Genomic DNA, 56,912 nt, shown 5'->3' with positions numbered 1-56,912 from the left:
GCGAAGGGCGGCCGCCGTTCACTCTCCCTGCCCGTCGTCCTGCTGCTGCTCGCCGCAGCGCTCGCCCTCGTCTCGCTGGTCCGGCTGATCAGCGGCGCCGACGACGTGACCTCCGTGGGCCAGGTCGCCGGCGCCCTGGAACTGGCCGTGCCCATCGGTCTCGCCGGTCTCGGCGGCCTGTGGGCAGAGCGGGCCGGCGTCGTCAACATCGGCCTCGAAGGCATGATGATCCTCGGCACCTGGTTCGGTGCCTGGGCCGGTTTCCAGTGGGGCCCGTGGGTGGGCGTGCTGTTCGGCATCATCGGCGGCGCGCTCGGCGGTCTGCTGCACGCGGTCATGACCGTCACCTTCGGCGTGAACCACATCGTCTCCGGTGTGGCGATCAACATCCTCGCCGCCGGCGTCACCCGCTACCTCTCGAACTTCACGTTCGCCGACAAGCCCGGCGGCTCCTCCAAGCAGTCACCCCGCGTGGACGAGATCGACAAGATCACCATCCCGGGCCTGTCGGACTGGCTGCAGGACCTCCAGCAACACCACTGGTTCTTCGTCTCCGACCTCGCCGGCATCATCGGCGGGCTCGTCACCGGACTGTCCCTGCTGACCGTCGTCGCCCTGCTCCTGATCCCCGTCACCTGGTGGGTGCTGTGGCGCACGGCGTTCGGTCTGCGGCTCCGCTCCTGCGGTGAGAGCCCGGTGGCCGCCGAGACGCTCGGCGTGAACGTCTACAAGTACAAGTACATCGCCGTCGTCATCTCCGGCGGCCTGGCGGGCCTCGGCGGCGCCTTCCTCTCCATCGTCGCCACCAGCATCTACCAGGAGGGCCAGACCGGCGGCCGCGGTTACATCGGTCTCGCCGCGATGATCTTCGGGAACTGGATGCCCGGCGGCATGGCGCTCGGCGCCGGCCTCTTCGGCTTCACCGACAGCCTCAAGCTGCGCGGCGGCGCCGAGAACGTGCACGCGATGCTGCTGCTCCTGGGCATCCTGGTGGCCATCGCCGCCGTCTGGCAGCTGTACCGCAAGAAGTACGTCTCCGCCGTGATCGCCGCGGTCTGCTCCGGGGTGCTGTTCACCTGGTACGCGCTGACGGACCAGGTGCCGAGCCAGTTCGTGGACGCCGCGCCGTACGTCACGACGCTGCTGGTGCTCGCCCTGTCCGCGCAGCGGCTGCGCATGCCGAAGGCCGACGGCATCCCGTACCGCAAGGGTGAAGGGAAATGACCGCGGCCCCCGAAGCCGACTGGGAGGCCCTGCGGGCCGCCGCCCGGGACGCCATGTCCCGGGCGTACGCCCCCTACTCCGGCTACCCGGTCGGCGTCGCCGCCCGCGTGGACGACGGCCGCACGATCGTCGGCTGCAACGTCGAGAACGCCTCGTACGGCATCGGCCTGTGCGCCGAGTGCGGCCTGGTCTCCCAGCTGCACGCCACCGGCGGCGGCCGGCTGACCCACTTCACCTGCGTGGACGGGGCGGGCGAGATCCTGGTGCCGTGCGGCAGGTGCAGGCAGCTGCTGTACGAGTTCGGCGGACCGGAACTCGTCCTGGAGACCCCGGACGGCCTGCGCACCCTGGACGAGATGCTCCCCCAGGCATTCGGCCCGGCGCACCTCGGCTAGAACCCGCCGGGTGGGCCCGCACGTGGGCCCACCCGGCGTCTCTTTCTCCCTCTATGCGCGTAGAGTCAACAGGGCTCATCGCATCTGTACGTACCGGCCGGAAGGACGCCAGACCATGGACGCCATCTCCGTCATCCGCACCAAGCGGGACCGAGGCGAGCTGACCCCCGAACAGATCGACTGGGTCATCGACGCGTACACCCGCGGCGAGGTCGCCGATGAGCAGATGTCCGCACTGGCCATGGCGATCCTGCTGAACGGCATGAACCGTACGGAGATCGCCCGCTGGACCGCCGCCATGATCGCCTCCGGCGAGCGGATGAACTTCGACACCCTCTCGCGCCCCACCACGGACAAGCACTCCACCGGCGGCGTCGGCGACAAGATCACCCTCCCGCTCGCCCCGCTGGTCGCCGCCTGCGGCGCCGCCGTCCCCCAGCTCAGCGGCCGGGGCCTCGGCCACACCGGCGGCACGCTCGACAAGCTGGAGTCCATCCCCGGCTGGCGCGCCCACCTCTCCAACTCCGAGATGCTGGACGTCCTCGACACCACCGGCGCCGTCATCTGCGCGGCGGGCGACGGCCTCGCCCCCGCCGACAAGAAGCTGTACGCGCTCCGCGACGTCACCGGCACCGTCGAGGCGATCCCGCTCATCGCCAGCTCGATCATGTCCAAGAAGATCGCCGAGGGCACCGGCGCCCTCGTCCTGGACGTCAAGGTCGGCTCCGGCGCCTTCATGAAGACCATGGACGACGCCCGCGAACTCGCCTCCACCATGGTCGCCCTCGGCACCGACAGCGGCGTCCGCACGGTCGCCCTGCTCACCGACATGTCCACCCCCCTCGGCCTGACCGCGGGCAACGCCCTGGAGGTCCGCGAGTCCGTCGAGGTCCTGGCCGGCGGCGGCCCCAGGGACGTCGTCGACCTCACCGTGGCCCTCGCCCGCGAGATGCTGGACGCGGCCGGCCTCAAGGACGCCGACCCGGAGAAGGCCCTCGCCGACGGCTCCGCCATGGACGTCTGGCGCCGCATGATCTCCGCCCAGGGCGGCGACCCCGACGCCGAGCTCCCGGTCGCCCGCGAACAGCACGTCGTCAAGGCATCCGCCTCCGGCATCCTGACCCGCCTGGACGCCTACGACATCGGCGTCGCCGCCTGGCGCCTGGGCGCCGGCCGCGCCCGCAAGGAGGACCCGGTCCAGGCCGGCGCGGGCGTCGAACTCCACGCCAAGCCGGGCGACGAGATCACCGCGGGCCAGCCGCTGCTGACCCTGCACACGGACACCCCGGAGAAGTTCGACTACGCCCTGAAGGCGCTCCCGGACGCGTACGACATCGCCCCGTCCGGCACCTCGTTCACGGCGACCCCGGTGGTGCGGGAACGTATCGCCTGACCTGCGGCTTCCCGCGTACGAGCGAACGGGACCGGCGGACCGCCGCCGGTCCCGTTCGGCGTACCGGCCGCGGACGCGGGGGTGCCCCGCCGGCCGGGAAGGGGGCCGCGCCACGATGAGTTTCCGGCGGGCCACCGGTCCTCCTCCGTATGGTCCCCCTGCCGGTCGTCCTGACAGGGGCGGCCCGTGCTCAACTTCGGGCTCGCCCTGCGGCAGGAGTACCGCCGGCGCGGCATCCGCGTCCTCACTCTGTGCCCCGGCCCGGTGGAGACCGCCTTCTTCGAGGTCATCGGCACCCGCAACGCGGCCGTCACCGGCTCCATGACCACCCCCGAACCCGTCGTGCGCGCCGCCCTGCGCGCACTGGACCGCGACCGCGGCTACATCGCCCCCGGCCTGGGCCACGCCCTGACCGCCCACCTGACACCGCGCCGCCCCCGGACCGTGGTCGCCGCCATAGCCGAACGCATCACCCGCAAGGTCCTGACCCCGGCACCTGCCGCCCCGACGACGCGGGAGTGCGCCGCGTGAAGCCCCTCACCGCCCCCGGCCTCACGCCCCCTCGGCGTTCAGGTGGTCCGGCAGCCCGGACAGCGGGAACCCGCGAGGTGTCCAGGAAGCAGTGCATGCCCGTGCCCGCGCCGTCCGCGATGCCGATGGCCGGGACCGCCCACGGCGCGAAGCCGGGGCCCTCCGGGACCGGCTTGCGGTGGGCGAAGGCCGGGGCGCCGTTGGCGGAGGTGGCGAGCAGGCGGGAGCCGGCGCGGCTCGCGCCGAAGGACGTCATGAAGCCGGTGCTGTCGTCGTGGCCCCGGAGCCAGAGGTCGAACGGCGGCCTCGTCATCACCGCGTCCTCGTGCAGCAGCGCGGTCAGGGCCTTCATGTCGTAGCCCTCGAACGCCGCCACGTACCGCTCCAGCAGCTCGGTCTGCTCCTCGTCGAGGGGGTTCGCGGCCTCGGCGGCCACGGCCTCGTGGTCGGTGAGCGTGGCGCGGGCGCGCTGGAGGGCGCTGTTGACCGAGGCGACTGACGTGTCGAGCAGCTCCGCGACCTCGGCGGCCTTCCACGCCAGCACCTCGCGCAGGATCAGCACCGCGCGCTGCTTCGGCGGCAGGTGCTGGAGCACCGCGACGAACGCCAGCCGCACCGACTCGCGGGCCACCGCCGCTTCCGCCGGGTCCTCGGCCGAGGGGATGGTCCGGCCGTCCGGCATCGGCTCCGGCCAGGTGTTCTCCGGCAGCGGGTTCAGCGCGGCCCGCGCGAGCGGCGTCGCACCGGACAGGTCCACGGGCCTGGCCCGCTTCCTGCCCGCGTTCAGCATGTCCAGGCAGACGTTGGTCGCGATGCGGTACAGCCAGGACCGCAGCGAGGACCGGCCCTCGAACTTGCCGAAGTTGCGCCAGGCCCGCACCAGCGTGTCCTGGACCGCGTCCTCCGCCTCGAAGGCCGAGCCGAGCATCCGGTGGCAGTAACCGGTCAGCTCGACCCGGTGCCCCTCCAGACGGCTGTCGATGTCGGACGCCGCACCGGCCCCTGTCCCCGTCCCGGACTCCGCTGCCCTCGCCGCTGTCAGATCACTCATCGCCCATTCCACCCCTGTTGCGCTGTGACGCCGCTCACTTCCACCAGCGCTTCGGAAGCTACAGCAGGGGTCTGACAACGAGGGCGGGACGAGCGGGAGGCGGTCAGGTCCCCGGCTTGCGCCCGTACACGTAGACGTCGTCGCCGTTCTTCAACAGGTTCCAGTACGACTTCGCGTCCGCGGTACGCATGTTGACGCAGCCGTGCGACCCCGGCGGGTTCCACATCTTCACGCCGACCGCGTGGAACGCCTGGCCCCCGTCGAAGAACTGGGAGTACGGCATGGACACGTGGTAGATCGACGACACGTGGTTCTTGTGGCGCCAGTAGATCTTCTTGGCGCCGGTCCGGGTCTCGTACTTGTCGCGCCCGGTCCGCACCGGCACCGGCCCGAACTTCAGCTTCTTGCCGTCCTGGATCCAGCTGATCTGCCGGGTCAGGTCCACGCACGCGATGCGCCCCTTGTTGGTGGGGCACTTGCCGGCCTTGTTCGGGTTCTTGCCGGCCGCCTTCTGCGCGGTGAGCGTCTGCATGGTGCGCCAGGTGACGGGTCCCGCGTAACCGATGGTCGGGGTGACCCCGTACGTGCTCTGGAACGACCGGATCGCCTTGCAGTCGGCCGCCGACTGCTTGCCGTCCACCTTCAGGTGCAGGTACTTCTCGACCTGCTTCTGGTTCGGCCCCGTGGACGTCGTGCAGGACGCCGCCTGGGCGGTGCCGCCCGTACCGAGCACGAAGGCCGGTATCGCGGTCAGACCCGCGACGGACAGGACGAGCCCGCGCCGGACCCGTATGCCCCCTATGCCTTGTATGTTCCGCATGTTCTCCCTGACTCCCATGTACGCCAACTCCCCTTCGCGCGCACTGCGGTGATTCCGCCTGCTAGATGCGCGAGGGGGAGCGGTCGGTTGTGCGCCGGATGTCTCAGTTCTGTACGGGGGCGACCGGCATGGGCCGCAGCCGTTCGGCGCGGGCGGCCCGGGTCCCGTACAGCGTGATGGTGACGACACCGAGGACCGCGAACAGCCCCAGCGCGACCGTGCCGGCCCAGCCACCCGCGTGGAAGGCGACCGCGCCGAGCGTGCCGCCCGCGCTGGAGCCCAGGTAGTACGCCGACTGGTACAGCGCGGACGCCTGGGCGCGGCCCGTGGTCGCCGTACGGCTCACCGAGGACGAGGCGACCGCGTGCCCGGCGAAGAAGCCCGCCGTGATCAGGACCAGGCCGAGGAGCACGGCGGCCAGCTGGTCGGCCAGCGAGAGCAGCAGACCGGCGGCCGTGGTCGAGACGGCGAGGTACAGCGCACCCCGGCGCCCGAGCCGGGCGACGAGCCGCCCGGCCGCGGCGGAGGAGACCGTACCGACCAGATAGACCAGGAAGATCGAGCCGACGATCCCCTGCGGAAGGTTGAACGGCGCCTCCACCAGCCGGTAACCGATCACCGTGTAAACGGCGCCGAACACCGTCATGAACAGCGCGCCGATCGCGTACAGCCGCCGCAGCAGCGGATTGGCGAGGTGCGTGCCGACGGTCCTCGCCAGGGCCTTCGGGTTCAGCGTCCCGGGGGTGAAGTGGCGGGCGCGCGGGATCATGAAGTGGAAGACGACCGCGCAGACCACGGCCAGCAGCCCGACCGCGCCGAGCGCCGCGCGCCAGCCCCACAGCTGGGCGATCCAGCCGGTGAGGATGCGGCCGCTCATCCCGCCGATGCTGTTGCCGGCCACGAACAACCCGATCGCGGCGACGAGCGCCCTCGGCCGCACCTCCTCCGCCAAGTACGCCATCGCGGAGGCGGGCAGTCCGGCGAGCGCGGCGCCCTGGACGGCGCGCAGCGCGATCAGCCAGCCCAGGGACGGCGCGAACGGCACGAACAGCCCGACCGCCACCGCGACCACCAGCGAGGCGGTCATCATCTGCCGCCGCCCGAACCGCTCGGACAGCGCGCTCATCGGCAGCACGCACAGCGCCAGCGCGCCCGTCGCGGCGGAGACCGTCCAGCTCGCCTGCCCGGCCGTGGCGCCGAAGGAGGCGGAGACGGCGGGCAGCAGCGCCTGCGTGGAGTAGAGGAGCGCGAACGTCGCGACACCGGCGGCGAAGAGGGCGAAGCTCATCCGGCGGTAGCCGGGGCGCCCGGGTTCGAGCCGGCCCGCGGTGGCGGCCTCGGCGGCGACGGTGGTGGTGACGGGGGACGACGGGGTCGAGGCGGCCACGGCGAGCGTGGACGCCCCGGTACTGGCAGGAGGCATGCGACGAACGTAGGCCGGACGTCATTCATGCGTCCAATGCACAAACAGCGAATAATCAATCCCATGGCGCATCAACGCAGCTCACAGCCCCGGCTGTCACCGAGCAGTTACGAAGAAGACATCCGCGCGGTCCTCGCGCCCCGCCTCGCCTACTTCGCGGCGGTCGCCCGCCACGAGCACGTCACCCGCGCCGCGCAGGAACTGGGCGTCCCGCAGTCCACGCTCTCGCGGGCGATGGTGAGGCTGGAGGACGACCTGGGCGTCGCCCTGTTCGCCCGCAAGGGCCGCACGGTCTCCCTCACCCCGGCCGGCCGCACCTTCCTCGGCTCCGCCGAGCGCGCCCTCGCCGAGGTGGAGAAGGCCGCCGACTCGGTACGCGCCGACGCCGACCCCACCGCGGGCAAGGTCGCCTTCGGCTTCCTCCACACGATGGGCTCGGAAACCGTCCCCGCCCTCATCCGCGCCTTCCGCGCCGACCACCCCCGGGTCCGCTTCCAACTGGTCCAGAACTACGGCGAGGCCATGATCGAACGCCTCCGCGCCGGCGGCCTCGACCTCTGCCTCACCTCCCCGGTCCCGGACGCCCCCGACCTCGTCGCCCGCCGCCTGGACGAACAACGCCTCCGCCTGGTCGTCCCCGACGACCACCGCCTGGCCACCCGCCGCCGCATCCGCCTCGCCGAAGCCGCCGACGAAACCTTCGTCACCCTGGAACCCGGCTACGGCCTCCGCCGCATCACGGACGACCTCTGCACGGAGGCCGGCTTCGTCCCCCGAGTCGCCTTCGAGGGCGAGGAGGCGGAAACCCTGCGCGGCCTGGTCGCGGCGGGCCTGGGCGTGGCCCTGCTGCCCCCTCCGGCGGTGGCCCGGCCGGGGGTGGTCGAGCTGACGGTGACGGCGCCACGGGCGGTGCGCGAGATCGGGGTGGCTTGGCTGGACGGGCACCCGGATACGGCTCCGGTGGCGGCGTTCAAGCGTTTCTTGTTGTCGCGGCGGGGGAACCTGCTGCCGGAGTGAGGTTTTGTGTCCTTGCGGCGATTACCGCGCGGCGGGGACCCGAGGGCGTGGCTGAACGGTCAAAGGCATAGGCGTGACGTTCTCGCCCGGCCACGGGCCCGGGGCCGTGTCGGTGGTGAAGTCGTCGGACTGCTGAAGACAGGGGACTTCCCCGAGCCAGCACGCCCAGCAGTTGAGGTTCACCGCCTCTCCCGCGTCGTTGCTGGCGGGCCTCGTCCGGACGAAATGGATCAAGTCGGCTCCACGCACGCCCCTTTGATCAGCAGGTGGGTGCCCGCCGACCAAAAGCAGGCAGGCGGGCACCGGGTGGCTGATCAGCGCCGGAAAGGGTCAGCCCGGGACCGGCATTCCTCCGAGGGACGCAGTCCACCCACCGCGGGTGAAGTGACATACCCCGTCCGGCGTGATCTGGACCCGTGCACCGAGAAGGGGCAACGCTCCCTCGATCATGAGGCGATTACGGATGCGCTCCACCGCTGTCCAGAGTCGCCGAGGTCCACTCTGGTGCACTTCCGGAGGGTCGGCCCATTCGGCGGATGCGCGCGCCCAGGACCCGTCGGGGTGGACGAGGTAGGCGGTACGGGTCTGCTCCCTTTCCTCGTAGGCGAGTTCAACCCCGGGCGCAGTGACTTCCAGCATGGAACGGACCTCCCATGCGTTCGCCACGTCTACCACGGGATAACGGCCCACCCCGGTTTCGTCCCCGTCCGCCGTCCGCGCCAGGGAGAACAGATCGACGAGGGCGGGCGGGTAGTCGTCGCCGGACCGGGTCAGCATGAACCCAGCCATATCGCGTTCCACCCGACCGACCACGTCACCGTCGGCGTGCTTCCAGCCGGTGACGATCAGGCAGGTTCGCCCGAGCGTCATGGCGATGCGCCCGCCCGGTACCAGGGCGGCGAGCAGCGGCCGGAGCCCCGGACCGGCGGGCATGCCGACCGTGGACACGATCCGTTCGTACGTCCCCGGGACATGCTCGGTCGCATCTGCGGTGACGAATGCAGGGTGCAGCCCGAGCCGCGCCAGTCGTTGCCCCGCCGATTCGGTCAAGTAGCCGTCCACGTCCAGGCTGGTCACGTTCCGATCCCCGACACGGCCTGCCGCGTACGCGGTCAGGCAGCCACTACCGGTTCCCAGGTCCAGGACCGGCAGCCCATCACCCAATCGACCGTGCCGCAGCATTCGCACCAGCAGGCCGGGCATCGTGGCTGATGAAGTGGGCAGTCCTTCGGTCCGTTCCCCGGCTCGGGCGTGATCGGCGTGAAGCGTGCCGACCCTCGTGATCAACGACCGGTCCGAGTAGGCCGCCCGCATCCAGGCACCAGGATTACTGGCGCCGTCGCGCAGCACCCACCCAGTGCCGTCCGCTTCCCACCACCGAGGAACCAGTTCGTGGCGGGGCACACTCGCCACCATTGATAACCACCGGGAATCGGGGTCCGTCACCTGATCTGCAAGGCGTTCCGCAGGTCCGTGCCAATCCATGCTGGTCAGCCTCTCAGTACTTGGGTGCGCAGGCTGTCGTGTTGGCCGGGTCGCAATCGCCGCTGTCGTCCGGCGGGCAGGCATTCCGGGCAGGCAGTGGAATCCGTGCAGCGAGGTCTGCCCAGACCCTTCCGCCGAGCAGTTCAGCCAAACGGGTCTCGCGCACATTGCCCGCCGGGAAGTCCCGCGCCAGCACACACCCCGCGAGGTCCCCGTTCGGAAGGACGGCGGCGCGCCCACGCGTGCATCTCCCGCACATCTCGTCCAGCGTCGGTGACTGGCCCGGCAGTAGCGCCCGTCCGACCGCCCGCGCCCTGTCCACGTTGATCCTGGTCACGCCCATGGACCGCAGTTCGGCACGGGCTCCGGCGACATGTTGGCCCGGCAGGACTTCTACGATTCCGGCCCGGATCTGCACGCCCCGCTTCACCGCTTCACGGATGTTCGATCGAGTCCGGACATAGCTGCCGCGCTGCCCAGTGATCGTGTCGTGCTCGCTGGGATCGTCGCTGTAATAGCTGGTCCCGAGCGTTACTGAGGGATGCGTGAGCAGCTCCCACCACTGCTCATGGACCTTGTACAGGTTGCTGTACACCTCCACGTGGCGCCCGAGTGTGAGCGCGTACTCGGCGAGAGCCCTCCAGTGGGGGTGAACCGTCGGTTCTCCGCCGATGATCTGGATCGTGTGGATGCCCAGAGCGGCGGCATCGGTGATGACCATCCGCCAGTCTTCGACAGACATCGTCCCGTGCGTCACCTCCGGGCTGGACTCCGACAGGCAGTGCATACAGGACAGTTGGCATTTCCCGGTGATCTCCAGTTCAAGAGACTGGATGCTGCCAACCGCCTCATGGGTGGTTCGTTCAACTGCCGTGGTCACGCCGCGTTCCTCTCTGCCGAGTGGTGCACTGCATTCACTGACCCCGCCTGGCGACGCCAAGCGGGAAGCTTGAGGCAGTGGCCCCGCCGGCCGCACCGCGTTGCACGGCGGGCAGGGCCACTGAGCTGAACTCAACGACCAGCAGCCGGATTCAGCGCGGGCGTTCTTCACCGCGCCGCTGGTAGGCGACATGCTTAGCCAGCGCATCGAGCTGTCGGCAGTGGTACTGGGTGCCCGGTGAGAGCCGCCGCACTGGTACCTCCCACGGCGGTCCACCCGGCCGCACGACGACGGCATGGTCGCCTCTGGCCTGAATCACCATGCAGGGCATTTCCTTGACCCGGTCGAAAACGACTTGCCCAGGATTCAACTGCCGCCAGCCGGTGAAGACCTTTGGAGGGGCTGGTGCTTCGGACGGACGGTTACGGTGCTGCCGTGCGGTCGAGGCGGCGGGCGCCCTGATCCCTCGGATGCTCACCCCAGCCTCCCGAACTTTCGCCGTGCGTTCTCGTCCCGGACGCGAGCCCGAAGACCCGTGAATACCGGGCTATCAGTTGTCACCTGACGATCCGCCGCGCGCCCTTCGGCGTCCTGGCTGGGCTGGTCGGGGCACCCGGCCGAGCCGCACTGGCACGGAGGGTAGGCAAGCGGTGATTGGCCGGTCGCGAGATCCGGCCCCTCCCACTCTTCGGAGTCCATCACCGCACCGCCATCCCGTGGATGACGCGAGGGCCCACGTCGACGCCATGTAGCGCCAGCCAGAGCGCCCGCCGCCGTTCTCGCCGCATCCTGTTCTCTGCGCGCTCCCAACGGCCGTACGCGGCTTGGGAGTACGGGCCACCCGGCGAGCGCGGGGTCATGTTGACCGGCATGGCGGACCGGTGCACCAGGAGGCGGCGAGGGTGAGCTGTCACGGTCAGCGAGTCAGGCCGAGGGGCCACCCCTTGAACCGATGGCTGCCGCCGCCGTAACCCCAGGAACAGAAACACCGGTCCAAAAAATCGAACGATATGGTTGTGCACGTCGACGCTCCTTCAAAGCGTTGGCCACGCCCCGGGACGGGTACCACCGTCGCCGGGGTTTTCCATGCAGGCGTGTCCGCCCGCAGCTATCCAGCGTCACCAAACGGCGACTGTGGGTAGCTGCGCGACCAGCATGCATCCGCATGGCAGTAGAACGCAAGGGTTGCGAAGTGTGGGATGGCGTTTTCGCGTTGACTTGAGGGGAGGGGCGGTCAGAGATGAGACTCGCGGGTATCACCGAGGCAGGGAGGCGCACAGCGTGTCAGGCAAGCGGCAGAATCCACCCACGGTCAGACTGCGGCGACTGGCTGCCGAGCTTCGACTTCTCCGCTCTGCGGCTCAACTGACACGCGAGGAGGTCACCGAGCGGACAGGCGTCAACGGCGTCACCCTGTACCGGATCGAAAAGGCGCGCGCCCGGCCTCAGAAGCGGACGTTGCTGGCGCTCATGGATCTATATGGAGCGAGCGCGACACAGCGAGCGGACTTGCTCGCCGTGCAGAGCGGCTCTCACGACCAGGGGTGGCTACGGCCGTATCACTCGGAGTTGCCCGAGGAATACACTGCCTACATCGGCTTCGAGGCCGAGGCTCGAAGCGTACGGAACTATGAATCGCTGTTCGTTCCGGGGCTGGCGCAGACCGAACGCTACGCACGGGCTGTGATCAAGGGCGTGTTGCCCACTGCCAGCCAAAGGGAAGTGGAGCAGCGCGTACGAGCGCGCATCGAGCGACAGGCAGTGCTCACCAAGCCGAACCCCCTCCAGCTCTGGGCGATCATGGACGAGGCGGCTGTGCGCCGGATGGTCGGCGGGCGCGAAGTGATGGTCGAGCAAGCACGACACCTTGCCCAACTCGCAGAAGAACCCCACGTGACATTGCAGCTGATCCCGTTCGACAAGGGGGCGCACGCCGGCATGACCGGGAGTTTCGTCCACATGGACTTCCCGGACGCGCAAGATCCGGAGCTGGTCTACGTGGATACGCCGGCGGGGGACTTGTTCTTGGAGTCCGAGACGGAGATCCGGCGGTACAAATCGATGTTTGAGCACCTGCAAGCCGTGGCGCTGGACATGGACGACAGTGTCAAGCTGCTGGATAGTGTTGCTGGTCAGCGTGACTGAGAGAGGTGTTTGGGAGTGCAGTACGAGGCCACCGAGTTGGTATGGCGGGCGAGCAGCTACAGCAGCGGTAACGGTCAGTGCGTCGAGGTCGCTGATGTTGCGGGCGCCGTTCCCGTGCGGGACAGCAAATCCGCAAGCGGCCCGGTCCTGATCTTCGGCGCCGACACATGGGCCGCTTTCGTGACCGGGGTACGCGAAGGTGGCCCCGGGGCTGCTGCCTGACTTCGGACGTGCCCCCGCGAGTCGGCACAGGCGTGCCCGCCGGCCGAAATCAGGCAGGCGGGCACGTCGAGGCATGGTCCGCAGCGGTGGCCTCACCCCGGACGAGGTCCACGGCCAGAAGAGCGTCTTACGGTGTACCGCGAGGCACGCAGGGCCCGGGTCGCGCACATCCCACCCCGACTGATCCCACACCCTCCAGAAGACGCAGAACGCCCCGGCCCACTGACCACCTGGCCCATGCCCTGGGGTCGGCAGTGGCCAGGGCTGGATCAGACCCGCAAGGGGCCGTAGGCCGTGGTGCATTGGCCGTGCGGAACGGGCCGTCGAGCGGCGGGACAGCCGACGCGGGCCGTGAGCTCGGCGTCGGCGGAGCTGGGACCATCTCCCCGCGCGGGGGGAGCAGACAGTGACGGCGGGAGTGTCTCCGCCGGTCGACCATCCCGGCGCGTGCGGGGAGCAGCCGGCCTTCGCCGAACAACCGCTTCATCTGCCGGGACCATCCCCGCGCGTGCGGGGAGCAGCTTTGGCAGGAGCCGCGCCCCTTGAAGCCCTCGGGACCATCCCCGCGCGTGCGGGGAGCAGGGCGCCTGGTGCGCCATGACGACGTGGTACGTGGGACCATCCCCGCGCGTGCGGGGAGCAGATGCGCCGGCGCCCGGCCCGAAGCCGCCGCGCGGGACCATCCCCGCGCGTGCGGGGAGCAGTCCACGAGGTGACGGACGGAACGCTCGATGGTGGGACCATCCCCGCGCGTGCGGGGAGCAGCGGTGTTGGTGGTGCCGGTGGGGGCGGGTGCCGGGACCATCCCCGCGCGTGCGGGGAGCAGCCATCTTTTTTTGGCCTGACGGAGGGCGGCAGGGGACCATCCCCGCGCGTGCGGGGAGCAGTTTGAGCGGAACCGGCCCGGCACGCCGTTGGGGGGACCATCCCCGCGCGTGCGGGGAGCAGAGATCCCCGGCTCACAGATCAGCGGCCCCGTGGGGGACCATCCCCGCGCGTGCGGGGAGCAGGACCACGCACCGGCCGTGAGCATGCGCTCCAGGGGACCATCCCCGCGCGTGCGGGGAGCAGCAGACGGCCGAAGTCGGCAACCGGGGCAACGGGGGACCATCCCCGCGCGTGCGGGGAGCAGGAGGGTGGGTTCCATGGCTCCTACTCGTGTCGGGGACCATCCCCGCGCGTGCGGGGAGCAGATTGCGCGACGTACGACCGCGTCGGCCGTGGTGGGACCATCCCCGCGCGTGCGGGGAGCAGCAGACGGCCGAAGTCGGCAACCGGGGCAACGGGGGACCATCCCCGCGCGTGCGGGGAGCAGTCCACCTCAGCGGTGCCGGTACCCCCGGAGTTGGGACCATCCCCGCGCGTGCGGGGAGCAGGTCTTGGGCGGGGCGGCCTTCGTCGTCCAGTCGGGACCATCCCCGCGCGTGCGGGGAGCAGGGCGAAGGGACGGCTGCCGCTCCTCTGGCCGCGGGACCATCCCCGCGCGTGCGGGGAGCAGCGATTCCCTGGGGTGCACCCGGTACCCCAGGGGGGACCATCCCCGCGCGTGCGGGGAGCAGCGAGCACGGCTCCGAGGTTCTGCCGCAAGTGCGGGACCATCCCCGCGCGTGCGGGGAGCAGCTTTTTTAGCTGGCTTCCCAGCGTCGCACGATGGGACCATCCCCGCGCGTGCGGGGAGCAGCCGCTTCCCGCGTCTCGTGGTTCCGCTGGACGGGGACCATCCCCGCGCGTGCGGGGAGCAGCGCCCACGGAGTGTGGGCCACGGCCGCGTGGCTGGGACCATCCCCGCGCGTGCGGGGAGCAGGGCTCGAACTGGCCCCTCGGCGGCTGGCCCGGGGGACCATCCCCGCGCGTGCGGGGAGCAGGCCGGGGTGAACTCGCAGATGATGCGCGCGGAGGGACCATCCCCGCGCGTGCGGGGAGCAGGGGAATCCGGCCGGGGCGGCTGGCCGCAGCCCGGGACCATCCCCGCGCGTGCGGGGAGCAGTCCGACAGAGGCGACTGCCAGACCCCGCTCCCGGGACCATCCCCGCGCGTGCGGGGAGCAGCAGGAGATCGCCCCGCCCGCCGAGACCTGGTCGGGACCATCCCCGCGCGTGCGGGGAGCAGTGGGGCGATCACCTCGTGGGTGTCGTCGTCCCGGGACCATCCCCGCGCGTGCGGGGAGCAGGTCTCTGGCTCACGCGATCCCTTCTTTGGAGGGGGACCATCCCCGCGCGTGCGGGGAGCAGACCCGCGTCGGCTCGTACATCAGGCACCTCCTGGGACCATCCCCGCGCGTGCGGGGAGCAGATGGCGCCGATGTTGATGCGGTGGGTGAGGGAGGGACCATCCCCGCGCGTGCGGGGAGCAGGCGCGGCCTCGGATGTGGTCGGGGTCGTGCGGGGGACCATCCCCGCGCGTGCGGGGAGCAGAGTGCCGCCCTCAAGTACATGCTCTTCCAGGTGGGACCATCCCCGCGCGTGCGGGGAGCAGCCAGCCGCGCCCCCGTCACGAAGACGGCCACCGGGACCATCCCCGCGCGTGCGGGGAGCAGTTCTTCGGGGAGGCCGCCCCGGCCTGGCACCGGGGACCATCCCCGCGCGTGCGGGGAGCAGCTGCTGCTGACCAACCTCGGCACCGCAGCCGTGGGACCATCCCCGCGCGTGCGGGGAGCAGTACGGCCACGTCCGGGTGCGCTCGGCCACGACGGGACCATCCCCGCGCGTGCGGGGAGCAGAGCACAACGGGATGCGGCCACCAACTCACTGAGGGACCATCCCCGCGCGTGCGGGGAGCAGGCGGATCTTCACCGGGGCGTCTGGTTGCGGGTGGGACCATCCCCGCGCGTGCGGGGAGCAGTGGCACTACCGGCTGATTGCCTGGGCTCTCGCGGGACCATCCCCGCGCGTGCGGGGAGCAGTACAGGTCGTAGCCGTTGATCGGGCCGATGACGGGACCATCCCCGCGCGTGCGGGGAGCAGCGCCCCGGGGCTGTCGGGCCGGTTCATGATCAGGGACCATCCCCGCGCGTGCGGGGAGCAGGCGGCCCCGATCCAGTCGTCCCGGTTCCAGGCGGGACCATCCCCGCGCGTGCGGGGAGCAGACCGCCGTGCCCGGACGTCCGGCCCGGCGCCCGGGACCATCCCCGCGCGTGCGGGGAGCAGCTTGGGCGGCGCCGAATGCCTGACTGGGGCCGGGGACCATCCCCGCGCGTGCGGGGAGCAGACGAGACCGTACGCGGTGGTGATCTTGTTGCGGGGACCATCCCCGCGCGTGCGGGGAGCAGCCGTCGCCGCCGTCGCCGCTGACGGTCCAGAGGGGACCATCCCCGCGCGTGCGGGGAGCAGCGGACGAGCTGCCCGACCTGCGCGGTCACGGAGGGACCATCCCCGCGCGTGCGGGGAGCAGTCAGGCGGGAGTTTCCGCCGACCGGAGCCGCTGGGACCATCCCCGCGCGTGCGGGGAGCAGCTGGCTGCCGTCGAGCGTGATCAAGCCGTTGAGGGACCATCCCCGCGCGTGCGGGGAGCAGGTGATGTTCCCGTGGCCGGTGTAGATCCCGTAGGGACCATCCCCGCGCGTGCGGGGAGCAGCGAGCGCTTCGTACGGTGCGCGGTCCAGCGGGAGGACCATCCCCGCGCGTGCGGGGAGCAGCCCCACCTTGGTCTTCGCCAGGGCGACGAGCTGGGACCATCCCCGCGCGTGCGGGGAGCAGTCTTCCTCCCACTGCACGCCGATCGGCCACGCGGGACCATCCCCGCGCGTGCGGGGAGCAGAGCCCGAGGGCGTCCTTCGCATTCAGCCCGAAGGGACCATCCCCGCGCGTGCGGGGAGCAGAATTGTGTAAGGCCGGAGCAATCGAACCCGCCGGGACCATCCCCGCGCGTGCGGGGAGCAGACTGCGCGACCTGCGACTTTAGTCGGCGCGGCCGGGGTTTCTGACCACTTTCGCGCAATCCGACATAACGACCTCAAGGTGCTCATTGATGGGCTAAGTAGCGCAAGCCGAAGGGGCATTGTATAGGCGACCCGCCTTCCTCGTGGCTCATCCTCTCCAACTCCCCCAGCATTCGCACGAGTTTCATCGTATGACCATCCTGCCCCGCCCTCCCCCTGTATGCATCTCCCATGACCACCGCAAGGCAAGGCGCCGCCCGCTCCGGGCTCCATGCCAGACTCACCGGTCCCGCACGCTCCGGGCTCAACGCCAAACTCACCGGTCCCGCCCGCACCGTGTGGGCCAAGCATGACCGGGACTCCGACGGCTGGCTGCCGTTGTGGCGGCACATGGAGGACAGCGCCGCGATCGCCGGGCTGCTGTGGGACACGTGGTTGCCCGCCAACGTCAAGGCACTCATCGGCTCGGCGCTCCCGGACGGCCAACACGACGGGCGGCGGCTCGCCCTCTGGCTGGCCGGGGTGCACGACATCGGGAAAGCGACGCCCGCCTTCGCCTGCCAGGTCGATCAGCTCGCCGATCGCATGCGTGACGCCGGGCTGGAGATGCGCTCCGCCAAGGCCCTCGGCCCGGACCGCAGGATCGCCCCGCACGGGCTGGCCGGCCAGGCGCTGTTGGGGGAGTGGCTGCGTGAGCGGCACGGCTGGACGGTGAAGCAGGCCGGGCAGTTCACCGTCGTCGTCGGCGGGCACCACGGCGTGCCGCCGGAACCAGGGCAGATCGCCGCCCTGCACAAGCACGGGCACCTGCTGCGCAGCCCCGGGCCGAGCCGGGACGTCTGGCTGCGGGTGCAGGGCGAACTGCTCGACGCGTGTGCGGAGGAGTACCGCGTACAGGACCGGCTGGACGCCTGGCGGGAGGTGCAGTTGCCGCAGACCGCGCAGGTGCTGCTCACTTCGCTCGTGATCGTCGCCGACTGGATCGCCAGCAACGCCGACCTCTTCCCGTACTTTCCGCAGGACGCCGCCCGCAGCGGTGAGGAGCGCGTGGCCGCCGCCTGGCGCGGGCTCGATCTCCCCGCCCCCTGGTCCCCGGACGAGCCCGTTGAGGACGCCCAGGAGCTCATCGCATCCCGCTTCGGTCTTCCGGAGGGCGCGAAGGCCCGGCCGGTGCAGGAGGCCGCCGTCGAACTGGCCCGTTCCATGGGCGAACCAGGGCTGATGGTGATCGAGGCGCCCATGGGCGAGGGCAAGACCGAGGCCGCGCTCGCCGTCGCCGAGATCTTCGCCGCCCGCTCCGGGGCAGGCGGCGCCTTCTTCGCTCTTCCCACCATGGCCACCGGTAACGCCATGTTTCCCCGTCTACTGGAATGGATCGCACGGCTGCCGTCCGCCCGGGGCGCTCAGCACTCCGTACTCCTCGCCCACTCCAAGGCCGCACTGAACGAGGACTTCGCCGAGCTGATGCGCGGCAGCGGTCAACGGATCGTCGCCGTCGACCTCGACGCTCCGCAGGCGCCGCGCCGGCGTCCCCGTGACACGAAACCCGCGGCTCTCACCGAACTCGTCGCGCACGCCTGGCTGCGGGGACGCAAGAAGGCCATGCTTTCGTCCTTCGTCGCCGGGACCATCGACCAGCTCCTCTTCGCCGGCCTCAAGAGCCGTCATCTGGCGATGCGTCACCTGGCGGTGGTGGGGAAGGTCGTCGTCATCGACGAGGCGCACGCCTACGACACGTACATGAGTGTGTACCTCGATCGCGTGCTGGCCTGGCTCGGCGCGTACCGGGTGCCTGTCGTGATCCTGTCCGCGACCCTTCCCGCCCGCAGACGGCGCGAACTCGTCGAGGCGTACTCCGGCGCGGAGACCCAAGGAACCGACGTCCAGCCGGCGTTCGAGGAGGTCGCCGAGGCCACCGCCTATCCGTTGCTGACTGCCGTGGTTCACGGCCGTCCGCCGGTCATGCGGGGCCCCGACGCCTCCGGTCGCGGCACGGACGTCGTACTCGAACGGGTCGAGGACGACGTCGACGTCCTCGTCGGACGGCTCGCCCATGAGCTGGAGGGGGGTGGCTGCGCGCTCGTCGTACGCAACACGGTCAAGCGGGTTCTGGAGACCGCGAAGGCGCTCAGGAGAAGGTTCGGCGACGAGCACGTGACGGTCGCGCACTCGTGCTTCATCGACGTCGACCGGGCGGCAAAGGACGCGGACCTTCTCAAACGCTTCGGTCCTCCGGGCAAGGCGGACGGCCGTCCGGCCGGACCGCACATCGTCGTGGCCAGCCAAGTGGCGGAGCAGTCCCTCGATGTCGACTTCGACCTGCTCGTCACCGACCTCTGCCCGGTCGACCTCCTGCTCCAGCGCATGGGCCGCCTGCACAGGCACCAGCGCGGCGTGGGCCAGCAGGACCGCCCCGAGCGGCTGCGCCGCGCGCGCTGCCTGGTCACCGGCGCCGACTGGGATGCCGACGTGCCCGTACCCGTACGGGGGTCGGTTGCCGTGTACGGGACGTACGCGCTCCTGCGGTCGGCCGCCGCCCTCCTGCCGCACTTCGAGCAGGGGGAGGCACGTCCCGTACGGCTGCCCGACGACATCAGCCCTCTCGTCCAAGCCGCGTACGCGGACGGCGCCGCCGGGCCCGCCGGCTGGGTGGACGCGATGGCCGAGGCTCGTGAACGGTACGAACAACACCGCGCAGACCAGGCCGAGCGTGCGGCCGTGTTCCGGCTCGGGAAAGTGGGCAAGGCGGGCAGGCCGCTGTTCGGGTGGGTCGCGGCGGGGGTGGGCGACGCGGACGACAGCCGGGCCGGGCGCGCCCAGGTCCGCGACAGCAGGGAGAGTTTGGAGGTCGTCGTGGTCCAGCGGCGGGATGACGGGACGCTGGCGACGGTTCCGTGGCTCGCTCCCGACCGGCGCGGCAATCCGCTCGGAGGGCTGGACCTGCCCCTGGACCAGGTGCCGACCCGGCAGGCGGCGCGTGCGGCGGCGAGTTGCGGGTTGAGGCTGCCGATCCAGTTCTCGTACGCCGACGTCATGGAGCGGGCCATCGCCGAGTTGGAGGAACTGTACGTACCCGCTTGGCAGGTGAAGGAGAGCCAGTGGCTCTCCGGCCAGCTGGTTCTCGCGCTCGACGAGGATTGTCAGACCCACCTGGCAGGCTTTTCCCTGAGCTACAGCGAGAGCGACGGCCTTGAGGTGACCCATGTCTGAAACAGATGAAAATACGGCCCCCGCGCTGTCGTTCGACCTCACTGCGGATCCTTGGATTCCGGTTTTGCGTCAGGACGGCGAACACGTTGAGCTCTCGCTGCGGCAGGTCTTCGACCAGGCGCATGGGCTGCGCCGGATCGTCGGGGACCTGCCCACCCAGGAATTCGCCCTGCTGCGGCTCCTGCTCGCCGTCGCGCACGACGCACTCGACGGACCACGGGACGTCGAACACTGGGCGGAACTGTGGGCCGACGACGACTGCTTCGCGCCGGTCGGGGCCTACCTCGGTGAGCATCGTGACCGCTTCGACCTCTTCCACGACCGTACGCCGTTCTTCCAGGTGGCCGGACTGCACACGGCGAAGGGCGAGGTCTCGTCCCTGAACCGGATCGTTGCCGACGTGCCCAACGGGGCGCCCTTCTTCAGCTCCCGTATGCCGGCTGTCGACCGGCTGACGTATGCGGAAGCCGCCCGTTGGGTCGTGCACGCGCACGCGTACGACACGTCGGGCATCAAGACCGGTGTCGTGGGCGACGGCCGGGTCAAGGGCGGCCGGGTCTACCCGCTCGGGGTCGGCTGGGCGGGCAATCTGGGAGGCGTTTTCGCCGAAGGGCGCACGCTGCGCGAAACCCTCCTGCTCAACATGGTGGCGCCCGCGGACACCGTCGGCCTCAGCGACTGGGACGCCGGTGACGACCTCCCCGCCTGGCGACGCGATGCATGCGGGCCGGGCGCGGAGCCCGTACGCCGTCCCACCGGCGTCCGCGACCTCTACACCTGGCAGACCCGGCGCCTCCTCCTGCACGCGGACGGCGACGGCGTACACGGCGTGGTGCTCGGCTACGGTGACCCGCTCACCGCCCGCAACAAGCACGGCTGCGAGCCGATGACCGCGTGGCGGCGCAGCAAGACGCAGGAGAAGAAGCACGGCGAGCCGACCGCCTACATGCCCCGCGAGCACGATCCGGCCCGCGCGGCGTGGCGAGGGCTCGCTTCCCTGATTGCCGACCGGGGCGCGCCGGACCAGGGTGCGGAGGCCGCGCCCTACCTGTCGCCCAGGCTCTTCGGGTGGATCTCCCAACTGGTGACGAGCGGCGCGCTGGCCGAGGGCTTCCTGGTCAGGGCGCGGATCGTCGGCGCCCAATACGGGACGCAGCAGTCGGTGATCGACGAGGTCGTCGACGACCACGTGTCCATGGCGGTGGTCCTGCTCCATGAGCGCAAGAGCGAGTATGCGGAGCAGGCGATCAGCGCCGTCACCGACGCCGAGGAGGCCGTCACCGCGCTCGGTGACCTCGCGACGAACCTCGCCCGTGCCGCCGGCACCGACAGCGAGGGGCCCAGGGCCACGGCGCGCGACTCGGGGTTCCACGTGCTGGGCACCCATTACCGGACCTGGCTCGCCGCTCTGGACGGCAGCGCGGACCCGTACGCGGCACGGGCCGAGTGGCAGCGGCAGGTACACCGGATCGTGGGCCGACTCGGGGACGGCCTCATCGACCGGGCCGGCGATGCCGCCTGGCAGGGCCGGGTCATCACAGTCAAGTCGCGTACGGAATGGCTGAACGCCGGCCTCGCCGGCAACTGGTTCCGCTACCGCCTCGACACCTGCCTGGGCCATCCCCGGGACTCCGACCAACCGACGGATACGGGCGGCGAATCAGAAGCCACCGCCGCCGAATCAGAAGCCACCGCCGCCGAGTCAGAAGCCACCGCCGGCGAATCAGAAGCCACCGCCGGCGAATCAGAAGCCACCGTGCCTGCCGCTGCCATGTCTGTCCCGCCCGCTGCCGCACCCGTCACTGAGGGGCACGTATGACGACGACGACCATCATTCCGCTTTCGCCTCGCAAGCGGGTTGAAGAGCTCGCCGGTGAACGCATCGCCGCGTACCAACGCGGATACCTGGCCGACGAGTCGAGCGCCGTCGCGGCTCTCGCCAGGCTGCGCCGAGGCGCCGGGCAGAAGCCGGAGCGGTTGCCCGACCTGTGGAACCTTGTCGACACCTCGCCCCTGCACGTTCCGCGCGAGGACGCTCGTGAGCTGAGCGAGCCCGAGCTCGAACACGCGGAGAACGCCCTCCACACCGCTCTCACCCTGTGGGCGCTGCATCAGCAGTCCCGCCGCGACGCGGGCATGCACCAACGGGGCGGCCGCGGGAAACCACGCGGGGTGGGTGCCGCCGTGCGCCGCATGATGAAGCGTGACGAGATCGACGAGCCGCTGCGCAAGCGGCTGGTCCGGGCCGGAACCGCGCCGGACCTGCCCACCCTCGCGCAGCGCTTGAGGGACATCGTTCTGCTGCTGCGCCGCGAGCAGTTCCCCCTCGACTACGCGCTGCTCGCCGGGCAGCTCTACGCGTGGCAGTGGCCGGACGGTCCCGACCATGTGCGCAGGGAATGGGGACGGTCGTTCCACGCCTGGCAGGGGGAAGAGCCGAGCGACGGCCACGGGCCGGGTGGCGACGAGCCGGCAGGCGACGAACAAGCCGCCGCCGGACTGTAGACACCCGGTAGACGCCCGCCGCTGCTCTTCCGAGCCATCCGCGGAACGGCACCGGCACCAACCCCCGCCTCCGAACAACCGATGTCCCGCCGACCCCGGCAGCATCCACACACCAGCCAGTACGACAAGGACGCCTCGTGAACCGTTTCTACCTCGACGTGCACGCCCTGCAGACCGTCCCACCGAGCAATCTGAACCGCGACGACACCGGTTCCCCGAAGTCGTCGGTGTACGGGGGAGTGCCCCGCGCCCGGGTCTCCAGCCAGGCGTGGAAGAAGGCCACCCGGGACTACTTCGGGGCGAAGAACCTCCTCGACCCCAGCGAACTGGGCGTACGGACCAAGAAGGTCGTCGAGGTGCTCGCCGACCGCATCCGCGAGCACGACGCCTCTGTCACGGAGGCCGACGCCTTGGAGCTGGCGGCCGAGGTCGTCGCCGCCACAGGGCTCAAGATCGAGGTACCCAAACGCAAGAGTTCGAAGAAGGCGGGGGCGGATGATGCCGGAGCCGATGAGGAGACGCGGGAGCGGCCGCCCCAGGCCAAGTACCTGGTCTTCCTCAGCGCACGGCAACTCGACGGACTGGCCCGGTTCGCCGTCGAGGGCGCGGCCGACATCGCAGAGTTCCTGAAGGACAAGGACAACAAGGCCCGGGTGAAGCAGATCGCGGACACCCGTCACTCGGTCGACATCGCGCTGTTCGGACGCATGGTCGCGGACTCGACCGACTTCAGCGTGGACGCGGCCGTGCAGGTCGCCCACGCCATCAGCGTCCACCGCGTGGACAACGAGTCCGACTACTACACGGCGGTCGATGACCACAACAAGGACTCGGAGCCCGGGGCCGGAATGATCGGCACCGTCGACTTCAACTCGGCGACGCTCTACCGCTACGCGGCCCTCGGCATCCACCAACTGGCGGCGAACCTGGGAGAGGGGCTGCGCGAGGACGAGTCGAAGGTCACCCCGGTGAGGCGTGCCGCCGAAGCGTTCGTCCAGGGCTTCGTCGAGTCCCTGCCCACCGGAAAGATCAACACGTTCGGCCACCACACGCTGCCCGACGCCGTCGTCGTCAAGCTGCGGACCACCCGCCCCATCAGCTTCGTCGCGGCGTTCGAGGAGCCGGTACGCGGAGACCTCGGTGGTCACGTGTCCGAGGCATGCGCCCGCCTCGCGGAGTACATCCCGGACGTCGAGCGGGCGTACGGCGACGAGGGCTCCACACTCACGTGGGTGCTTCGCGTCGGCCCGAACACCAGGAAGCTCGCGGACATCGGCACGGAGTCCGCGAGCATCGGCGAACTCGTCGCCTCGGTGGGGCAGGCCGTCGCCGAGCGCCTGGAGAAGCCCGAATGAGCGTGCTGGCCCTGAGGCTGGCGGGCCCCTTGCAGTCCTGGGGTTCGTCTGCCCGCTTCGCCCGTCGCACGACGGAATCGGCGCCGACGAAGAGCGGAGTGATCGGCCTGCTCGCGGCGGCGGCAGGCATCGAACGAGGCGACGACGAGGCAGTGGCTGCCCTCGCGGACGGCCTGCGGTTCGGCGTTCGGATTGACCAACCAGGCAGCCGCGTACGGGATTTCCAGACGGCACACCACGGCGTCACCGGTGCTTCCATGCCCCTGTCCGAGCGCTTCTACCTGGCCGATGCGGTATTCGTTGCGGCGGTTGCGGGCGAAACCGGCTTCCTCACCCGCCTGTACGGGGCCTTGCGGGCTCCCGCGTACCCGCCGTTCCTCGGCCGCCGCTCCTGCCCGCCCGCGCAGCCGGTGGAGCTGGGGCTGCGCGAGGGGGACTCGCTCCAGCAGACGTTGACGGACGAGCCGTGGCAGGCGGCTGCCTGGTACCGCCGCAGGCACCGGGATGAGGCAATGGTGTCCCTCACCGTGCTCCGTGAAGCGGACGAGGACGAGCTCGACGCGGACCACCAGCGCGACCAGCCCCTCAGCTTCGCGGCTGAGCAACGCCGGCACGCTCTGCGCACGGTGGTCAGCAGGACGGTGAACGTTCCCAACCCGGACGTCGTCGGCCAACAGGCCGGGCGGCCTCGCCACGATCCGTTCGACGCCCTGGAGGAGAGCGTCTGATGTTCCTGACCCGCTTCCGTATGAACACGGCGCGCACGGGTGCGCGCCGTCTGCTGTCCTCACCGCAGGTGCTGCACGCGGCCGTCATGGCGTCGTTCCCCGGGCTCCTGCCCACGCAGGCCGCTGCCGCTCCTGATGGCCCCCGGGTGCTGTGGCGCATCGACCAGAACGCGCGGGCCGAGGTGCAGCTGTACGTGGTGAGCCCGGAGAAACCTGATCTGACGCATCTGGTGGAGCAGGCGGGCTGGCCCGCGGCCGCTGATCCTGAGAACCCGGGCTGGCAGACCCGGCCGTACGCTCCGTTCCTCGACCGCCTGGCCCAGGAACAGCGGTGGGCGTTCCGGCTGACAGCCAACCCCGTTCACGACATCCGGCGGAAGCCGGACGAGCCGCGTAAACGCACCGCGCACATCACCCCTGCGCACCAGATGGGGTGGCTTCTCGACCGTCAGGAGCGCTGCGGTTTCCGGGTGGTCGAGAAGCCGCAGAGCGAACGCCTGCTACCGGGAGGGACCACGCATCGCGGTCACGAGCACCACGGCGACCGCTATCGACTGACGGTCGGTGACCGCAGGGGGCTCGCCTTCGACAAGGCGCGTAGCGAGGGGAAGCGGGGAAGCCGCGTCAGCATCGTGACCGTGACGTTCGACGGCCACCTGGAGGTGACCGACCCGGCCGTGATGCGACGCTCCCTCACGCAGGGGATCGGCAAGGCGAAGGCGTACGGCTGCGGCCTGCTGACGCTGGCCCCGCTCGACGGAACGGAATGAACCGGTGGCCACGGTCTCCCAGCGCAACGCCCTTACCCCTCGCCACCTCACCCGCACCGGCGAACGGCTGTCCTTCATCTACCTGGAGCGCTGCGTGGTGCACCGGGACGCGAACGCGATCACTGCCGAGGACGCGGAGGGTACGACGCACATACCCTCCGCGACGATCGGCACGCTGCTCCTGGGCCCCGGCACCCGGATCACGCACCAGGCGATGAGCGTGCTCGGGGAGACCGGTGCCGCCGTGGCCTGGGTCGGTGAACAGGGCGTGCGCTATTACGCGGGTGGCCGCGCCCTGACACGTTCATCAGCACTCGCGGAGGCGCAGGCCGTCCAATGGGCCAACGCACGCAGCCGCCTGTCCGTGGCCCGTGCGATGTACCGGCTGCGCTTCCCGGACGAGGACCCCGAGGGGCTCACCCGCAAGGGGCTCCTCGGCCGCGAGGGCCGCCGGGTGAAGGACTGCTACCGGGCCGAGGCGGCCCGTACGGGCATCCGCTGGCGGGGCCGCAAGTACGTCCCGGGCGACTTCGCCGCCGGCGACGCGGTCAACCAGGCGATCACCGCGGCAGCCCAGTGCATGTACGGAGTGGCCCACGCCGTCGTGTCGTCCCTCGGCTGCAGCCCGGCCCTGGGCTTCGTGCACTCCGGCCACGAGCTCTCCTTCGTCCTGGACATAGCCGACCTGTACAAGACGGAGGTCGGCATCCCTCTGGCCTTCGACGTGGCCGCGGAGAGCGAGGAGGACGTCGCTTCTCGTACCCGGAGGGCTCTGCGCGACCGCATCAACGAGATGTCCCTGCTGGACCGTTGCGTGGACGACATCAAACACCTGCTGCTCGCCGACGGCGCGAACGCGGCCACCGCCTCCGCCTCCGTTGACAGAGACGTGGTCACGCTCCAGAGCGACGGCGGAGTCGAGGTCGCCGCAGGTCGAAACCACGACGGGCCGGATGCCTACGAGGACGAGGAGATGCTCTGGTGACGGTGATCGTGCTCACCAACTGCCCGGCCGGTCTACGTGGCTTCCTCACGCGCTGGCTCCTGGAGATCTCCGCAGGCGTCTTCATCGGCAACCCCTCGGCGAGGGTCCGCGACGTCCTCTGGGCGGAAGTCCAGGAGTACGCGGACCAGGGCCGCGCCCTGCTGGCGCACACCGCCAACACCGAGCAGGGCTTCACCTTCCGGACACACGACCACAAGTGGCACCCGACCGACCACGAGGGCCTGACCCTGATCCGCCGCCCGGCCGAGGGCGCGGCGACGAGGAAGCAGCCGCCGGAGGGCCCGAAACCGGGCTGGAGCAGAGCGGCCAAGAGGCGGCGGTTCGGGAGGGGGTGAGCGCTCGATGTGTAGAAGGTTGTTTTGGGCGTATCGCCGGTTTCGGTGAAAGTGGTGCGGAACGGCTCTCTGGCGCGGTAAAGCCGCAGGCCAGGAAGCCTGCTCCCCGCGCGTGCGGGGATGGCCCCACCAACAAGCAGGCGGCGCCGCAGATCCTCGTCTGCTCCCCGCGCGTGCGGGGATGGCCCCCGCGACCGGCTCGCGGCCGAGAAGCGGGAGCACTGCTCCCCGCGCGTGCGGGGATGGCCCCAGTGGTCGTGCAGGAGCGGGAAGCCGTCACGGCTGCTCCCCGCGCGTGCGGGGATGGCCCCTCGCTGTCCTCGTACGCGGACGTCCGCTTGGCCTGCTCCCCGCGCGTGCGGGGATGGCCCCTCGCTGTCCTCGTACGCGGACGTCCGCTTGGCCTGCTCCCCGCGCGTGCGGGGATGGCCCCGCCGACAGCACGAACGAGATCAGCCGATCGCGCTGCTCCCCGCGCGTGCGGGGATGGCCCCATCACCTTCGGGCGCACCTCGCGGGGCTGGGGCTGCTCCCCGCGCGTGCGGGGATGGCCCCTGGCTCAGGAGCTGCGCCCGCGTCTCCGGCTGCTGCTCCCCGCGCGTGCGGGGATGGTCCCACCGTCGCGACCCGGGTGCGGTTGTGGGAGGGCTGCTCCCCGCACCCCGGGGATCGCCCCCTCACCCCGCCCCCAACGACTCCCCGAACCCCGCAGCCAGTGGCATCCGCAGTCCCAACGGCGGCGGGGCCGCCAGCGCGTCGGTCACCGGGCGGGTGTACCCCCGCCCGAAGAGGGCGCCCCGTACGAAGTCCGAGGCCAGCGCGGTGACTTCCGCGCGGTGTTGGCGTAGCGCGTGGCCGTCGGAGTGGACCTCGAAGCGGCAGGTGTCGCGGTTGGACTTCTTGGCGCGTTCGGCGAGGCGGAAGGACAGTTCCGGGTCGCAGCGCGCGTCGTTGGTGCCGTGGATGAGGAGGACGGGGCGGCCGACGAGGTGTTTGACGGGTTCGGGGGCGGCCGCCGGGTCGCCGGGGAGCCAGGGGGCGAGGGCCAGGACCGCGGTGACCGCCGGGTGGCCGCCGGCGCGGAGGGCGGCGCGGGCGCCCATGCCGTGGCCGGCGAGGCAGACGGGGACGTCGCCGTAGCGGCGTACCGCCTCGTCCACCGCCCACTCGGCGTCGGCCGCGGGGTGGGCGTCGTCCTCGTTCCAGCCGCGGCAGCGGTAGTGCACCACGTGGGCGGCGAGGCCGTCGGTGCGGCCCGCGCGGGCCAGGGCGCGGGCCAGGGGGAGCCGGCGGGCGTAGGAGAGGGAGGAGGGGCGGCGGTGGGAGTGGGGCTCGCCGTCCGGGAGCAGCAGGACCACGCCGCCGACCGTTGTTGCTCCGGCCGCCGCTCCGACGGCCCGTCCCAGCCTTGCCGCAGGCTGGGGGAGTGCGCGCTGTGCCATGGCGTAACAGTGTCAGAAGGAAGGGTGTACGCCACCCGTATTCGCGGTCTCTGTTACGCATCGACCGGTGCGGTCTACGCGCGTAGGCGTTAGAGTGCGTGGATGATGAGCCCCACCCTCCATGTGCCCGGCCGGGATCAGATCCGGCGTGCCCCCAAGGTCCTTCTGCACGACCACCTCGACGGCGGCCTGCGGCCCGGGACGATTCTCGACCTCGCCGCCGCGAGCGGTTACGACGCGCTGCCCGAGAGCGAGCCGGACAAGCTCGGCGTCTGGTTCCGGGAGGCGGCCGACTCCGGTTCGCTGGAGCGGTATCTGGAGACGTTCGCCCACACCTGCGCCGTCATGCAGACCCGCGACGCGCTGTTCCGGGTCGCCGCCGAGTGTGCGGAGGACCTGGCCGCCGACGGTGTCGTCTACGCCGAGGTGCGGTACGCCCCCGAGCAGCACCTGGAGGCCGGGCTGACCCTCGAAGAGGTCGTGGAGGCCGTCAACGAGGGCTTCCGCGAGGGCGAGCGGCGGGCCCGGCAGGACGGGAACCGCATCCGCGTCGGCGCCCTGCTCACCGCGATGCGGCACGCCGCGCGGTCGCTGGAGATCGCCGAGCTCGCCAACCGCTACCGGGACCAGGGCGTCGCCGGCTTCGACATCGCGGGCGCCGAGGCGGGCTTCCCTCCCACCCGGCACCTGGACGCCTTCGAGTACCTCAAGCGCGAGAACAACCACTTCACCATCCACGCGGGCGAGGCATTCGGGCTGCCGTCGATCTGGCAGGCCATCCAGTGGTGCGGCGCCGACCGGCTCGGTCACGGGGTCCGCATCATCGACGACATCGAGGTCGCCGAGGACGGCGGGGTGAAGCTGGGCCGGCTCGCCTCCTACGTACGGGACAAGCGCATCCCGCTGGAGCTCTGCCCGACGTCCAACCTCCAGACGGGGGCGGCCTCCTCGTACGCCGAGCACCCCATCGGGCTGCTGCGCAAGCTGCACTTCCGGGCCACCGTGAACACGGACAACCGGCTGATGAGCGGGACGAGCATGAGCCGGGAATTCGAGAAGCTGACCGAGACGTTCGGATACACGCTCGACGACATGCAGTGGTTCACCGTCAATGCGATGAAATCAGCATTCATTCCTTTCGATGAACGTCTGGCGATGATCAATGACGTCATCAAGCCCGGTTACGCCGAGCTGAAATCCGAGTGGCTTTTTGAGCAGACGGCTGCGACCAGCGTTTCTTCCTCACTCGCGGGCTGATCCGGCCGTACGGAAAACGGCCGGGGATTGTGCACACCGGCCGTTTTTCCGGGGTGGCGGACGTTTGCGGGGAAGGGGCGCGGCTGACTACGTTGCAAAGCCGCTCACATTCCACATCCCCTTCCCCAAGGATGAATGTCATATGAAGCAGTCTGCTGCCAGGACTCTCGGTGTCGCCGCTCTCGGTGCCGCCTTCGCCGCTGCCGCCGCCGGTACCGCCTCGGCCTCCGCGCTGCCGCTCGACGCCGCGAGCAGCGTCCTGCCCGTCGCCGGTGCGGTCGCCGACGCCACGTCGACGCTGCCGGTCCAGGACACCGCCAACCAGCTCCTCGGCACCAGCCAGACGAAGGTCCTGGGCGACGCCACCACCCCCGTCAAGGGCCTCCTCGGCGGCATGCCGACCGGCGGTCTGACCACCAGCGGGATCTCCGCCAACGGTCTGCCGCTCGGCCACTGAGCCGCAGCGCTCGCACACGCCTGTGGGCGGTCACCCGATCCGGGTGACCGCCCACAGGCGTGCGCGTACGGGTTCGGCTGCTACCAGGCCCCCGCCGCCGAGGACCGCCCCTCCTCCTGGGGGAGCAGCACCCACAGCGCCAGGTAGAGCAGGAACTGCGGGCCCGGCAGCAGGCACGAGACCAGGAAGATGATGCGCATGGTCCTCGCGGACGTGCCGAAGCGCCGGGCCAGCGCCGCGCACACTCCGCCGAGCATGCGTCCGTCACGGGGGCGGGCAAGTGCGGCCATGGTGGGCTCCTTCGCGAACCGTTGCGGGGGGAGCGCTCGGTTGTGCTCCCCGTGTCTCCATGGTCGCGCGACGAACGGGGGCAAAGCGTCGCTCTACGGGGCCATCCCGACCCTGGAAATCGTCGGGGTCGAACCCTGAGGGGCCTCGTGGCCGCTCCGCGACACCACCCGCACCCGCCGCTGCTGCCCGCCGTGCCGCCGCAGCCGCGCCCGGCCCGCCGGTACGACCAGGACGTGGGCGAGGGCGACGCCCGCCGTGTTCAGGAACAGCGAGTCGACGTCGACGACCTGACCGGGAACCCCGGTCTGCCCCAGCTCGATGGCCAGCGAGATCAGCGCGCCGGCCGCGACCGTCCGGGCCAGCGAGGACCACGGGGAGACATGGAGCCGGCCCCCGGCCATCGGGAGCAGCACGCCCAGCGGCGCGAGCAGCAGGAGCCCCGCGCCGATCCGGCGGAACGCGGTGGCCGGACCGAGCGACAGGTCGGCCTTGATACCGGCGAACGGTGAGAGGTTGGCGGCGGTCACCCACGGCACGTCCAGCGGGCGGAGACTGAGCCACCCGACGAGCAGCAGATGCGCGAGGAGCAGCGACACCCCGGCCGCGCGGAAGCGGATGACGGCCTGGCCGTCCGTACCTTGACGCACGAAGCCCTAGACGCGGGCGGCGGCGGGATCGGTTCCGTGGGGGGCGGGGAGACCTGCCTCACGGCGACGGTCCCGGGCCGGTACCCGTCCGCGCCGTCCGCGTACGCGGCCCGGCGGACGCCGCCGCCGGCCCGAGGCGCCCTACGACACTCCCACCGTGCTCGGTACGGCCTTCGGGCTGGCCTTCGTCTCCGCCGTGCACAGATAGCCGCGCGCCGGGTACTTCCCCGGGCCGCCCAGCGTCACCGTCTCGCCGGGCACCAACGCCTCGCTCTCCGTGAACGTGCAGACGATCTGGGCCAGCGCCTCGGCCGGCAGGTCCTCCGGCTGCTGGCTGAGCCGCAGCGCGTCCGTCGCGTCGCCCGTGCGGGGTCCGGAGACCCGGAGCGCCTTCGGGACGTCGGTGGAGAAACCCGCCTGCTGCTCGTCGGCCGTGGGGCGGCGGCGCAGTTCGTCCAGCAGCTCGGTGGCGATCCGCAGGCGGTCCGACTTCGCCTCCGCGACCTGCACCGCACGGTCCACCGTCACCAGCTGCGAGGCGCAGACCAGGTAGATCTGTACGGGGATGCCCTGCTCGGCCTGGGCGGCGACGTCCTCGGCAGGCATCGCGCACGGCACCCGGGACGGGGCGGCTCCGGCGTCGACGGGCACCGATGTCGTGCGGATGCCGCAGCCCGCGGCCAGTACGGCACAGAGTGCGGCACCGGCCAGGGCGGCGGCGGGGCGGTGTCCCCGGCGTTCGCTGCGCCTCACGTCGGGTCGTCCTCCTGGTGGTCCGGTATCGGTGCGTCGCGGTCCTCGGCGTCGCGGTCCTCGGCGTCGCGGCTCAGCGCCTCGGCGTCGCGCGGCAGCCGCAGCACGAAGATCGCGCCGTCGCCGTCCGGCGAGTTCCGGGCGGTGATGTCGCCGTTGTGGATGTGCGCGTTCTCCATGGCGATGGAGAGCCCGAGCCCGCTCCCTTCGGAACGCGGCCGGGAGGCGCTGGCCTTGTAGAAGCGGTCGAAGACGTGGGGCAGCACGTCCTCGGGGATGCCGGGGCCGTGGTCGCGGACCTCGATGACCAGCTCCTCGCCCTCGATGCGCACCGAGACCCGTACCGGCGAACCGCCGTGCTTCAGCGCGTTGCCGATCAGGTTGGCCAGGATCACGTCGAGCCGGCGCGGATCGAGGCGGACCATCATGCCGCGCTCGGCGTCCAGGTCCACCGCGTCCAGCCAGGCGCGGGCGTCGATGCAGGCGGTCACCTGGTCGGCGACGTCCACGTCGTCCAGGACCAGCCGGGCGGTGCCCGCGTCGAAGCGGGTCACCTCCATCAGGTTCTCCACCAGGTCGTTGAGGCGCCGGGTCTCGCTCACCACCAGGTGCACGGCGGGCGCGATCATCGGGTCCAGGCTGTCGGCCTCCTCCTCCAGCACCTCGGCGACCGCGGTGATCGCGGTGAGCGGCGTGCGCAGCTCGTGCGACATGTCGGCGACGAAGCGGCGGCTGGCCTCCTCCCGCGCGCTCATGTCCGCGACCTTCTTCTCCAGCGAGCCGGCCGTCTTGTTGAACGTGCGGGACAGGTCGGCCAGTTCATCGGTGCCGGACACCACGAGCCGGGTGTCGAGCTTGCCCTCGCCCAGCTTGCGGGCCGCGTCCCCGAGCCGCTGCACCGGGCGCAGCACGGTCGTCGCCGCGGCCTGGGCGAGCAGGGCCGAGCCGACCAGGGCGAGCGCCGTGGCGATCCCCAGCGACCAGGCCAGGGAGCTGAGGTCCTGGCGCTCCTGGTCGAGCGACTTGAGCATGTAGCCGGTCGGCCCGCCGCCGATGATCCTCGTACCGGCGACGAGGTAGGGCGTACCGCGGATCGAGGTCCGCTGCCAGAACAGGTGGTACTCGTACTTGTTGCCCGCCTTGACCGGCTGCTTCCTGCCGACCTGCTTCTGCAGCGACGGCGGTACGTTGCTGCGCGTGAAGGTGTCCAGGTCGGAGTTGCCGACGATGGGCTTGCCCGGGTCGCGCTCGTCGATCAGGAGCACGCTGTAACCGGGGCTGCTGCTCGCCATCTGCACGGCCGCCGTCTGCAGGTCCTCCTTGGTGGGGCGCAGCGGCAGCGAGGCCGCCCGCGTCTGCATCTCCTGGCGGAAGTCCCCGAGCGCCGCGTCCTGCGTACGCGTCAGTACGGCCTCGCGGTTCAGCCAGTACGCGATTCCGGACGCCGACACCGCGGCGGTCAGCGCGACCAGGGCGAACACGACGACGAGCCGCAGCCGCAGGCTGGTCCAGCGGAGCCCGGCCAGCAGGCTCCGCCGCACAGCCGTGCTCACTGCGGCGAGTCCAGCCGGTATCCCACGCCCCGCACGGTACGGATCAGGGTCGGCGACGACGGTACGTCCTCCACCTTGGCGCGCAGCCGCTGGACGCAGGCGTCCACCAGCCGGGAGTCACCGAGGTAGTCGTGCTCCCAGACCAGGCGCAGCAACTGCTGCCGGGACAGGGCCTGGCCGGGCCGGCGGCTCAGTTCGAGCAGGAGGCGCAGCTCGGTCGGCGTGAGCTGCAGGTCCTCGCCGTTCTTCGTGACGGTCATGGCGGACCGGTCGATCACCACGTTGCCGAACGTCGCGGAGTCGGTCGACTCCCGCTCGCCGCGGCGCAGCACCGCGCGGATACGGGCGTCGAGCACCCGCCCCTGCACCGGCTTGACGACGTAGTCGTCGGCGCCGGACTCAAGACCCACCACGACGTCGATGTCGTCGCTGCGCGCGGTCAGCAGGATGATCGGCAGCTGGTCGGTGCGCCGGATGCGGCGGCACACCTCGAAACCGTCGATCCCGGGCAGCATCACATCCAGCACGACCAGGTCGGGGCGCTGCTCGCGCAGCAGGTTGAGGCCGTCCTCTCCCGTCGCCGCGGTGGCCACACGGTGGCCCTGGCGTGACAGCGAGAGTTCGAGGGCCGTGCGGATGGCGTCGTCGTCCTCGATCAGCAACAGGAAAGGCACTTGGTCATTCTGACCCATGGGGCGCCCCGGTTCGACAGTCGGTCCCCCCCCGGATGCGCGCCCCATACGTCCCTCATGCATCGACAAGCCCCGGTTCGTGCAGTCGCCGGGCCCTGTGACAGGTCTGTGACAGTCGGCGGACACCGCCATGAAACTGCCCCGGCAAGCTCGTTGGCACAAGGAACGGACGGACTCCACCGATGGGGGGCGCGAGATGAACACAACTCACAGCATCAACGCGAGCGCAGTTGTCACGCGTCTCCACGATGTCGGGCGGAGCACCGAGAAGTCCGGCGCCGCAGTGAACGGACGGGGGTGCGTTCGAGGCGCCGGGCGTCAGCACACGTCATTCATGACGGTGGTTGACGCGGGTAGCGGGGGAGGCCCGTACGGGGAGGTCTCGGGGGAGCGGAAGGCACCGGCACGGTCCGAGGACGCCGAAGCGGCGTTCACGGCCTACGTCCGGGAGCGCCGCGCCTCCCTGTACGCCACCGCCTACCACCTGACCGGTGACCGGTTCGAAGCCGAGGACCTGCTGCAGAGCGCCCTCTTCTCGACGTACCGGGCATGGGACCGGATCAGCGACAAGGCGGCGGTCGGCGGTTACCTGCGCCGCACGATGACCAATCTCCACATCAGCGCCTGGCGCAGGCGCAAGCTGAACGAATACCCGACCGAGGAGCTGCCGGAGACGGCGGGCGACACGGACGCGATGCGCGGTACGGAGCTGCGCGCGGTGCTCTGGCAGGCGCTGGCGCGACTGCCGGAACTCCAGCGCACGATGCTGGTCCTGCGGTACTACGAGGGCCGTACGGACCCGGAGATCGCGGCCATCCTCGACATCAGTGTCGGCACGGTGAAGTCGAGCATCTGGCGGTCGCTCCGCCGGCTGCGCGAGGACGAGGTCCTCAGCTTCGGCCGTGACGAGGAGGAGTCCTTCGGCGAGCTGGTGGCCTGAAGGAACGGGGGCGCTGCCGCTTCGGGGGAGGCGGCGGTGTTACGGGGGAGAGAACGGGGGCCCGGGGGATACGGGGGCTGCCGTCGCTTCGGGGGAGGCGGCGGTGTACGTACGGGGGTACGGGGAAGCTGTGGGGCCGGACGGGCCGGGGGGTCCTGTCCGGCCCCGCGGTGCGTTCGGGGGCTCCGCCCCCGGACCCCTGCTCCTCAACCGCCGGAGGGGCTTGCGGTGCCGCCCTGCTCCTCAACCGCCGGAGGGGCTTGCGGTGCCGCCCCGGTCCTCAATCGCCGGAGGGGCTTGCATGAGCAGGTGCGCGGTGGCGGCCCGCCGCTGCCGCTGCGAGGCGGCCCAGGGCCTCCTCCTTGTTGCAGGGGTGGGCGCCCAGCTCCGCCTGGCGGGCCACGATGCGGCGTTCGGCGCGCATCAGGCGCCAGCCCCGCCGGAGCAGGAACGGCACCGACTTGCGGCCCTCGCGCAGGTCGCGCAGGAGGCGGCGGCGGAAGGTCGTCGAGGGGCGGCCGCGCAGGCACAGGGCGTCGGCCAGCAGGCCCAGCGACTGGCAGCGTCCGATGATGTCGGCGGCGAAGATCCCTTCGGCCACGAAGAGCGGGGTGCGCTCGATGTGGAAGGTCTCGTGCCCGGTGCGGGAGCTGGTGGATATGTCGTACACGGGGACGTCGGTGCGGCCGGTGCGGCAGAGCTCGGCGATGGCGGCGACCGCGGCCTCGGCGTCCCAGGACAGGACGGAGTCCCAGTCGATGTCCGTACTGCCGGCGACGAGCGGCAGCGTGGGGTCGCCCGCCTCCTTGTAGAAGTCGTCCAGCCGCAGCACCGGGAGACCGGTGCGGGCGGCCAGGGAGGACTTGCCGGAGCCGGAGGGGCCCGCCAGGAGGACGACTCGGGTCGAAAGCGCTTGGGAACTCACAGGACACGAGTGTGAGGCATTGACCCGCACAGGGGACCCCTGGGTGGTCTTGTTGGTACCGCGCATCACACCTCAACTACGCTGTGCACTCGCTCGATTACTCGGCCGATGGTCCGTTCGGCCCGATCAGGTGGGAAATCCATGGCACGTCACGCACTTTCCAAGTCCCGGCGCCGCACGCTGCTGCGCGCAGGTCTGACCGTCACCGCGGTGGGTGCCGCGCTCGGCGCGGGGGGCGCGGCGGCGCAGGCCGCGCCGCTGCCCGTCGTGCAGGCGACCGGGACCGACACCAGCCTCGGGGACGCCACCGAGGCGGCCGGCGGCGCGGTGACCGGGGCGCTCGGCCAGTCGCTGGACAGCGGGATCGCGCCCGTCACCCACCTGCGGCTCGACCCGCTGGCCGGCACCGGCGTGGACCCGCTGGACAACGCGGTCGGCACCCAGGTCGCCGACTTCAAGCCGCTGTCCACCGCGCTGGTCACCGACCCCGTGACCAGTGGCGGCGCCCTGAAGGACCTGCCCGTGGTGGGCCAGGCCGTGGACGCGCTGCACGGCTGACAGGGAGGCGGCCCGTGCCCCGGAGAACCCTCCGGGGCACGGGCCGCGCCCATGCGTACGTCAGTACGAGGAGCCCGACGCGCCCAGGGCGCCCGTCGGGTGCCAGACCGTCTTGGTCTCCAGGAACGCCGTCAGGCGGTGCGTGCCCGGGTCGGCCGACCAGTCGTGGCCGTCGCCGTCGCCGTCCACAGGCTGTGGACGTGCGACGCGCTTCAGGTTGTCCGCCGCCGCGATCTCCAGCTCCTTCGCCAGCTCCGCGTCCGCGCCCGTCAGGTCGATGCCGTTCACGTCCTGGTGGGCGGCGAGCGGGGCGGCGAGCTCCGCGGTCTTCCCCGACAGGATGTTGACCACACCGCCCGGCAGGTCCGAGGTGGCCAGCACCTCGCCCAGCGACAGGGCGGGCAGCGGAGACTTCGCGGAGGCCACCACGACCGCCGTGTTGCCGGCCGCGATCACCGGGGCGAGCACCGAGACCAGGCCCAGGAACGAGGACTCCTGCGGCGCGAGGACGGTCACCACACCGGTCGGCTCGGGCGTCGAGAGGTTGAAGAACGGGCCCGCGACCGGGTTCGCCCCGCCCACGACCTGGGCGATCTTGTCGGTCCAGCCCGCGTACCAGACCCAGCGGTCCACCGCCGCGTCCACGACGGCCGCCGCCTTGGACTTCGACAGGCCCTCGGCCTCGGCCACCTCGCGTACGAACTGCTCGCGGCGGCCCTCCAGCATCTCCGCGACGCGGTAGAGGATCTGGCCGCGGTTGTACGCGGTCGCGCCCGACCAGCCGCCGAACGCCTTGCGCGCGGCCACGACCGCGTCGCGCGCGTCCTTGCGGGAGGACTGGGGCGCGTTCGCCAGCCACTTGCCCTTCGAGTCCGTCACCTCGTACACCCGGCCGCTCTCGGAGCGGGGGAACTTGCCCCCGACGTACAGCTTGTAGGTCTTGAAGACGCTCAGACGGTTATCGGACATCGAGGTACGCCTCCAGGCCGTGGCGGCCGCCTTCGCGGCCGAAGCCCGACTCCTTGTAACCGCCGAACGGCGAGGTCGGGTCGAACTTGTTGAACGTGTTGGCCCAGACGACGCCCGCCCGGAGCTTGTCGGCGACCGCGAGGATGCGGGAGCCCTTCTCCGTCCAGATCCCCGCCGACAGGCCGTACTGGCTGTTGTTGGCCTTGGCGACCGCCTCGTCCGGGGTGCGGAACGACAGCACGGAGAGCACCGGGCCGAAGATCTCGTCGCGGGCGATCGTGTGCGCCTGGGTGACGTTGGTGAACAGCGTCGGGGCGAACCAGTAGCCCGCCGAGGGCAGTTCGCAGGGGGCCGACCAGCGGTCCGCGCCCTCCGCCTCACCGGTCTCCACGAGCGCGGTGATCCGGGCCAGCTGCTCCGCGGAGTTGATCGCGCCGATGTCGGTGTTCTTGTCCAGCGGGTCGCCGAGGCGCAGCGTGGACAGCCGGCGCTTGAGGGCGTCCAGCAGCTCGTCCTGGATCGACTCCTGGACCAGGAGCCGCGAGCCCGCGCAGCACACCTGGCCCTGGTTGAAGAAGATGCCGGTGACGATGCCCTCGACGGCCTGGTCGATGGGGGCGTCGTCGAAGACGATGTTGGCGCCCTTGCCGCCCAGTTCGAGCGTGGCCCGCTTGTCCGTGCCCGCGATGCTCCGGGCGATGGCCTTGCCGACGGCGGTCGAGCCGGTGAAGGCGACCTTGTTCACGTCCCCGTGCTCGACGAGCGCCTGGCCCGCGTCCCCGTACCCCGTCAGGATGTTGACGACACCCTTGGGCAGGCCCGCCTGGCGGCAGATGTCCGCGAAGAACAGCGCGGACAGGGGCGTCGTCTCGGCGGGCTTCAGCACCACCGTGTTGCCGGTGGCGAGCGCCGGGGCGATCTTCCAGGCGAGCATCAGGAGCGGGAAGTTCCACGGGATGACCTGGCCGGCCACGCCCAGCGGGCGCGGGTTCGGGCCGTAGCCCGCGTGGTCCAGCTTGTCGGCCCAGCCCGCGTAGTAGAAGAAGTGCGCGGCGACCAGCGGGAGGTCCGCGTCGCGGGTCTCCTTGATCGGCTTGCCGTTGTCCAGGGTCTCCAGGACGGCCAGCTCGCGGCTGCGCTCCTGGATGATCCGGGCGATCCGGAAGAGGTACTTGGCGCGCTCGGAGCCGGGCAGCGCCGACCACTTCTCGAACGCCCGGCGGGCGGCCTTCACGGCCCGGTCCACGTCCTCGGCGCCGGCCCGCGCGACCTCGGACAGCACCTCCTCGCTGCTCGGCGAGACGGTCTTGAAGACCTTGCCGTCGGCCGCGTCGGTGAACTCACCGTCGATGAACAGGCCGTACGAGGGCGCGATGTCGACGACCGACCGCGACTCGGGCGCGGGTGCGTACTCGAATGCAGATGCCATGGGTATCAGTCCACCGTCACGTAATCGGGGCCGGAGTAACGGCCGGTGCTGAGCTTCTGGCGCTGCATCAGCAGGTCGTTCAGCAGGCTGGAGGCGCCGAAGCGGAACCAGTGGTTGTCCAGCCAGTCCTCGCCCGCCGTCTCGTTGACGAGCACGAGGAACTTGATCGCGTCCTTCGAGGTGCGGATGCCGCCGGCCGGCTTCACGCCGATCTGGACGCCGGTCTGCGCGCGGAAGTCGCGCACCGCCTCCAGCATCAGCAGGGTGTTCGCCGGCGTGGCGTTCGTCGCCACCTTGCCGGTCGAGGTCTTGATGAAGTCCGCGCCCGCCAGCATCCCCAGCCAGGAGGCCCGCCGGATGTTGTCGTACGTGGACAGCTCGCCGGTCTCGAAGATGACCTTCAGGCGGGCGTTCCCGCACTCCGCCTTCACGGCGACGATCTCCTCGTACACCTTCAGGTAGCGGCCGGCGAGGAACGCCCCCCGGTCGATCACCATGTCGATCTCGTCGGCCCCGGCGGCCACGGCGTCCCGGACGTCCGCGAGCTTCACGTCCAGCGCGGCGCGCCCGGCGGGGAAGGCCGTCGCCACGGACGCCACCTTCACGCCGGAGCCGGCCAGGGCGGCGACCGCGGTGGCCGCCATGTCGGGGTAGACGCAGACCGCGGCCGTGCGCGGGCTCGTACGGTCGGTGGGATCGGGGTTGACGGCCTTGGCGGCGAGCGCCCGGACCTTGCCGGGGGTGTCCGCGCCTTCCAGCGTCGTCAGGTCGATCATCGAGATGGCGAGGTCGATGGCGTACGCCTTGGCCGTCGTCTTGATCGAACGGGTTCCGAGGGAAGCGGCGCGCGCTTCGAGGCCGACGGCGTCGACGCCGGGCAGCCCGTGCAGGAAGCGGCGCAGCGCACTGTCGGACGCCGTCGCGTCGGCGAATGCGGGGAGGATGGTGGGCATGGTCACCACATGAGCATATCTACGCGCGTAGCGACCTGTACAGCGCCCCAGGTCGTCCGCCCGTTCCGCACCGGCGCATCCGCGTTCCGCGCCCCCGCGCGCGAGCACCGGGCAGCCGCCCCTCACACCCTTCGGCCGCGTCAGGCACAATCGGGCTCATGACGAGCCCCACGCCTCCCACCGAGCCCACCTACGCCGACCGGACCTTCCGGTCGCCCGCCGGGCTGGCCGGCGGCGTCCTGCTGCTCGTGCTCATCTGCTGGATCGGCGGCGACGCCGCCTTCCGCGGCGAGGGCCGGGTGCCGTGGATGGCGCTGGCCGCGCTGCTGACCGTGGTGCCGCTGGTCGTCGCCTTCACGCTGCGCCCGGTGGTGTTCGCCAACGACCGCCGCATCCGGGTCCGCAACCCGTTCCGCACGATCACGCTGCCGTGGACGGACGTCGCCGACGTGCGTGCCAGGTATTCGAGCGAGCTGTTCACCCATGACGGCACGAAGTACCAGCTCTGGGCCGTGCCGGTGTCCCTGCGCCAGCGCAAGAAGGCCGCCCGCCAGCAGTCCCGGCAGGCACTGGACGACCCCTACCGCCGGACCTCCGCCACCGCCGACGTGCGCGACACCGGGGCCCGTACGGCCGCGGCGGACCAGGCCATGGCCGACCTGCGCGAACTCTCCGAACGCGCGGGCGACAAGCCGGTGACCGACGCCCCCGCCAAGTCGGTGCGCTGGGCCTACGAAATCATCGTCCCGGCGGTCGTCGGCGCGGTGCTGCTGGTGGTGCTGGGGGCGCTCGGATGAGGCCGTGGGCCGTTCACAGCCGGCCCCGGCGCTGCGCCTGCAACGCCGGCTGAAGGCGGTTCGCCGCACTCAGCGGGCCATCAGGATCTGCGGCCGGCCGGCCGCGTCGTCGGTGACGGACTCGACGAGGTGGTCGTCGTACGCGGCGAGCCGCCGGCGCCAAAACGACTCGAAGGCGCCCCGACTGCGATGCGCGACTCCTCGGTCTCGCTCGCCCGCTGCCGGACCAGGATCTCCAGGTCGGCGGCCGGCGGGACCGGCGCCACCATGTCCTCACCCGTGCCGGCGCCGGCCGGCGACCCGTACGCCGCGGTGAGTTCCGGGGCGTCCAGACCGGCCGCGGCGCCGATCGCGCTCAGAGGGGCGGGCGCCAGGTCGAGGGAGGGTGCCCGCCGCACGTGGCGGGCCGGCCTGGAGGGAGGGCGCCCGGGCCGGGTACGTATGCGGTGCGGACGCCCTCCCCGCAAGGGGGGCCCCGGCGGGGGAGGGCGCCTTCAGATACCGGCCGCTGCGGACAGGTCCCGCTTGATGTCCGTCAGCAGGGCCGTGGCCCGGGTGCGGGCCGCCGGGAGATCGTCGGGTGCGGCGACCGGGACCACGACCTCCAGGTAGCACTTCAGCTTCGGCTCGGTGCCGCTCGGGCGGACGATCACGCGGGCGCCCGCCAGGCCGTAGCGCAGCCCGTCGGTGGGGGGCAGCCGGTCCGTGCCGAGGGACAGGTCTTCGGCGCTGGTGACGGGCAGGCCCGCCAGCGACGTCGGAGGCTGTCCGCGCAGGCGGCGCATGGCGTCGGCGATGACGGACAGGTCCTCCACCCGGACCGAGAGCTGGTCGGTCGCGTGCAGGCCGTGCTCCAGGGCGAGGTCGTCCAGCAGGTCCGGGAGCGTGCGGCCCTGCTCCTTGAGTACGGAGGCGAGCTCGGCGACGAGCAGCGCGGCCGTGATGCCGTCCTTGTCGCGGACGCCCTCCGGGTCGACGCAGTAGCCGAGCGCCTCCTCGTACCCGTAGCGCAGGCCCTCGACGCGGGCGATCCACTTGAAGCCCGTCAGGGTCTCCTCGTAGCCCAAACCCGCCTTCTCGGCGATCCGGCCGAGGAGCGAGGAGGAGACGATCGACTCGGCGAACACGCCGGTCGCGCCCCGGCGCACGAGGTGGGCGGCGAGCAGCGCGCCGACCTCGTCGCCGCGCAGCATCCGCCAGCCGCCGTCCGTGCCCGGGTCCGGTACGGCGACGGCGCAGCGGTCGGCGTCCGGGTCGTTGGCGATGACGATGTCCGGGTCCGAGCGGCGCGCGGTGGCGAACGCGAGATCCATCGCGCCGGGCTCCTCCGGATTGGGGAAGGCCACGGTGGGGAACGCCGGGTCCGGCTCGGCCTGCTCCGCGACGAGCACCGGGGCGGGGAAGCCGGCCCGGTCGAAGGCGGCGGTGAGCACGGAGGTGCCGACGCCGTGCATCGCCGTGTACACGACGCGAGCGGTACGCGGCGAACCGGCGTCGAGCACGGCGTCCGTACGCGCCAGATACGCGTCCAGCACCTCGTCGCCCAGGGTCTCCCAGCCGTCGCCGGGGCGGGGCACGGTCTCCAGCGGGCCGACCGCTGCGATGGCGGCGGCGATCTCGCCGTCGGCCGGGGGCACGATCTGCGAGCCGTCGCCGAGGTAGACCTTGTATCCGTTGTCGCGCGGCGGGTTGTGGCTGGCGGTCACCTCGACGCCCGCGACGGCGCCCAGGTGCCTTATGGCGTACGCGAGCACGGGGGTGGGAAGCGGGCGGGGCAGCACCGCCGCGCGCAGGCCGGCGCCCGTGATCACGGCCGCCGTGTCCCGGGCGAAGTCGGCGGACTTGTAGCGGGCGTCGTAGCCGATGACGACGAGACCGCCGGCCTGCCCCTGGTCCTTGAGGTACGCGGCGAGACCGGCGGCCGCCCGGATCACCACGGCGCGGTTCATGCGCATGGGGCCGGCGCCCAGCTCGCCCCGGAGCCCGGCGGTGCCGAACTGGAGCGTGCCGGCGAAGCGGGCGGCGAGCTCGTCCACGTCCTCCGCGTCGATGAGCTTGGCCAGCTCGTCGCGGGTCTCGGGGTCGGGGTCCTCGGCGAGCCAGGTGCTGGCGCGGGTGAGGAGGTCCTGCGTCGTCGTCACGGGTCCGCCTTTCGGGGAGGGTGGGGGAGGGGGTGCGATCGGTGCGGTTGCGTTGTGCGGTGGGGGCGGTGCGGGCGGTGGGGGCGGTGCGGGTGCGGTGGGGGGCGGTGCGGGTGCGTTGCGCCTGCGGCGGGCGTGTTCCCCTACCCGCCCCTTCCCGAAACCGGGGCTCCGCCCCGGACCCCGCGCCTCAAGCGCCGGCGGGGCTGGGTGGTGGGGCTCCGTCTCGGGTCCCGCGCCTCAAGCGCCGGCGGGGCTGGGTGGTGGGGCTCCACTCCGGATCCCGCGCTTCGATCGGCGGCGGGAGCGAAATCAAGCCCCTCCGGCGATTGAGGAGCGGGGGTGTGGGGGCAGCGCCCCCACAACGGCCCCTCAGATCCGTTCCAGCACCCGCGCCAGCAGGGACCCCATCCGGGTCGCCGAGTCGCGGCCCGCCTGAAGGACCTCCTCGTGGTTCAGCGGCTCCCCGCTCAGGCCCGCCGCCAGGTTCGTCACCAGGGAGAGGCCCAGGACCTCGGCGCCCGCCTCGCGGGCCGCGATGGCCTCCAGGACCGTGGACATGCCGACGAGGTCGCCGCCCATGACGCGGACCATGTTGATCTCGGCCGGCGTCTCGTAGTGCGGTCCGGGGAACTGCACGTACACGCCCTCTTCGAGCGTGCTGTCGACCTCCTTGCACAGCGCCCGCAGACGCGGCGAGTACAGGTCGGTCAGGTCGACGAAGTTCGCGCCGACGATCGGCGAGGACGCCGTGAGGTTGATGTGGTCGCTGATCAGGACCGGCTGCCCGGGGCGCATCCCCTCGCGCAGACCGCCGCAGCCGTTCGTCAGGACCACGGTCCGGCAGCCCGCCGCGACCGCGGTGCGCACCCCGTGCGCCACGGCGGCGACGCCGTGGCGCTCGTAGAAGTGCGTGCGGCCCAGGAACACCAGGGCGCGCTTGTCGCCGATCAGGTGCGAGCGGACCGTGCCGCCGTGGCCCTCGACGGCGGGCGCGGGGAAGCCGGGGAGCGCGGTCACCGGGAACTCGGCCTCCGGAACGCCGAGCGCGGCGCCGGCGGGCGCCCAGCCGGAGCCCATCACGAGGGCGACGTCGTGGGTCTCGGCCCCGGTCAGCTCGCGCAGGCGGGCGGCGGCGTCGGCGGCGGCGGCGTACGGGTCGCCCTGGATGTGGTCCGGAATAAGTGATGCGTTCACGCGGATGAGGGTAACCGCTGATTCCCTACGCGCGTAGATGCTCCCGTACAGAGTCTCGCCGGGTTCGTTCGTGTGTTCCCACAGTCGGGCCCCGGCCGGGCGCCCAGCCGACCGCGAAAGGGCAGGTCGGGACCGCTCCCACGGCGGCCCGGGCGGCCCCGCGGTCAGCAGGGGCGTTTGCGGAGTTCCATCACGTAATCGTGCGGCGCGCCCGCGGAATCGGCCGCGTCCGCGATCTCGCCCAGGTACCGGGCGGACGGCAGCCCGCCCTCGTACCCGTTGAGCACATAGATCCAGGCCGGCTCCTCGCCGTCCAGGGTGTGCACCCGGATGCGCATGCGGCGGTAGATGTCCAGGCCGACGCCCTCCCAGCGGTCCATGGAGTCCTCGTCCATGGGCGCCAGGTCGTACAGGGCCACGAACACCTGCGAGCGGGGCGCCTCCACCACGGTGGCCAGCGCGCCCTCCCAGCCCATCTGCTCCCCGCCGAAGGTCAGCCGCCAGCCGTTCAGCCAGCCGGTGCCGCGCAGCGGTGAGTGCGGGGCGCGGCGCGTCATCAGCCGCGCGTCGAGGTTGCCGGCGTACGCGGCGTAGAGCGACATGGAACCGAGGGTACGGGAGGTGGCGCCGGGAGCGGCGGTTCCTGTGAGGAAGGCCCCCGCGAGAGGGGGGATGAGGGGGATGGGCCGAGGGGGCGGATTCGCGCCCGTCACGCGTGCGCCGTGCGCCCCGGCGCACGTATGGAGGGCCCCGGGGAGAAGCACCTTGGCGGGTGCGGGACAATGAAGTACGTACTGCATTCCCCCGGGGCGATCCCCCGGACCCCCGGCCGGGGCAGCAGACGGCCGCGGGATGAGAAACGCGAGGCGGACTTTTCGTGACCCGGATCGTGATCATCGGCGGCGGACCCGGCGGGTACGAGGCGGCATTGGTGGGCGCCCAGCTCGGCGCGGAGGTGACCGTCGTCGACTGTGACGGCCTCGGCGGCGCGTCCGTCCTCACCGACTGCGTGCCCTCGAAGACCCTGATCGCGACGGCCGAGGTGATGACCACCTTCGACTCCTCGTACGAGGAGCTGGGCATCATCGTCGCGGACGACACACCGCCCACGGAGCAGGCCGCGCGTGTGGTCGGCGTCGATCTGGGGAAGGTCAACCGGCGCGTGAAGCGCCTGGCGCTCGCCCAGTCCCACGACATCACCGCATCCGTCACCCGCGCCGGCGCCCGCGTGATGCGCGGACGCGGCCGTCTGGAGGGCCTTCAGGCCGCCGACGGCTCCCGGCAGGTCGTCGTCGCGGCGGCCGACGGTACGGAGGAGACGCTCACCGCGGACGCCGTGCTGATCGCGACCGGCGGCCATCCCCGCGAGATCCCCGACGCGCTCCCCGACGGCGAGCGCATCCTGAACTGGACCCAGGTCTACGACCTCGACGAGCTGCCGCAGGAGCTCATCGTCGTCGGCTCGGGTGTCACGGGCGCCGAGTTCGCCGGTGCCTACCAGGCACTCGGCTCGCGCGTCACCCTCGTCTCCTCCCGTGACCGGGTGCTGCCCGGCGAGGACCCGGACGCCGCCGCCGTCCTGGAGGACGTCTTCCGGCGCCGCGGGATGAACGTGATGGCCCGCTCCCGCGCGCAGTCCGCCAAGCGCGTCGGCGACCGGGTCGAGGTGACCCTCGCCGACGGCCGGGTCATCTCCGGCTCGCACTGCCTGATGGCGGTCGGCGCCATCCCCAACACGGCCGGCATGGGCCTGGAGGAGGCCGGCGTCCGGCTCAAGGACTCCGGCCACATCTGGACCGACAAGGTCTCCCGCACCAGCGCCCCCGGCGTCTACGCGGCCGGTGACGTCACCGGCATCTTCGCGCTCGCCTCGGTCGCCGCCATGCAGGGCCGGATCGCGATGTACCACTTCCTGGGCGACGCGGTGGCCCCGCTGAACCTGAAGACCGTCTCCTCGAACGTCTTCACCGACCCGGAGATCGCCACCGTCGGCTACAGCCAGGCCGACGTCGACGCGGGCAAGATCGAGGCCCTGGTCGTCAAGCTTCCGCTGCTGCGCAACCCGCGCGCCAAGATGCAGGGCATCCGGGACGGCTTCGTCAAGATCTTCTGCCGCCCCGGCACCGGCATCGTGGTCGGCGGCTGCGTCGTCGCCCCCCGGGCGAGCGAGCTGATCCACCCCATCTCGATCGCGGTCGACAACAATCTGACGGTCGAGCAGATCGCAAACGCCTTCACTGTGTACCCGTCCCTGTCGGGTTCGATCGCCGAAGTGGCCCGCCAGTTGCACAGCCGTAAGCGCACGGGCGAGGCGTAACCGCCCGGGATACGGGGCCGGGGGCCCGGCGCAGCCCGGCATATCCCGGCAACTCCCGGCAAGTCGGGCGACCCTGCGACCGCCGCCCGATCAGGAGAGGGCAACAAGGTGGCCGCCTATACCACTTGGCGGCCGTCCTTATGTACAACTTCTGCTATTCGGCGCAAACTGCTGAAAACTCTCGTGCGGTCACGTTACTGTCAGTTTCGTGTTCGCTGCAGAACGTCGTCAGTTGATCCTCGAAATGGTGCGTGCCAACGGGGCGGTATCGCTCCGTGAGCTCGCCCGCGTCGTCCAGACCTCCGAAGTGACCGTACGGCGGGACGTGCGGGCACTGGAGGCAGAAGGACTCCTCGACCGCCGACACGGCGGTGCGGTCTTGCCGGGCGGTTTTACGCGGGAGTCCGGCTTTCCGCAGAAATCCCATCTCGCCACCGCGGAGAAAACGGCCATCGCCGACCTGGCCGCCGGCCTCGTCGAAGAGGGCGAGGCCATTGTGGTCGGTGCCGGTACGACCACGCAGGAGCTGGCCCGCCGGCTCGCACGCGTCCCCGGTCTGACCGTCGTCACCAACTCGCTGCTGGTCGCCCAGGCGCTCGCCCATGCCAACCGGGTGGAAGTGGTGATGACCGGCGGCACCCTGCGCGGGTCCAACTACGCCCTGGTGGGCAGTGGGGCCGAGCAGTCCCTCCAGGGGCTGCGGGTCTCGCGCGCGTTCCTGTCCGGGAGCGGGCTCACCGCCGAGCGCGGGCTCTCCACGTCCAACATGCTCTCCGCGAGCGTGGACCGGGCGCTGGTGCAGGCCGCGGCGGAGGTGGTGGTCCTCGCCGACCACACCAAGCTCGGCTCCGACACGATGTTCCAGACCGTGCCGACGGATCTCATCACCCACCTGGTGACGGACGAGCCCGCCGCGCACGACGAGCGGGCGGCGGCGGAGTTGCAGGCGCTGGCCGACCAGGGCGTGCAGATCGCTGTCGCGGGGGCGGGGGCGGGGGCGGCTGCCGCCGCGTCTGCGTCCGGGGCGGCTTCCGTGTCCGGTGACGCCGGTTCGGCGGGGCGGGGCTCGCGGCGCGAGATGCCGTTGCCCGGGCAGCGGCGTACGCACGGGCAGGCGTTGCGGGGGGTGCCGGTGGAGCCAGGGGGTGGGGAGCGGGAGCGGGCTCGGGTGGCGGATCTTCGACGGCGGTAGTCAGGGGCGGTGCGGGTTCGTTGCGGGGGCGCTGCCCCCGGGCCCCCGCTCCTCAATCGCCGGAGGGGCTTGGTTTGGCGCCCGCTCTTCAATCGCCGGAGGGGCTTGGGGGTGTCCGGTGGGGCTCGTCCTTCAGGCCCCGTAGCGTCAGTGTCAGTAGGCGGGCGGCCAGTTCCGGGCCGTCCGGGGACTGTTCGGCGGCCAGGGCGATCGCGTTGGTCAGTTGCATCAGGTCGTCTATGGAGACGTCCGCCCGGACCGAGCCGCTTTCCTGGGCGCGGGTCAGGAGCGCCGAACCCGCCTCGCGCAGCGGCGTATTGCACCGGGCCAGGGCTGAACTCTCGTCCCGGCACGTGGACATGAGCGCCTGGGCCAGGCCCCGGTACTCACCCGCATGAGTGACGATCGCACCCAGCCACTCCACCAGAGCCGCGCACGGCCGCTCCGCCTCGGCCAGTTCGCGGGAGCGGGTGATCAGGGAGGTCACCGCCTCCTGGAAGACCGCGCTCATCAGCGCGTGCCGGGTCGGGAAGTGGCGGTACAGCGTGCCGATGCCCACGCCCGCGCGCCGCGCCACGTCCTCCAGGGACGCGTCGGTGCCGTGTTCCGCGAAGGCGCTGCGGGCCTCCGCCAGCAGCCGGCCGTAGTTGCGGCGCGCGTCGGCACGCATGGGCCGGGCCGGTGTCCCTGCCGTGCTCATCGCCATGGTGCGGTCCTCCCTGTCTCCCGGTCTCCAGGATGCCACCGGCAACCGGCGGTACGGCCCGTCATCGCGGCCCGAATGACCGGCGCCCCGGTCACGTCCATTGACATGACCGGGGCACCGGCGGAGGGGGGTGGCGCGGGGACGGGCCCCGGCGTCAGTCCTTGATCTCGCAGATGGCCGCGCCGGACGAGATCGAGCTGCCGACCTCGGCGGCCAGGCCCTTGACCGTGCCGGAGCGGTGCGCGTTCAGCGGCTGCTCCATCTTCATGGCCTCCAGGACGACGATCAGGTCGCCCTCCTTGACCTCCTGGCCCTCCTCCACGGCGATCTTCACGATCGTGCCCTGCATCGGGGAGGCGAGGGTGTCACCGGAGACGGCGGAGCCGGACTTCTTCGCCGCGCGGCGCTTGGGCTTGGCGCCCGCCGCGAGGCCGGTACGGGCCAGGCTCATGCCGAGCGAGGAGGGCAGCGAGACCTCCAGGCGCTTGCCGCCGACCTCGACGACGACCGTCTCGCGGCCGGACTCGTCGTCCGCGTCCGCATCGGCGGGAGCGGCGAACGGCTTGATCTCGTTGACGAACTCCGTCTCGATCCAGCGGGTGTGGACGCGGAACGGGTCGGCGGTGAACGCCGGGTCCACCACGACCGCGCGGTGGAACGGGATGGCGGTGGCCATGCCCTCGACGTGGAACTCGGCCAGGGCGCGGGCCGCGCGCTGGAGCGCCTGCTCACGCGTCGCACCGGTCACGATGAGCTTCGCCAGCAGCGAGTCCCAGGCGGGGCCGATGACCGAGCCGGACTCCACGCCCGCGTCGAGCCGGACGCCCGGGCCGGACGGCGGGTCGAAGCGGGTGACGGTCCCCGGGGCCGGCAGGAAGCCGCGGCCCGGGTCCTCGCCGTTGATCCGGAACTCGAAGGAGTGACCGCGCCCTGCGGGGTCGTCGTAACCCAGCTCCTCGCCGTCGGCGATGCGGAACATCTCACGGACGAGGTCGATGCCGGAGACCTCCTCGGTCACCGGGTGCTCCACCTGGAGACGGGTGTTGACCTCCAGGAAGGAGATCGTGCCGTCCACGCCCACCAGGAACTCGACCGTGCCGGCGCCGACGTAGCCGGCCTCCTTCAGAATCGCCTTGGACGCCGCGTACAGCTCGGCGTTCTGCTCGTCGGACAGGAAGGGGGCCGGGGCCTCCTCCACGAGCTTCTGGTGGCGGCGCTGGAGCGAGCAGTCACGGGTCGAGACGACGACCACGTTGCCGTGGGTGTCGGCCAGGCACTGGGTCTCCACGTGCCGCGGCTTGTCGAGGTAGCGCTCCACGAAGCACTCCCCGCGCCCGAACGCGGCGACGGCCTCACGGACCGCGGAGTCGTACAGCTCCGGGATCTCCTCCAGGGTGCGCGCGACCTTCAGACCGCGACCGCCACCACCGAAGGCGGCCTTGATCGCGATCGGCAGCCCGTGCTCCTCGGCGAAGGCGACGACCTCGGCGGAGCCCGAGACCGGGTCCGGGGTGCCCGCGACGAGCGGGGCGCCGGCGCGCTGCGCGATGTGCCGGGCGGCGACCTTGTCACCGAGGTCCCGGATGGCGTGCGGCGGCGGGCCGATCCAGGTCAGACCGGCGTCCAGCACGGCCTGGGCGAACTCGGCGTTCTCCGAGAGGAAGCCGTAACCCGGGTGGATCGCGTCCGCCCCGGAGTCCTTGGCAGCCTGGAGCACCTTGGCGATGTCCAGATAGCTGGCCGCCGGGGTGTCACCGCCCAGAGCGAATGCCTCGTCGGCCGCACGCACGTGCAGAGCGTCGCGGTCCGGGTCGGCGTAGACGGCTACGCTCCCGATTCCCGCGTCCCGGCAGGCCCGAGCAACACGGACAGCAATTTCGCCACGGTTGGCGATGAGCACCTTGCGCACGATGGCTCCCTCCTTGAAACAAGCTGAGTTTAGGGACAACCGACACGGTCCTACGACCCGTCCCCAATGGTGAGCTTGCCCACACGGAGTGTGATTCGAGCCATGCTCGAGCCGCGAAATCCCTTGTGCCACCACGGTACGCCGGGTTCTGAAACCGCACAGTAGCGATCAGGTGTGGCCCAGGTCTCTATCGGCACGGGCAGCGACTGACCGTAATTCTTTGTGGAGTTCCCACTAAGGGGTGGGCAATTCTTTGCCCGGCCCACGAAACCCCGGGCGGATGGGGGGCCACCGGGGTTCCGCCGGGCTCTTGTCGTGGCCATTACCCGTTAGTAAGGTCCGCGCTATCGCACGTACTGCAGGTAACAGGGGGTGAGCGTCGTGATGCGCAGGCTGGTGGCTTTCATAGCCGCGCTCGTGCTGGCCGTGGAAGCCGTGGGCGTCGTGATCGTCAACGTGGTCCTGGGCACGGTCGTCGAGAACCAGGACATGTCCCTGGCCGGTACGGACTCCGGCGTCATGTCCAAGGGCACCTGGGTGCTCGGTGGCGTATCCGGCCTGTTCCTGCTCCTGTGCGCCGCGTTCCTCATCCTGACGGGCACCCGCGACCGGGCACCGGGCCGCGTCGCGCGCACCGTGCTCATCTGCTGCGCGGTCGTCCACGGCGTGCTCGGCGCGCTGACGGTCGGGCTCATCGGCTGGGCGGCGTTCGCCTGGATGATGGTGGTGCTCGGGCTGATCGTGCTGAGCCTGGTGGCGTACGGCCCCGCGGGAGCCGGACCGGCCGCCGGGCGGAAGCCCGGGCCCGAGCCGGACCCCGAGCAGCCGGCCGCGCCCGCCCCCGCCTGAGCGAGGCCCCGGGCCTCAGGCCCAGAGCTCGGTGACCGAGATCCCCAGCTCGCCCAGCAGCCGCCGCAGCAACGGCAGCGAAAGACCGATGACGTTGCCCGGGTCGCCCTCGATGGAGTCGACGAACGGCGCCGAGCGCCCGTCCAGCGTGAACGCCCCCGCCACGTGAAGCGGTTCGCCCGAGGCCACGTAGGCGGCGATCTCGGCGTCCGAGGGCTCACCGAAGCGGACCGTGGTCGACGCGGTCCGCGACACCGTCCGCCCGGTCGCGGTGTCCGTCAGGCTGTGCCCGGTCCGCAGCACCCCGGCGCGCCCGCGCATCGACTTCCAGCGGGCGGTGGCCTCCTCGGCGTCGGCCGGCTTGCCGAGCGCCTCGCCGTCGAGTTCGAGCACCGAGTCGCAGCCGATCACCAGGGCGCCGGCCGCTTCCGGCAGCGCCGCCACGACAGCCGCCTTCGCCTCGGCGAGTACGAGGGCGAGTTCGGCGGGGGTGGGGGCGCTCAGGGCGTCCTCGTCGACGCCGCTGACGATCACCTCCGGTGCGAAGCCGGCCTGGCGCAGGAGGCCGAGGCGGGCGGGGGAGGCGGAGGCGAGGACGAGGCGCTGGGCGGTCATGACCGCCATGGTACGGATGCGGGGTGCGCGCGGGCTGCGGGTGCGTTGCGGGGGCGCTGCCCCCGGCCCCCCGCTCCTCAATCGCCGGAGGGGCTTGAACTGCCCGCCGGAGGGGCTTGAACTCCCGCCGGAGGGGCTTGCACTGCCCGCCAAAGGCAGTTACCGCGTGCCCAGGACGAACATCGCGACGACCATGGCAAGGGCCAGGACCAGGCCCGCTCTGCGCATCATGTCCTGGGCGTCGCGGAGCTCTTTGGGCGGCTTGTTCTCGGGGTCGGACCACAGCATGCGTCCGATCCTGCTGCGCGGCCCTCGGGCGGCGCCTGAGTACGCGTACTCAACCGCCGCCCCACGCGTCACCGGCGGCTATGAGGGCCAGTACGTGCGGGCCCAGGCGCGCGGGCCCGGCAGGTGGCGGCCGCGGCGGGCCAGGCGGCTCGGGTGGGACCATCCCGCGGGCGGCTCCGGGGTGCCGGACGACACGGCGGACACCGCCGCGGCACGCGCCTGCACCACCGCGAGGGCGGCGGCCAGCTCCTCCGGGGTCGGGTTGCCCCGTACGACCTTGATCATGGCCAGGACCCTTTCTAGAGGGGGATGTTGCCGTGCTTCTTGGGCGGCAGGGACTCGCGCTTGGTGCGGAGCTGGCGCAGCCCCTTGACCACGTGGGCCCGGGTGTCGGACGGCATGATCACCGCGTCCACGTACCCGCGCTCGGCCGCCACGTACGGGTTGAGGAGCGCGTCCTCGTAGTCCGCGATCAGCTCCGCCCTGGTCGCCTCCTGGTCCTCGGCGGCGGCGATCGTGCGCCGGTGCAGGATGTTGACCGCGCCCTGCGCGCCCATGACGGCGATCTGGGCGGTCGGCCAGGCGACATTGATGTCGGCGCCCAGGTGCTTGGAGCCCATGACGTCGTACGCGCCGCCGAACGCCTTGCGCGTGATCACCGTGATCAGCGGGACGGTCGCCTCCGCGTACGCGTAGATCAGCTTGGCGCCGCGCCGGATGATGCCGCCGTACTCCTGGTCGACGCCCGGCAGGAAGCCCGGCACGTCCACGAACGTCAGCACCGGCACGTTGAACGCGTCGCAGGTGCGGACGAAGCGGGCCGCCTTCTCGCTCGCGTTGATGTCCAGGCAGCCGGCGAACTGCATCGGCTGGTTGGCGACGATGCCGACGGGGTAGCCCTCGACCCGGCCGAAGCCGGTGATGATGTTCGGCGCGAACAGGGCCTGCGTCTCCAGGAACTCGCCGTCGTCCAGCACGTGCTCGATCGCGGTGTGCATGTCGTACGGCTGGTTCGCCGAGTCCGGGATCAGCGTGTCCAGCTCGCGGTCCTCGTCGGTGACCGCGAGGTCCGCCTCCTCCGGGAAGGCCGGGGCCTCCGAGAGGTTGTTCGACGGGAGGTAGGACAGCAGCGACTTGACGTACTCGATGGCGTCCTTCTCGTCGCCCGCCATGTGGTGCGCGACGCCGGAGGTGGTGTTGTGCGTACGGGCGCCGCCCAGCTCCTCGAAGCCGACGTCCTCACCGGTCACCGTCTTGATGACGTCGGGGCCCGTGATGAACATGTGCGAGGTCTGGTCCACCATCACCGTGAAGTCGGTGATCGCGGGGGAGTACACCGCGCCGCCCGCGCACGGGCCGACGATCAGCGAGATCTGCGGGACCACACCCGAGGCGTGCACATTGCGCCGGAAGATCTCCGCGAAGAGACCCAGCGCCGCCACGCCCTCCTGGATACGGGCGCCGCCGCCGTCGTTGATGCCGATGACCGGACAGCCGGTCTTCAGCGCGAAGTCCATCACCTTGACGATCTTCTCACCGTAGACCTCGCCCAGCGAGCCGCCGAAGATGGTGAAGTCCTGCGAATACACGCAGACGGGGCGGCCGTCGACCGTGCCGTAGCCGGTGACGACACCGTCCCCGTACGGCCGGTTCTTCTCGATGCCGAAGTTCGTCGAGCGGTGCCGGGCGAATTCGTCGAGCTCCACGAAGGAACCCTCGTCCAGCAGCAGATCGACGCGCTCGCGTGCGGTCAGCTTGCCCTTCGCGTGCTGCTTCTCGACCGCGCGCGCGGACCCCGCGTGGGTCGCCTCGCCGATGCGGCGCTGCAGGTCCGCGAGCTTGCCCGCGGTGGTGTGGGTGTCGATCTCTTCCGGCTCGGACATCGGGTGGCGGCTCCCTGCCTGGTCACGGGGACGACTGTGCTGCTGATCAGCTGACGAACAGCTACTGAGCCGTAGCGTATCGGCGCGGATACGGTTCGGCAGTGCGTCGTTTGACACACCTAGGGTGGCTTGCATGACACCTTCGGATGCGCCACAGAGCCGTTGGTCGGACCTGGACCGGCCGCCCCTGAACGTCCCCGCGCTGCGCCGCGGACTGCTGCGGCCGGGCGGGCTGTGGACCGCGCTGGACGTGGTGGAGAGCACCGGTTCGACCAACACCGACCTCGCCGCCCGCGCGGCCTCCCTCACCGAGGGCACGGTCCTCGTCGCCGAGGAGCAGACCGCGGGGCGCGGACGCCTGGAGCGCACCTGGACGGCCCCCGCCCGCTCCGGCCTGTTCTTCTCCGTCTACCTGGCCCCGGGCCCCGTCCCCGCCGAGCGGTGGGGCTGGCTGCCCCTGCTCACCGGGGTCGCGGCGGCCACCGGTCTGGCGCGCAGCGCCGGCGTCGACATGGCCCTGAAATGGCCCAACGACCTGCTGGTCACAGTCGGCGGCCAGGAGCGCAAGACCGGCGGCATCCTCGCCGAGCGCGCCGGTGACGGCGTCGTCATCGGCATCGGCCTCAACGTCTCCCTGCGCGCCGACGAGCTCCCCGCCCCCACCGCGGCCTCCCTCGCCCTGGCCGGAGCGGTCTCCACCGACCGCGAGACGCTGCTGCGGGGCGTCCTGCGCTCCCTGGAGCACTGGTACGGGCTGTGGCGCGGCGCGGACGGCGACGCGGCGGCGAGCGGCCTCCAGGAGGCGTACGCGGCCGGCTGCGCGACCCTCGGCCGGACCGTACGGGCCCAGCTGCCCGGCGACCGCACGCTCACCGGCGAGGCGGTGGCCGTCGACGGGGACGGCCGGCTGGTCCTGTCCACCGGCGACGGGCTGCGCGAACCGGTCTCGGCGGGGGACATCGTGCACCTGCGGGGGGCCGGGGGCGGCCTGACCTGAGCGGTCCGGGGCCGGGCGGCGTCGCCCTGAGGACGTGAGGTAGGGCACACCTGCCGTATCGTTGAGGTGATCCACCGACGGACAGATCGGCAGGGCAGTGCGCAGGGAACGGGCAGGAGGCGGCTGGTGACCGTCGACGACACGACCTCCGGCGATGGCGCGCAGCATTCGTCGGACCCCTCGGTCCACGCCACACCGCACCACGAAGTCGACCACACGGCGGAGCCGACCGACGATCCCCTCGCGATCCGGCTGGAACAGCTGATCCTGGGCGCCGACCGGCGCTACACCCCGTTCCAGGCGGCCCGCACCGCCGGCGTCTCCATGGACCTGGCCTCCCGCTTCTGGCGGGCCATGGGCTTCGCCGACATCGGCCAGGCCAAGGCGCTCACCGAGGCCGACGTGCTGGCGCTGCGGCGGCTGTCCGGTCTGGTCGAGGCCGGGCTGCTCAGCGAGCCGATGGCGATCCAGGTGGCCCGGTCGACCGGGCAGACCACCGCCCGGCTGGCCGAATGGCAGATCGACTCGTTCCTGGAGGGCCTCACCGAGCCGCCCGAGCCGGGCATGACCCGTACCGAGGTCACCTACCCGCTGGTCGAACTGCTCCTGCCGGAGCTGGAGGAGTTCCTGGTCTACGTGTGGCGGCGCCAGCTCGCCGCCGCCACCGGCCGGGTCGTGCAGGCGGCCGACGACGAGGAGATGGTCGACCGGCGCCTGGCCGTCGGCTTCGCGGACCTCGTCGGCTTCACCCGGCTGACCCGCCGCCTGGAGGAGGAGGAGCTCGGCGAGCTGGTCGAGTCCTTCGAGACCACCTGCGCCGACCTCGTCGCCGCGCACGGGGGCCGGCTCATCAAGACCCTCGGCGACGAGGTCCTGTTCGCCGCCGACGACGCGGGCACCGCCGCCGAGATCGCGCTGCGCCTCATCGAGGCGATGGCCGCGGACGAGACGATGCCGGCGCTGCGGGTCGGCATCGCCTTCGGCACGGTCACCACCCGGATGGGCGACGTCTTCGGCACCACGGTGAACCTGGCCAGCCGGCTCACCTCGATAGCGCCCAAGGACGCGGTGCTGGTGGACGGCGCGTTCGCCGAGGAGCTGACGCGCACCGGCGACGCCCCGGTCTCGGAGGCGCGGGCGGCTGAGGAGGCCGCGGCGGCGGCCGAGCGGGCCGAGAAGGAGGGCGCGGACGGGGAGCCGGTCCCGGCGCCCAGGTACCGCTTCGGGCTTCAGCCGATGTGGCAGCGCCCGGTACGCGGCCTCGGCGTGGTCGAACCGTGGCTGCTGGCCCGCCGCGGCACCTCCTGACCCGTTCCGGACACCCTTTCGGGGGAGAGCTCTAGGATCCCTTCGGTAACGCTCGTTAACCGACAGGGGTGCAGCCATGACCGTGACGTCCGAGCAGCGGTTCGGGGAGTTCGTCGTCGTACGGGGCCACGAGGGCCTGGAGCACGTCGCCGAGCTGGTCCTCGACCGGCCGAAGGCCATGAACGCGGTGTCCACCGACATGGCCCGCTCGATCGCCGCCGCCTGCGACGCGCTCGCCGCCGACCGGGACGTACGGGTCACCGTCCTCACCTCCAGCCACGAGCGGGCGTTCTGCGTGGGCGCCGACCTCAAGGAGCGCAACTCCTTCACCGACGCCGAGCTGGTGCGCCAGCGGCCCACCGCCCGGGCCGCCTACACCGGTGTGCTGGAGCTGCCGATGCCGACGGTCGCCGCGGTGCACGGCTTCGCCCTCGGCGGCGGTTTCGAGCTGGCCCTGTCCTGCGACCTGGTCGTGGCTGACCCGACCGCCGTGGTGGGCCTGCCCGAGGTGTCCGTCGGCGTCATCCCGGGCGGCGGCGGCACTCAGCTGCTGCCCCGCCGGGTGGGGGCCGCCCGTGCCGCCGAGCTGATCTTCAGCGCCCGCCGGGTGCCGGCCGCCGAGGCGCGGGAGCTGGGCCTGGTCGACGAGCTGGTGGCCGAGGGCGAGGACCGGGCCGAGGCGCTGGCGCTGGCCGGGCGGATCGCCGCAAACTCGCCGGTGGGGCTGCGGGCGGCCAAGCGGGCGCTGCGGCTCGGGCACGGGCTCGACCTGCGGGCGGGCCTGGAGGTCGAGGACTCCGCGTGGCGGTCGGTGGCCTTCTCCGGGGACCGGGCGGAGGGTGTGGCCGCTTTCAACGAGAAGCGGAAGCCGAACTGGCCGGGAGAGTGACCCTGGGTATCCGCCGGTGCCCCGAATGATCACGCTCCGGAGTCGTCGAGTGATCACTTAGGCCATATCGCCTTAAACTGGCGCAATGGGTGGTGACGATGCGCGGCTACGGGCCGTGGTTTCGCTGGCGCAGACGATGGCCGCGGCGCACACCCCCCGGGGGTGCTGGCGAGCGGCCGCCCTGGGGGCCTGCGAGGCGCTGGGCGGCAGCTTCGCCGCGCTCTCGGTCTGGGAGCGCGGGCGCGGGCGGCTGAAGGTCCTGGTCAACGCGGGCGAGCGGGTCGAGGGCGAGGAGGAGTTCCCCGACGAGGAGGTCTACCCCGTCCACCAGTTCCCGGAGATCACCGAGTTCCTGCACGAGCGGTGGGCCGGGGGAGGTGAGCCGGACGCCTGGGTGGAGACCGCCGAGGGGCCGGTGGACGGGGAGTCCGAGCGGGCGGCGGGCCCGGGCGGCGCGCGCGGGTACGGGACCGGCTACTGCCACCAGCGGGTCGCGGCCCTGCGCCGGCGCGGGCGGGGCTGCTGTGTGGTCGCGCCGATCGTGCTGCACGGGCGGGCCTGGGGCGAGCTGTACGTGGCGCGGCCG

50 protein-coding genes, 2 pseudogenes and 2 CRISPR repeat arrays (2 of these 54 cut by a window edge) are annotated in these 56,912 nt (G+C 71.6%); of the genes and pseudogenes, 27 read left to right on the top strand and 25 right to left on the bottom strand.

The window, feature by feature from the left end; genetic code table 11:
- The 4 genes from E6R18_RS14275 to E6R18_RS14260 form a co-directional block, all read left to right on the top strand.
- Positions 1–1,224, top strand: the 3' portion of a protein-coding gene (locus E6R18_RS14275; protein WP_136317252.1) for an ABC transporter permease. It extends 39 nt beyond the left edge of the window; 1,224 of the gene's 1,263 nt are visible here — the last part of the coding sequence; its start codon lies off the left edge, out of view; its stop codon occupies positions 1,222–1,224.
- Positions 1,221–1,619: a cytidine deaminase gene (locus E6R18_RS14270; RefSeq protein ID WP_136317251.1), complete on the top strand. Its 399-nt coding sequence runs from the start codon at positions 1,221–1,223 to the stop codon at positions 1,617–1,619. Before E6R18_RS14275 ends, E6R18_RS14270 begins: the two co-directional genes overlap by 4 nt.
- Positions 1,620–1,734: 115 nt before the next feature.
- On the top strand, positions 1,735–3,012 hold the full coding sequence (locus E6R18_RS14265; protein WP_136317250.1) for a thymidine phosphorylase: 1,278 nt from the start codon (positions 1,735–1,737) through the stop codon (positions 3,010–3,012).
- 186 nt (positions 3,013–3,198) lie between these two features.
- Positions 3,199–3,543 (top strand): hypothetical protein, encoded by a 345-nt coding sequence (locus tag E6R18_RS14260; RefSeq protein ID WP_240799723.1) that lies wholly within the window; start codon positions 3,199–3,201, stop codon positions 3,541–3,543.
- A 21-nt stretch (positions 3,544–3,564) separates the two neighbouring features.
- Here the strand turns inward: E6R18_RS14260 and E6R18_RS14255 are convergent.
- The 3 genes and pseudogenes from E6R18_RS14255 to E6R18_RS14245 form a co-directional block, all read right to left on the bottom strand.
- Positions 3,565–4,594, bottom strand: a pseudogene (locus E6R18_RS14255) (sigma-70 family RNA polymerase sigma factor).
- Positions 4,595–4,697: 103 nt separating this feature from the next.
- A complete protein-coding gene (locus E6R18_RS14250; RefSeq protein ID WP_136317249.1) occupies positions 4,698–5,414 on the bottom strand; it encodes a L,D-transpeptidase family protein in 717 nt (238 codons plus the stop codon).
- 103 nt (positions 5,415–5,517) lie between these two features.
- Entirely contained in the window at positions 5,518–6,837 is a 1,320-nt protein-coding gene (locus tag E6R18_RS14245; RefSeq protein WP_136317248.1) for an MFS transporter, read from the bottom strand.
- A 63-nt stretch (positions 6,838–6,900) separates the two neighbouring features.
- Here E6R18_RS14245 and E6R18_RS14240 point away from each other — a divergent pair, with 63 nt between their 5' ends.
- The gene (locus tag E6R18_RS14240) at positions 6,901–7,854 is read left to right on the top strand and encodes a LysR family transcriptional regulator (RefSeq protein WP_136317247.1); all 954 of its coding nucleotides are present in this window, start codon (positions 6,901–6,903) and stop codon (positions 7,852–7,854) included.
- A 330-nt stretch (positions 7,855–8,184) separates the two neighbouring features.
- Here E6R18_RS14240 and E6R18_RS14235 read toward each other — a convergent pair whose 3' ends face one another.
- Together E6R18_RS14235 and E6R18_RS14230 are read right to left on the bottom strand one after the other, a co-directional pair.
- Complete coding sequence (locus E6R18_RS14235; RefSeq protein ID WP_346764985.1) at positions 8,185–9,057, bottom strand: methyltransferase domain-containing protein; 873 nt, start codon at positions 9,055–9,057, stop codon at positions 8,185–8,187.
- A 295-nt stretch (positions 9,058–9,352) separates the two neighbouring features.
- Complete coding sequence (locus E6R18_RS14230; RefSeq protein WP_240799722.1) at positions 9,353–10,219, bottom strand: radical SAM protein; 867 nt, start codon at positions 10,217–10,219, stop codon at positions 9,353–9,355.
- Positions 10,220–11,500: 1,281 nt separating this feature from the next.
- On the opposite strand from E6R18_RS14230, the gene E6R18_RS14215 reads away from it, so the two are divergent.
- The 10 genes from E6R18_RS14215 to cas2e all read left to right on the top strand — a co-directional run bounded on the left by E6R18_RS14215 (position 11,501) and on the right by cas2e (position 26,372).
- On the top strand, positions 11,501–12,364 hold the full coding sequence (locus E6R18_RS14215) for a helix-turn-helix transcriptional regulator (RefSeq protein ID WP_206308281.1): 864 nt from the start codon (positions 11,501–11,503) through the stop codon (positions 12,362–12,364).
- Positions 12,365–12,379: 15 nt separating this feature from the next.
- Positions 12,380–12,586, top strand: coding sequence for a DUF397 domain-containing protein (locus E6R18_RS14210; RefSeq protein WP_240799721.1), 207 nt, complete (start codon positions 12,380–12,382; stop codon positions 12,584–12,586).
- A gap of 374 nt (positions 12,587–12,960) precedes the next feature.
- Positions 12,961–16,464: direct repeats of the CRISPR family, unit length 29 nt; unit sequence GGGACCATCCCCGCGCGTGCGGGGAGCAG.
- Positions 16,465–16,853: 389 nt separating this feature from the next.
- A complete protein-coding gene (gene cas3 / locus E6R18_RS14205) occupies positions 16,854–19,673 on the top strand; it encodes a CRISPR-associated helicase Cas3' (RefSeq protein WP_240799728.1) in 2,820 nt (939 codons plus the stop codon).
- Positions 19,666–21,492, top strand: coding sequence for a type I-E CRISPR-associated protein Cse1/CasA (gene casA / locus E6R18_RS14200; protein ID WP_136317240.1), 1,827 nt, complete (start codon positions 19,666–19,668; stop codon positions 21,490–21,492). The genes cas3 and casA overlap by 8 nt, the downstream gene beginning before the upstream one ends.
- Positions 21,489–22,178, top strand: coding sequence for a type I-E CRISPR-associated protein Cse2/CasB (gene casB, locus E6R18_RS14195; RefSeq protein WP_136317239.1), 690 nt, complete (start codon positions 21,489–21,491; stop codon positions 22,176–22,178). Before casA ends, casB begins: the two co-directional genes overlap by 4 nt.
- Positions 22,179–22,315: 137 nt before the next feature.
- Positions 22,316–23,533 carry a type I-E CRISPR-associated protein Cas7/Cse4/CasC gene (gene cas7e / locus E6R18_RS14190; RefSeq protein WP_136317238.1) on the top strand — a complete coding sequence of 406 codons (1,218 nt, stop codon included), beginning with the start codon at positions 22,316–22,318 and terminating at the stop codon, positions 23,531–23,533.
- The gene (gene cas5e / locus E6R18_RS14185; RefSeq protein ID WP_136317237.1) at positions 23,530–24,261 is read left to right on the top strand and encodes a type I-E CRISPR-associated protein Cas5/CasD; all 732 of its coding nucleotides are present in this window, start codon (positions 23,530–23,532) and stop codon (positions 24,259–24,261) included. Before cas7e ends, cas5e begins: the two co-directional genes overlap by 4 nt.
- Complete coding sequence (cas6e, locus tag E6R18_RS14180) at positions 24,261–25,031, top strand: type I-E CRISPR-associated protein Cas6/Cse3/CasE (RefSeq protein WP_136317236.1); 771 nt, start codon at positions 24,261–24,263, stop codon at positions 25,029–25,031. Before cas5e ends, cas6e begins: the two co-directional genes overlap by 1 nt.
- Positions 25,032–25,035: 4 nt before the next feature.
- Complete coding sequence (gene cas1e / locus E6R18_RS14175) at positions 25,036–26,016, top strand: type I-E CRISPR-associated endonuclease Cas1e (protein WP_136317235.1); 981 nt, start codon at positions 25,036–25,038, stop codon at positions 26,014–26,016.
- Positions 26,013–26,372: a type I-E CRISPR-associated endoribonuclease Cas2e gene (gene cas2e, locus E6R18_RS14170; protein WP_136317234.1), complete on the top strand. Its 360-nt coding sequence runs from the start codon at positions 26,013–26,015 to the stop codon at positions 26,370–26,372. Before cas1e ends, cas2e begins: the two co-directional genes overlap by 4 nt.
- A 99-nt stretch (positions 26,373–26,471) precedes the next feature.
- Positions 26,472–27,049: a CRISPR direct-repeat array (repeat unit 29 nt; unit sequence CTGCTCCCCGCGCGTGCGGGGATGGCCCC).
- Here cas2e and E6R18_RS14165 read toward each other — a convergent pair.
- A complete protein-coding gene (locus E6R18_RS14165; RefSeq protein ID WP_136317269.1) occupies positions 27,050–27,730 on the bottom strand; it encodes a prolyl oligopeptidase family serine peptidase in 681 nt (226 codons plus the stop codon). It lies immediately after the preceding feature.
- 186 nt (positions 27,731–27,916) lie between these two features.
- Here E6R18_RS14165 and E6R18_RS14160 point away from each other — a divergent pair, with 186 nt between their 5' ends.
- Both E6R18_RS14160 and E6R18_RS14155 read left to right on the top strand, forming a co-directional pair.
- On the top strand, positions 27,917–29,071 hold the full coding sequence (locus tag E6R18_RS14160; protein ID WP_136317233.1) for an adenosine deaminase: 1,155 nt from the start codon (positions 27,917–27,919) through the stop codon (positions 29,069–29,071).
- Between the two features lie 142 nt (positions 29,072–29,213).
- On the top strand, positions 29,214–29,528 hold the full coding sequence (locus tag E6R18_RS14155; protein ID WP_136317232.1) for a hypothetical protein: 315 nt from the start codon (positions 29,214–29,216) through the stop codon (positions 29,526–29,528).
- A gap of 80 nt (positions 29,529–29,608) precedes the next feature.
- Here E6R18_RS14155 and E6R18_RS14150 read toward each other — a convergent pair whose 3' ends face one another.
- The 5 genes from E6R18_RS14150 to afsQ1 all read right to left on the bottom strand — a co-directional run bounded on the left by E6R18_RS14150 (position 29,609) and on the right by afsQ1 (position 33,446).
- Positions 29,609–29,818, bottom strand: coding sequence for a PspC domain-containing protein (locus tag E6R18_RS14150; protein ID WP_136317231.1), 210 nt, complete (start codon positions 29,816–29,818; stop codon positions 29,609–29,611).
- A 93-nt stretch (positions 29,819–29,911) separates the two neighbouring features.
- Positions 29,912–30,466 (bottom strand): VanZ family protein, encoded by a 555-nt coding sequence (locus E6R18_RS14145; protein WP_136317230.1) that lies wholly within the window; start codon positions 30,464–30,466, stop codon positions 29,912–29,914.
- Between the two features lie 141 nt (positions 30,467–30,607).
- Positions 30,608–31,219 (bottom strand): hypothetical protein, encoded by a 612-nt coding sequence (locus E6R18_RS14140; RefSeq protein ID WP_136317229.1) that lies wholly within the window; start codon positions 31,217–31,219, stop codon positions 30,608–30,610.
- Positions 31,216–32,772 (bottom strand): HAMP domain-containing sensor histidine kinase, encoded by a 1,557-nt coding sequence (locus E6R18_RS14135; RefSeq protein ID WP_136317228.1) that lies wholly within the window; start codon positions 32,770–32,772, stop codon positions 31,216–31,218. The genes E6R18_RS14140 and E6R18_RS14135 overlap by 4 nt, the downstream gene beginning before the upstream one ends.
- Positions 32,769–33,446, bottom strand: coding sequence for a two-component system response regulator AfsQ1 (afsQ1, locus tag E6R18_RS14130; protein WP_026171255.1), 678 nt, complete (start codon positions 33,444–33,446; stop codon positions 32,769–32,771). The genes E6R18_RS14135 and afsQ1 overlap by 4 nt, the downstream gene beginning before the upstream one ends.
- A gap of 214 nt (positions 33,447–33,660) precedes the next feature.
- Here afsQ1 and E6R18_RS14125 point away from each other — a divergent pair, with 214 nt between their 5' ends.
- Positions 33,661–34,404 carry a SigE family RNA polymerase sigma factor gene (locus E6R18_RS14125; protein WP_136317227.1) on the top strand — a complete coding sequence of 248 codons (744 nt, stop codon included), beginning with the start codon at positions 33,661–33,663 and terminating at the stop codon, positions 34,402–34,404.
- Between the two features lie 280 nt (positions 34,405–34,684).
- On the opposite strand, the gene E6R18_RS14120 is transcribed toward E6R18_RS14125, so the two are convergent.
- Positions 34,685–35,395, bottom strand: coding sequence for a uridine kinase (locus E6R18_RS14120; RefSeq protein ID WP_136317226.1), 711 nt, complete (start codon positions 35,393–35,395; stop codon positions 34,685–34,687).
- 75 nt (positions 35,396–35,470) lie between these two features.
- Between E6R18_RS14120 and E6R18_RS14115 the strand changes: the two genes are divergently transcribed.
- Positions 35,471–35,887, top strand: a complete 417-nt coding sequence (locus E6R18_RS14115) for a hypothetical protein (protein WP_136317225.1) — start codon at positions 35,471–35,473, stop codon at positions 35,885–35,887.
- Positions 35,888–35,947: 60 nt separating this feature from the next.
- On the opposite strand, the gene E6R18_RS14110 is transcribed toward E6R18_RS14115, so the two are convergent.
- Genes E6R18_RS14110 through deoC form a run of 3 tightly spaced genes read right to left on the bottom strand, consistent with a single transcriptional unit; the run spans position 35,948 to position 39,238 of the window.
- Positions 35,948–36,856, bottom strand: coding sequence for an aldehyde dehydrogenase family protein (locus E6R18_RS14110; RefSeq protein ID WP_136317224.1), 909 nt, complete (start codon positions 36,854–36,856; stop codon positions 35,948–35,950).
- Entirely contained in the window at positions 36,846–38,285 is a 1,440-nt protein-coding gene (locus tag E6R18_RS14105; protein WP_136317223.1) for an aldehyde dehydrogenase family protein, read from the bottom strand. Before E6R18_RS14105 ends, E6R18_RS14110 begins: the two co-directional genes overlap by 11 nt.
- Positions 38,286–38,290: 5 nt before the next feature.
- Positions 38,291–39,238 (bottom strand): deoxyribose-phosphate aldolase, encoded by a 948-nt coding sequence (gene deoC, locus E6R18_RS14100; protein WP_136317268.1) that lies wholly within the window; start codon positions 39,236–39,238, stop codon positions 38,291–38,293.
- A gap of 158 nt (positions 39,239–39,396) precedes the next feature.
- On the opposite strand from deoC, the gene E6R18_RS14095 reads away from it, so the two are divergent.
- A complete protein-coding gene (locus E6R18_RS14095; RefSeq protein ID WP_136317222.1) occupies positions 39,397–40,035 on the top strand; it encodes a PH domain-containing protein in 639 nt (212 codons plus the stop codon).
- 96 nt (positions 40,036–40,131) lie between these two features.
- Here the strand turns inward: E6R18_RS14095 and E6R18_RS14090 are convergent.
- The 4 genes and pseudogenes from E6R18_RS14090 to E6R18_RS14075 all read right to left on the bottom strand — a co-directional run.
- Positions 40,132–40,433 (bottom strand): annotated as a pseudogene (locus E6R18_RS14090) (LuxR family transcriptional regulator); the annotation flags it as partial.
- 96 nt (positions 40,434–40,529) lie between these two features.
- Positions 40,530–42,176 (bottom strand): phospho-sugar mutase, encoded by a 1,647-nt coding sequence (locus E6R18_RS14085; RefSeq protein ID WP_136317221.1) that lies wholly within the window; start codon positions 42,174–42,176, stop codon positions 40,530–40,532.
- Between the two features lie 372 nt (positions 42,177–42,548).
- Entirely contained in the window at positions 42,549–43,373 is an 825-nt protein-coding gene (locus tag E6R18_RS14080) for a purine-nucleoside phosphorylase (RefSeq protein ID WP_136317220.1), read from the bottom strand.
- 164 nt (positions 43,374–43,537) lie between these two features.
- The gene (locus tag E6R18_RS14075; RefSeq protein ID WP_018519118.1) at positions 43,538–43,975 is read right to left on the bottom strand and encodes a gamma-glutamylcyclotransferase; all 438 of its coding nucleotides are present in this window, start codon (positions 43,973–43,975) and stop codon (positions 43,538–43,540) included.
- 275 nt (positions 43,976–44,250) lie between these two features.
- On the opposite strand from E6R18_RS14075, the gene E6R18_RS14070 reads away from it, so the two are divergent.
- Positions 44,251–45,690, top strand: coding sequence for an NAD(P)H-quinone dehydrogenase (locus E6R18_RS14070; RefSeq protein WP_136317219.1), 1,440 nt, complete (start codon positions 44,251–44,253; stop codon positions 45,688–45,690).
- Between the two features lie 208 nt (positions 45,691–45,898).
- Positions 45,899–46,882, top strand: a complete 984-nt coding sequence (locus tag E6R18_RS14065) for a DeoR/GlpR family DNA-binding transcription regulator (protein WP_136317218.1) — start codon at positions 45,899–45,901, stop codon at positions 46,880–46,882.
- A gap of 88 nt (positions 46,883–46,970) precedes the next feature.
- Here E6R18_RS14065 and E6R18_RS14060 read toward each other — a convergent pair whose 3' ends face one another.
- Both E6R18_RS14060 and E6R18_RS14055 read right to left on the bottom strand, forming a co-directional pair.
- Positions 46,971–47,588: a TetR/AcrR family transcriptional regulator gene (locus E6R18_RS14060; RefSeq protein ID WP_136317217.1), complete on the bottom strand. Its 618-nt coding sequence runs from the start codon at positions 47,586–47,588 to the stop codon at positions 46,971–46,973.
- Positions 47,589–47,742: 154 nt separating this feature from the next.
- Positions 47,743–49,497 carry a biotin carboxylase N-terminal domain-containing protein gene (locus tag E6R18_RS14055; RefSeq protein WP_136317216.1) on the bottom strand — a complete coding sequence of 585 codons (1,755 nt, stop codon included), beginning with the start codon at positions 49,495–49,497 and terminating at the stop codon, positions 47,743–47,745.
- A 372-nt stretch (positions 49,498–49,869) separates the two neighbouring features.
- On the opposite strand from E6R18_RS14055, the gene E6R18_RS14050 reads away from it, so the two are divergent.
- Positions 49,870–50,346 carry a hypothetical protein gene (locus tag E6R18_RS14050; protein WP_136317215.1) on the top strand — a complete coding sequence of 159 codons (477 nt, stop codon included), beginning with the start codon at positions 49,870–49,872 and terminating at the stop codon, positions 50,344–50,346.
- Positions 50,347–50,361: 15 nt separating this feature from the next.
- Here the strand turns inward: E6R18_RS14050 and E6R18_RS14045 are convergent, their stop codons facing one another.
- From E6R18_RS14045 to E6R18_RS14035, 4 genes are all read right to left on the bottom strand, one after another.
- Positions 50,362–50,970: a nucleoside triphosphate pyrophosphatase gene (locus E6R18_RS14045; RefSeq protein WP_136317214.1), complete on the bottom strand. Its 609-nt coding sequence runs from the start codon at positions 50,968–50,970 to the stop codon at positions 50,362–50,364.
- Positions 50,971–51,120: 150 nt separating this feature from the next.
- Positions 51,121–51,249: a hypothetical protein gene (locus tag E6R18_RS35250; RefSeq protein ID WP_093900106.1), complete on the bottom strand. Its 129-nt coding sequence runs from the start codon at positions 51,247–51,249 to the stop codon at positions 51,121–51,123.
- A gap of 78 nt (positions 51,250–51,327) precedes the next feature.
- The gene (locus tag E6R18_RS14040) at positions 51,328–51,534 is read right to left on the bottom strand and encodes an acyl-CoA carboxylase subunit epsilon (RefSeq protein ID WP_136317213.1); all 207 of its coding nucleotides are present in this window, start codon (positions 51,532–51,534) and stop codon (positions 51,328–51,330) included.
- Between the two features lie 14 nt (positions 51,535–51,548).
- Complete coding sequence (locus E6R18_RS14035; RefSeq protein ID WP_136317212.1) at positions 51,549–53,132, bottom strand: acyl-CoA carboxylase subunit beta; 1,584 nt, start codon at positions 53,130–53,132, stop codon at positions 51,549–51,551.
- A gap of 133 nt (positions 53,133–53,265) precedes the next feature.
- Between E6R18_RS14035 and E6R18_RS14030 the strand changes: the two genes are divergently transcribed.
- From E6R18_RS14030 to E6R18_RS14015, 4 genes are all read left to right on the top strand, one after another.
- Positions 53,266–54,129 (top strand): biotin--[acetyl-CoA-carboxylase] ligase, encoded by an 864-nt coding sequence (locus E6R18_RS14030; protein WP_136317211.1) that lies wholly within the window; start codon positions 53,266–53,268, stop codon positions 54,127–54,129.
- A gap of 126 nt (positions 54,130–54,255) precedes the next feature.
- Positions 54,256–55,437 (top strand): adenylate/guanylate cyclase domain-containing protein, encoded by a 1,182-nt coding sequence (locus E6R18_RS14025; protein ID WP_136317210.1) that lies wholly within the window; start codon positions 54,256–54,258, stop codon positions 55,435–55,437.
- 76 nt (positions 55,438–55,513) lie between these two features.
- Positions 55,514–56,326 carry an enoyl-CoA hydratase-related protein gene (locus E6R18_RS14020; RefSeq protein ID WP_136317209.1) on the top strand — a complete coding sequence of 271 codons (813 nt, stop codon included), beginning with the start codon at positions 55,514–55,516 and terminating at the stop codon, positions 56,324–56,326.
- 85 nt (positions 56,327–56,411) lie between these two features.
- On the top strand, positions 56,412–56,912 hold the 5' end (the start) of the coding sequence (locus tag E6R18_RS14015) for a GGDEF domain-containing protein (RefSeq protein WP_136317208.1). The gene runs 684 nt beyond the window's last position; 501 of the gene's 1,185 nt are visible here — the first part of the coding sequence; it begins with the start codon at positions 56,412–56,414; the stop codon falls past the right edge of the window.

The sequence above is a fragment of the Streptomyces sp. A1277 genome, assembly GCF_004795015.1.
In the GTDB taxonomy this organism is placed as follows: Bacteria; Actinomycetota; Actinomycetes; order Streptomycetales; family Streptomycetaceae; genus Streptomyces.
The sequence above is the reverse complement of the archived record's forward strand: the minus strand, read 5'-3'. Positions and strand labels throughout refer to the sequence as shown.

Excerpts from the sequence above, each read along its gene's own strand:
- E6R18_RS14060 (WP_136317217.1), bottom strand. The coding sequence starts at position 47,588 with ATGGCGATGAGCACGGCAGGGACACCGGCCCGGCCCATGCGTGCCGAC.
- cas3 (WP_240799728.1), top strand. The coding sequence starts at position 16,854 with ATGGAGGACAGCGCCGCGATCGCCGGGCTGCTGTGGGACACGTGGTTG.
- E6R18_RS14020 (WP_136317209.1), top strand. The coding sequence starts at position 55,514 with ATGACCGTGACGTCCGAGCAGCGGTTCGGGGAGTTCGTCGTCGTACGG.
- E6R18_RS14105 (WP_136317223.1), bottom strand. The coding sequence starts at position 38,285 with ATGGCATCTGCATTCGAGTACGCACCCGCGCCCGAGTCGCGGTCGGTC.
- E6R18_RS14125 (WP_136317227.1), top strand. The coding sequence starts at position 33,661 with ATGAACACAACTCACAGCATCAACGCGAGCGCAGTTGTCACGCGTCTC.
- E6R18_RS14045 (WP_136317214.1), bottom strand. The coding sequence starts at position 50,970 with ATGGCGGTCATGACCGCCCAGCGCCTCGTCCTCGCCTCCGCCTCCCCC.
- E6R18_RS14245 (WP_136317248.1), bottom strand. The coding sequence starts at position 6,837 with ATGCCTCCTGCCAGTACCGGGGCGTCCACGCTCGCCGTGGCCGCCTCG.
- E6R18_RS14160 (WP_136317233.1), top strand. The coding sequence starts at position 27,917 with ATGATGAGCCCCACCCTCCATGTGCCCGGCCGGGATCAGATCCGGCGT.
- E6R18_RS14075 (WP_018519118.1), bottom strand. The coding sequence starts at position 43,975 with ATGTCGCTCTACGCCGCGTACGCCGGCAACCTCGACGCGCGGCTGATG.
- casA (WP_136317240.1), top strand. The coding sequence starts at position 19,666 with ATGTCTGAAACAGATGAAAATACGGCCCCCGCGCTGTCGTTCGACCTC.
- E6R18_RS35250 (WP_093900106.1), bottom strand. The coding sequence starts at position 51,249 with ATGCTGTGGTCCGACCCCGAGAACAAGCCGCCCAAAGAGCTCCGCGAC.
- E6R18_RS14095 (WP_136317222.1), top strand. The coding sequence starts at position 39,397 with ATGACGAGCCCCACGCCTCCCACCGAGCCCACCTACGCCGACCGGACC.
- E6R18_RS14250 (WP_136317249.1), bottom strand. The coding sequence starts at position 5,414 with ATGCGGAACATACAAGGCATAGGGGGCATACGGGTCCGGCGCGGGCTC.
- E6R18_RS14265 (WP_136317250.1), top strand. The coding sequence starts at position 1,735 with ATGGACGCCATCTCCGTCATCCGCACCAAGCGGGACCGAGGCGAGCTG.
- deoC (WP_136317268.1), bottom strand. The coding sequence starts at position 39,238 with ATGCCCACCATCCTCCCCGCATTCGCCGACGCGACGGCGTCCGACAGT.
- cas5e (WP_136317237.1), top strand. The coding sequence starts at position 23,530 with ATGAGCGTGCTGGCCCTGAGGCTGGCGGGCCCCTTGCAGTCCTGGGGT.
- cas6e (WP_136317236.1), top strand. The coding sequence starts at position 24,261 with ATGTTCCTGACCCGCTTCCGTATGAACACGGCGCGCACGGGTGCGCGC.
- E6R18_RS14155 (WP_136317232.1), top strand. The coding sequence starts at position 29,214 with ATGAAGCAGTCTGCTGCCAGGACTCTCGGTGTCGCCGCTCTCGGTGCC.
- casB (WP_136317239.1), top strand. The coding sequence starts at position 21,489 with ATGACGACGACGACCATCATTCCGCTTTCGCCTCGCAAGCGGGTTGAA.
- E6R18_RS14120 (WP_136317226.1), bottom strand. The coding sequence starts at position 35,395 with ATGCGCGGTACCAACAAGACCACCCAGGGGTCCCCTGTGCGGGTCAAT.
- E6R18_RS14030 (WP_136317211.1), top strand. The coding sequence starts at position 53,266 with ATGACACCTTCGGATGCGCCACAGAGCCGTTGGTCGGACCTGGACCGG.
- E6R18_RS14115 (WP_136317225.1), top strand. The coding sequence starts at position 35,471 with ATGGCACGTCACGCACTTTCCAAGTCCCGGCGCCGCACGCTGCTGCGC.
- E6R18_RS14235 (WP_346764985.1), bottom strand. The coding sequence starts at position 9,057 with ATGCCCGGCCTGCTGGTGCGAATGCTGCGGCACGGTCGATTGGGTGAT.
- E6R18_RS14270 (WP_136317251.1), top strand. The coding sequence starts at position 1,221 with ATGACCGCGGCCCCCGAAGCCGACTGGGAGGCCCTGCGGGCCGCCGCC.
- E6R18_RS14110 (WP_136317224.1), bottom strand. The coding sequence starts at position 36,856 with ATGTCCGATAACCGTCTGAGCGTCTTCAAGACCTACAAGCTGTACGTC.
- E6R18_RS14150 (WP_136317231.1), bottom strand. The coding sequence starts at position 29,818 with ATGGCCGCACTTGCCCGCCCCCGTGACGGACGCATGCTCGGCGGAGTG.
- E6R18_RS14240 (WP_136317247.1), top strand. The coding sequence starts at position 6,901 with ATGGCGCATCAACGCAGCTCACAGCCCCGGCTGTCACCGAGCAGTTAC.
- E6R18_RS14035 (WP_136317212.1), bottom strand. The coding sequence starts at position 53,132 with ATGTCCGAGCCGGAAGAGATCGACACCCACACCACCGCGGGCAAGCTC.
- E6R18_RS14040 (WP_136317213.1), bottom strand. The coding sequence starts at position 51,534 with ATGATCAAGGTCGTACGGGGCAACCCGACCCCGGAGGAGCTGGCCGCC.